This window comes from Pseudomonas sp. NPDC099000, from assembly GCF_044759925.1.
Taxonomy (GTDB): domain Bacteria; phylum Pseudomonadota; class Gammaproteobacteria; order Pseudomonadales; family Pseudomonadaceae; genus Aquipseudomonas.
Genome location: NZ_JBIWAF010000037.1, coordinates 1 through 42295 on the forward strand (window position 1 = coordinate 1; position 42295 = coordinate 42295).

33 protein-coding genes and 1 pseudogene are annotated in these 42295 nt (G+C 59.9%); 16 read left to right on the forward strand and 18 right to left on the reverse strand.

The features are described from left to right. Positions 1-737 precede the first annotated feature (737 nt). The 3 genes from ACIQV9_RS26420 to ACIQV9_RS26430 all read right to left on the reverse strand — a co-directional run bounded on the left by ACIQV9_RS26420 (position 738) and on the right by ACIQV9_RS26430 (position 3353). Complete coding sequence (locus tag ACIQV9_RS26420; RefSeq protein ID WP_403107722.1) at positions 738-1637, reverse strand: hydroxymethylglutaryl-CoA lyase; 900 nt, start codon at positions 1635-1637, stop codon at positions 738-740. Positions 1638-1827: 190 nt separating this feature from the next. Beyond that, entirely contained in the window at positions 1828-2229 is a 402-nt protein-coding gene (locus ACIQV9_RS26425) for a MerR family DNA-binding transcriptional regulator (protein ID WP_403107724.1), read from the reverse strand. A 194-nt stretch (positions 2230-2423) separates the two neighbouring features. Beyond that, positions 2424-3353, reverse strand: a complete 930-nt coding sequence (locus ACIQV9_RS26430) for a LysR family transcriptional regulator (RefSeq protein ID WP_403107726.1) — start codon at positions 3351-3353, stop codon at positions 2424-2426. 176 nt (positions 3354-3529) lie between these two features. Between ACIQV9_RS26430 and ACIQV9_RS26435 the strand changes: the two genes are divergently transcribed. Beyond that, positions 3530-4759 carry an acyl-CoA dehydrogenase gene (locus tag ACIQV9_RS26435; RefSeq protein ID WP_095053146.1) on the forward strand — a complete coding sequence of 410 codons (1230 nt, stop codon included), beginning with the start codon at positions 3530-3532 and terminating at the stop codon, positions 4757-4759. A gap of 114 nt (positions 4760-4873) precedes the next feature. On the opposite strand, the gene ACIQV9_RS26440 is transcribed toward ACIQV9_RS26435, so the two are convergent. Together ACIQV9_RS26440 and xthA are read right to left on the reverse strand one after the other, a co-directional pair. Next, positions 4874-6214, reverse strand: coding sequence for a substrate-binding domain-containing protein (locus tag ACIQV9_RS26440; protein WP_403107728.1), 1341 nt, complete (start codon positions 6212-6214; stop codon positions 4874-4876). A 112-nt stretch (positions 6215-6326) separates the two neighbouring features. Further along, the gene (gene xthA, locus ACIQV9_RS26445; RefSeq protein WP_403107730.1) at positions 6327-7139 is read right to left on the reverse strand and encodes an exodeoxyribonuclease III; all 813 of its coding nucleotides are present in this window, start codon (positions 7137-7139) and stop codon (positions 6327-6329) included. A gap of 331 nt (positions 7140-7470) precedes the next feature. Here xthA and ACIQV9_RS26450 point away from each other — a divergent pair, with 331 nt between their 5' ends. The 7 genes from ACIQV9_RS26450 (at position 7471) to ACIQV9_RS26480 (ending at position 18633) form a co-directional block, all read left to right on the forward strand. Continuing rightward, the gene (locus ACIQV9_RS26450) at positions 7471-8121 is read left to right on the forward strand and encodes a GNAT family N-acetyltransferase (protein ID WP_403107732.1); all 651 of its coding nucleotides are present in this window, start codon (positions 7471-7473) and stop codon (positions 8119-8121) included. Between the two features lie 65 nt (positions 8122-8186). Continuing rightward, entirely contained in the window at positions 8187-9914 is a 1728-nt protein-coding gene (locus ACIQV9_RS26455; RefSeq protein ID WP_403107734.1) for an autotransporter assembly complex family protein, read from the forward strand. After that, positions 9911-13579 carry a translocation/assembly module TamB domain-containing protein gene (locus ACIQV9_RS26460; protein ID WP_403107736.1) on the forward strand — a complete coding sequence of 1223 codons (3669 nt, stop codon included), beginning with the start codon at positions 9911-9913 and terminating at the stop codon, positions 13577-13579. Before ACIQV9_RS26455 ends, ACIQV9_RS26460 begins: the two co-directional genes overlap by 4 nt. Before the next feature lie 298 nt (positions 13580-13877). After that, positions 13878-14351: a MarR family winged helix-turn-helix transcriptional regulator gene (locus ACIQV9_RS26465; RefSeq protein ID WP_403107738.1), complete on the forward strand. Its 474-nt coding sequence runs from the start codon at positions 13878-13880 to the stop codon at positions 14349-14351. Then, positions 14348-15817 carry an efflux transporter outer membrane subunit gene (locus tag ACIQV9_RS26470; protein ID WP_403107740.1) on the forward strand — a complete coding sequence of 490 codons (1470 nt, stop codon included), beginning with the start codon at positions 14348-14350 and terminating at the stop codon, positions 15815-15817. Before ACIQV9_RS26465 ends, ACIQV9_RS26470 begins: the two co-directional genes overlap by 4 nt. A gap of 15 nt (positions 15818-15832) precedes the next feature. Then, on the forward strand, positions 15833-17038 hold the full coding sequence (locus ACIQV9_RS26475; RefSeq protein ID WP_403107742.1) for an efflux RND transporter periplasmic adaptor subunit: 1206 nt from the start codon (positions 15833-15835) through the stop codon (positions 17036-17038). A gap of 65 nt (positions 17039-17103) precedes the next feature. After that, positions 17104-18633 carry a DHA2 family efflux MFS transporter permease subunit gene (locus ACIQV9_RS26480; RefSeq protein ID WP_403107744.1) on the forward strand — a complete coding sequence of 510 codons (1530 nt, stop codon included), beginning with the start codon at positions 17104-17106 and terminating at the stop codon, positions 18631-18633. A gap of 124 nt (positions 18634-18757) precedes the next feature. Here the strand turns inward: ACIQV9_RS26480 and lpxH are convergent, their stop codons facing one another. Together lpxH and ACIQV9_RS26490 are read right to left on the reverse strand one after the other, a co-directional pair. Beyond that, the gene (gene lpxH, locus ACIQV9_RS26485; protein ID WP_403107746.1) at positions 18758-19510 is read right to left on the reverse strand and encodes a UDP-2,3-diacylglucosamine diphosphatase; all 753 of its coding nucleotides are present in this window, start codon (positions 19508-19510) and stop codon (positions 18758-18760) included. Then, positions 19507-20010, reverse strand: coding sequence for a peptidylprolyl isomerase (locus tag ACIQV9_RS26490; RefSeq protein WP_403107748.1), 504 nt, complete (start codon positions 20008-20010; stop codon positions 19507-19509). Before ACIQV9_RS26490 ends, lpxH begins: the two co-directional genes overlap by 4 nt. Positions 20011-20270: 260 nt before the next feature. Here ACIQV9_RS26490 and ACIQV9_RS26495 point away from each other — a divergent pair, with 260 nt between their 5' ends. Both ACIQV9_RS26495 and cysS read left to right on the forward strand, forming a co-directional pair. Next, a complete protein-coding gene (locus ACIQV9_RS26495) occupies positions 20271-21971 on the forward strand; it encodes a glutamine--tRNA ligase/YqeY domain fusion protein (protein WP_403107750.1) in 1701 nt (566 codons plus the stop codon). Positions 21972-21988: 17 nt separating this feature from the next. Next, positions 21989-23371, forward strand: coding sequence for a cysteine--tRNA ligase (cysS, locus tag ACIQV9_RS26500; RefSeq protein ID WP_403107752.1), 1383 nt, complete (start codon positions 21989-21991; stop codon positions 23369-23371). Between the two features lie 110 nt (positions 23372-23481). On the opposite strand, the gene ACIQV9_RS26505 is transcribed toward cysS, so the two are convergent. Beyond that, a complete protein-coding gene (locus ACIQV9_RS26505) occupies positions 23482-25332 on the reverse strand; it encodes a sigma-54-dependent Fis family transcriptional regulator (RefSeq protein WP_403107754.1) in 1851 nt (616 codons plus the stop codon). A 370-nt stretch (positions 25333-25702) separates the two neighbouring features. Here ACIQV9_RS26505 and ACIQV9_RS26510 point away from each other — a divergent pair, with 370 nt between their 5' ends. Genes ACIQV9_RS26510 through ACIQV9_RS26535 form a run of 6 tightly spaced genes read left to right on the forward strand, consistent with a single transcriptional unit; the run spans position 25703 to position 31658 of the window. Beyond that, complete coding sequence (locus tag ACIQV9_RS26510) at positions 25703-26797, forward strand: ABC transporter ATP-binding protein (protein ID WP_403107756.1); 1095 nt, start codon at positions 25703-25705, stop codon at positions 26795-26797. Further along, entirely contained in the window at positions 26797-27912 is a 1116-nt protein-coding gene (locus ACIQV9_RS26515; protein WP_403107758.1) for an ABC transporter ATP-binding protein, read from the forward strand. The genes ACIQV9_RS26510 and ACIQV9_RS26515 overlap by 1 nt, the downstream gene beginning before the upstream one ends. Next, entirely contained in the window at positions 27909-28775 is an 867-nt protein-coding gene (locus ACIQV9_RS26520; protein ID WP_403107760.1) for a carbohydrate ABC transporter permease, read from the forward strand. Before ACIQV9_RS26515 ends, ACIQV9_RS26520 begins: the two co-directional genes overlap by 4 nt. 8 nt (positions 28776-28783) lie before the next feature. Further along, on the forward strand, positions 28784-29584 hold the full coding sequence (locus tag ACIQV9_RS26525; RefSeq protein ID WP_131062347.1) for a carbohydrate ABC transporter permease: 801 nt from the start codon (positions 28784-28786) through the stop codon (positions 29582-29584). 10 nt (positions 29585-29594) lie between these two features. Then, positions 29595-29867 carry a DUF2160 domain-containing protein gene (locus tag ACIQV9_RS26530; RefSeq protein WP_109629387.1) on the forward strand — a complete coding sequence of 91 codons (273 nt, stop codon included), beginning with the start codon at positions 29595-29597 and terminating at the stop codon, positions 29865-29867. Positions 29868-29915: 48 nt separating this feature from the next. Further along, complete coding sequence (locus tag ACIQV9_RS26535) at positions 29916-31658, forward strand: extracellular solute-binding protein (protein ID WP_403107763.1); 1743 nt, start codon at positions 29916-29918, stop codon at positions 31656-31658. Between the two features lie 220 nt (positions 31659-31878). Here ACIQV9_RS26535 and ACIQV9_RS26540 read toward each other — a convergent pair whose 3' ends face one another. The 10 genes and pseudogenes from ACIQV9_RS26540 to ACIQV9_RS26585 form a co-directional block, all read right to left on the reverse strand. Beyond that, positions 31879-32193 carry a DNA-binding transcriptional regulator gene (locus ACIQV9_RS26540; RefSeq protein WP_094468064.1) on the reverse strand — a complete coding sequence of 105 codons (315 nt, stop codon included), beginning with the start codon at positions 32191-32193 and terminating at the stop codon, positions 31879-31881. Then, the gene (locus tag ACIQV9_RS26545) at positions 32183-32533 is read right to left on the reverse strand and encodes a toxin (RefSeq protein ID WP_403107776.1); all 351 of its coding nucleotides are present in this window, start codon (positions 32531-32533) and stop codon (positions 32183-32185) included. Before ACIQV9_RS26545 ends, ACIQV9_RS26540 begins: the two co-directional genes overlap by 11 nt. Positions 32534-32820: 287 nt before the next feature. After that, positions 32821-34284 (reverse strand): NADH-quinone oxidoreductase subunit NuoN, encoded by a 1464-nt coding sequence (nuoN, locus tag ACIQV9_RS26550; RefSeq protein WP_109629405.1) that lies wholly within the window; start codon positions 34282-34284, stop codon positions 32821-32823. A gap of 7 nt (positions 34285-34291) precedes the next feature. After that, positions 34292-35824 (reverse strand): NADH-quinone oxidoreductase subunit M, encoded by a 1533-nt coding sequence (nuoM, locus tag ACIQV9_RS26555; protein WP_403107765.1) that lies wholly within the window; start codon positions 35822-35824, stop codon positions 34292-34294. Positions 35825-35863: 39 nt separating this feature from the next. Beyond that, positions 35864-37717, reverse strand: a complete 1854-nt coding sequence (gene nuoL, locus ACIQV9_RS26560; protein ID WP_403107767.1) for an NADH-quinone oxidoreductase subunit L — start codon at positions 37715-37717, stop codon at positions 35864-35866. Continuing rightward, positions 37714-38022: an NADH-quinone oxidoreductase subunit NuoK gene (gene nuoK / locus ACIQV9_RS26565; protein WP_010458852.1), complete on the reverse strand. Its 309-nt coding sequence runs from the start codon at positions 38020-38022 to the stop codon at positions 37714-37716. Before nuoK ends, nuoL begins: the two co-directional genes overlap by 4 nt. 2 nt (positions 38023-38024) lie before the next feature. Then, positions 38025-38528, reverse strand: coding sequence for an NADH-quinone oxidoreductase subunit J (gene nuoJ / locus ACIQV9_RS26570; protein ID WP_095631557.1), 504 nt, complete (start codon positions 38526-38528; stop codon positions 38025-38027). Positions 38529-38537: 9 nt separating this feature from the next. After that, positions 38538-39083 (reverse strand): NADH-quinone oxidoreductase subunit NuoI, encoded by a 546-nt coding sequence (gene nuoI / locus ACIQV9_RS26575; protein ID WP_007905075.1) that lies wholly within the window; start codon positions 39081-39083, stop codon positions 38538-38540. A 12-nt stretch (positions 39084-39095) separates the two neighbouring features. Further along, positions 39096-40103, reverse strand: a complete 1008-nt coding sequence (gene nuoH, locus ACIQV9_RS26580) for an NADH-quinone oxidoreductase subunit NuoH (RefSeq protein ID WP_008146046.1) — start codon at positions 40101-40103, stop codon at positions 39096-39098. Continuing rightward, positions 40100-42214, reverse strand: a pseudogene (locus ACIQV9_RS26585) (molybdopterin-dependent oxidoreductase); the annotation flags it as partial. The pseudogene ACIQV9_RS26585 and the gene nuoH, both read right to left, overlap by 4 nt. Positions 42215-42295 lie beyond the last annotated feature (81 nt).

Here is a 42295-nt window from a genome sequence, read left to right on the forward strand (position 1 = left end):
ACAGTTACAACGGTTACCACTCACCTGTAGCAGCGGAAAAGCTGGCGGCGTGAGAACCGAAAAAAATGTCCAAAATTACTGGACCAGTTCAGGCTTGCCCGCGAAAGCGTCCGGTCGGTCGACATCAATGTTGAATGACAAATCGCCTTCGCGGGCAAGCCACGCTCCTACAGGTACCCGTTTCGTTAAACACCAGAAAGCACAAAGGGGAGCCGAAGCTCCCCTTTAATTTTCGTTGCGCGTGCTCTTTTTTTATTATTGAGGGGCGGTCTGTTGTTGTTTTTAGTGACCGTGACCCTTTACCGCTGTTTTTGTCGATCCCCATCCGGGATCAAGAGCAAACGTATTTTTTTGAGCGCTGATCTACTTTTTCGCTGAGCGATCCAACCAGTTCGGGAGCTACCTGAAGGTAGTTTTATTGTTCTCTGCCCGGTTGCGGGTTGCTCCGAAAAGCACCCTGAAAAGCACATCCTCTCCAAAAAAATCTGTTAGCTGCGTCTCTGCCGTGTTGTTTTTGTTATGTCAGAGTCGTTACGTCTTATTTTTATTAGGTTTGCCGCTTTTTTTATTCTTGTTATGCAGTAGAGATAGCAGAAGCCGTGCCAACTTTAAAAAACTCTTATAAATCAACAGCTTAATATTTTGTCGGATTTTTCGTTCGGACGAAACCAGACAATTTGTTTCCGTGTTACTCGCTTGCGCCCCCCATTTCAGACGCAGCGGTAACACCTCACGCCTCACTGTGCGCTACGAGCCTTGGCCACGCGCGAACCGGTCGGTCGCCCCAGTACGGAGCAAATCTGCTGACCGGCCAGAATCAAAGCGTCCAGGTCAATGCCGGTCTTGATGCCCAGGCCGTTGAGCAGGTAAACCACGTCCTCGGTGGCCACGTTGCCGCTGGCGCCCTTGGCGTATGGGCAGCCGCCGAGGCCGGCGATGGAGCTGTCGAACACCGAGATGCCTTCCAGCAGGCTGGCGTAAATGTTGGCCATGGCCTGGCCATAGGTGTCGTGGAAGTGCCCGGCGAGTTTTTCACGCGGCACATCGGCCGAGACCACCTCGAACATCTTGCGGGTCGCGCCGGCGGTGCCGGTGCCGATGGTGTCGCCCAGGGAGACTTCGTAGCAGCCCATGGCGTAGAGCTCGCGGGCGACCCGGGCGACTTGTTCCGGTGCGACGTTACCTTCATAAGGGCAGCCCAGCACACAGGACACGTAACCGCGCACGCTGACGCCGTGTTGTTTGGCCGCGTCCATGATCGGCACGAAGCGCTCCAGGCTTTCGCTGATCGAGCAATTGATGTTGCGCTGGGAAAACGCTTCGGACGCCGCCGCGAACACCGCGACTTCCTTGACCCCGGCCGCGATTGCATCCTCAAACCCACGCAGGTTCGGGGCGAGTGCGCCATAGGTCACCCCTGGTTTGCGCTGGATCTGCGCAAATACATCGGCGGAGCCAGCCATTTGCGGCACCCACTTGGGCGAAACGAAACTGCCGACTTCTATATAACCGAGGCCCGCAGCGGTCAGCGCGTCGACCAGTTGCACCTTGTCGGCAACGCTGATGGGTTGGGCTTCGTTTTGCAGACCGTCGCGGGGACCGACTTCGACCAGGCGTACGTGGGTGGGTAGGGACATGGGAATCGACCTGCTGTGATTGTCTGAATGTTCACGAACCCTGTAGGAGGGAACTGTGGCGAGGGGGCTTGCCCCCGTTGGGCTGCGAAGCAGCCCAAAACTTCCGATGTATCAAAGATCTTGTGAGTGCTGCGCACTCAAACGGGGATAAATCCCCTCGCCACAGTCGCTCCTACAGGTATCCGGGTGTTTATTGAATGGGTTGCTGGCTCTTGATCGTCTGCTCCAGCGCCTGGGTGCAGCGCTCCTGCGCCGTGTCCAGTTCCAGTTTCATCTGCTCGATGTCGAGCATCTGTTGCTCCAGCTGTTCGCGGCGCTCGGCGATCTTGTTCAACATGGTTTGCAGCTGTTTCTGATTGCCGCCGGTGGGGTCGTAGAGTTCGATCAGCTCGCGGCATTCGGCCAGGGAGAAGCCAATGCGCTTGCCCCGCAGAATCAGCTTCAGGCTGACCTTGTCACGGGGCGTATACACGCGTTCCTGACCGCGTCGCTCAGGGCTGAGCAGGCCTTGCTCTTCATAAAAGCGAATGGCCCGGGTGGTGATGTCGAGCTCGCGGGCGAGGTCGGAAATGCTATAGGTCTGGCTGCTCATGGAAGCGCTCGAAAAAGGTCATGGCGCTAAGCTAATGGCAGGTTGACGTTTACGTCAAGGGGCGCTGATCTGTGGGCCTCTTCGCGAGCAGGCTCGCTCCTACAATGGATCTATGGTGAACACTATATCTGTGTGTACAGAGATCCCTGTGGGAGCGGGCTTGCCCGCGAAGAACGATGACGCGGTCCAACGCCCTACACCTTATCGAGCTTCTTCTCATGCGCCGTCACTTGCTGGCACAACTCGATCATCTGTTCGCGCATCCAGCGGTTGGCCGGGTCCTGGTCGGTGCTTTCGTGCCAGTAGAGGTGAGTTTCCACCGGCGGCACGTCGTTGACCGGCAGGTTCACCGAATACAGGTCATGACGACGGGCAAAGCGCGCCGGCACGGTCATGACCATGTCGGTCTGCTGCAACACCTGGGACGCCATCAAATAATGCTGGGAGCGCAGGGCGATCTTGCGCTGGATGCCCATTTTCCCCAGGGCCAGGTCGACATGCCCGAGGCCGCTGCGGCGGCTGGAGATATGGATGTGGGTCAGCGACAGATAATCATCGAGGGTGAACTTCTCCTTGCCCGCCAGCGGATGGCCCTTGCGCATGGCACAGACGTAACGGTCTTCCATCAACTTGACGTGACGCACCTGCGGGTCGGTATTGAGCGGCGCATCCACGGCAAAATCGAGGCGCCCGGCCGCCAGTTCCTTGGTGGTCTCACGGCGCTTGGACAGGAAGCTTTCGATGATCACCGTCGGCGCCAGGCGGCGCAGGCGCTGGAACAGCGGCGGCAGAATCACCGCTTCGGTCAGGTCAGTCATGCTGATGCGATACGTCTTGACCGCCTGCAGCGGGTTGAAAATCCGGCTTTCCTGCACCGACACCCGCAGCAGAGAGAGGGCGTTACGCACCGGCCCGATGATGTTCTGCGCCATCGGCGTCGGCACCATGCCTTGCGCGGTGCGCACGAACAGCGGGTCGTTGAAGGTCTCGCGCAGTCGGGCCAGAGCGTTCGAGACCGCAGGCTGAGTAATGCCGACAATCTGCCCGGCACGGGTCAGGTTGGCTTCGGTGTAGATCGCGTCGAAGACGATGAAAAGGTTGAGGTCGACCTTGCTCAGATTCATTACGCGGCTCTCTTGTTGTAGGGGCGTTTTTGGCCTTGATGATCACCCGATCATATATCGGTGATGAATGTTAATACACGCCGAGAATAGGCTAGGTAAATTTTCGTAGCTGTTCTAGCATCGATTGCATGACCTGAACAACTCCTCTGAACCCAGTCAAAAAGGTAGAGCTGCCCATGGATTTCGCTTATTCGCCCAAGGTGCAAGAACTGCGTGAGCGCGTGACCGCGTTCATGGACACCTACGTTTACCCCGCCGAAGCGGTGTTCGAGCGCCAGGTTGCCGAAGGCGATCGCTGGCAGCCGACCGCAATCATGGAAGAGCTCAAACTCAAGGCCAAGGCTGAAGGGTTGTGGAATTTGTTTCTGCCTGAGTCCGAACTCGGTGCCGGCCTGACCAACCTCGAATACGCGCCATTAGCGGAAATCATGGGCCGCTCGCTGCTCGGTCCTGAGCCCTTCAACTGCTCCGCGCCGGACACCGGCAACATGGAAGTGTTGGTGCGTTACGCCAACGAAGAACAGAAGCAACGCTGGCTCGAACCGCTGCTGCGAGGCGAGATCCGCTCGGCGTTCGCCATGACCGAACCGGACGTCGCTTCGTCCGACGCCACCAACATGGCCGCCCGTGCCGTGCGCGATGGCGATGAGTGGGTGATCAACGGCAAGAAATGGTGGACCTCAGGCGCCTGCGACCCGCGCTGCAAGATTCTGATCTTCATGGGCCTGAGCAATCCGGACGCGCCGCGCCACGCCCAGCACTCGATGATTCTGGTGCCGGTGGATGCCCCGGGCGTGAAGATCGTTCGTCCGCTGCCGGTGTTCGGCTATGACGACGCGCCTCACGGCCACGCCGAAGTGCTGTTTGAAAACGTACGCGTGCCGTATGAAAACGTCCTGCTGGGCGAAGGACGCGGCTTCGAAATCGCACAGGGTCGCCTTGGCCCGGGCCGGATTCACCACTGCATGCGTTCGATCGGCATGGCCGAACGTGCGCTGGAGTTAATGTGCAAACGTGCGGTGAACCGCACCGCGTTCGGTAAACCGCTGGCACGCCTGGGCGGCAACATCGACAAGATCGCCGACTCGCGGATGGAGATCGACATGGCTCGCCTGCTGACATTGAAAGCGGCGTACATGATGGACACCGTCGGTAACAAGGTGGCGAAGAGCGAGATTGCGCAGATCAAAGTCGTCGCGCCGAACGTGGCCTTGCGGGTGATCGACCGGGCCATCCAGATCCATGGCGGGGCAGGGGTTTCCAACGATTTCCCGCTGGCCTACATGTATGCGATGCAGCGCACCCTGCGCCTGGCCGACGGCCCGGACGAAGTGCACCGCGCGGCGATCGGCAAGTTCGAGATCGGCAAGTACGTGCCGAAAGAGATGATGCGTAGCGGGCAGTAAGACTGCGTCATCGTTCTTCGCGGGCAAGCCTCGCTCCTACAGGGATCACTATTCTCTGTAGGAGCGAGGCTTGCCCGCGATGGCGTCGGCCCATTCACCACAGCAACATCTGACTCAATACACCCAAACCTCAACCCGCCGATTCTTGATCCGCCCCTCATCCGCGCTATTCGCCGCCACTGGCATCTCGGCGCCAAAGCCGCGAATCTCGCGAAACACCACGCCGCTTTTCACCAGTTCCCGCCGCACCGCCATCGCCCGCAGCTTCGATAACAGATCGGCACGTGCCGGATCGCTCTTGGCATCACCAAACCCCACCAGCGTCACCTGCCGATTGGTTTTGCCGCGCTGCTTTATATAGTCGAGCACCCGTGACAAGTCTTGTCGGGCCTTGTTGTCCAGCGTCGCGCTGCCTTCCTCGAAACGGAAATTCACCGACAACCGCTGGGCGTGGCGGCTGAGCGCCTGATAACCCTCGGGCATCAAGGCGTTCGGCGTGACGCTCATGGCCTGCACGGTCTGCGCGATAAAACCGTTGCCCGCGACAATCGCCTGGCCTTTACTGCTTTGCGCGAAGGCCACTAGCGCTTGCGCCCAAGGATTTTTCCCATTGGGCGGCAGGTAAAAGAACAGCCGCCGGGACAGCGGATAATCTTCCGTGGCAATCAGACTATTGAGCGGCAACATGGCTTGGGATTGACCATCGGCAATGGCCACGGCTTTGGCCTGGCGCACGTAAGGCAAACCGATAAAGCCGATGCCTTGCGGATCCTGGCTGACGGCGTCGGACAATTGCTCGCTGGATTCGAAGCGTTTCGCGGCGCTATTGAGTGTTTTCCCACGGCGACTGAGGACCAATTCCTTGAAGGTGTCGTAGGTGCCCGATTGATCATCTCGCGCATACAAGTGAATCGTCCCACCACTGCCGCCGAGTTCTTCCCAGGTTTTTGCCTCACCGCTGAAAATGCGCGCCAGTTGTTCGGTGTTGAGTTGGTTCAGCGGATTTTGCGGATGAAGGATGATCGCCAGTCCATCGATGGCGATGACTTGCTCGGCGCCGGGGCTTTTAAAGTCACCCAAAGTCTTGAGGTCTGCCCGTTCGCTGTCCTTGATCGGGCGCGAGGAGGCGGCGAGATCGGCAGAGGTGGTTTTCAGGGCGCTGAACCCGGTGCTGGAACCATGGGCCGCGACGTCGACCACCACCCGGTGGCCCTGAACCGTTTCGCCGACGATGCGTTGTTCGTTGGCTTTATCCGGGATTTCGCTGTGAACCTTGAGCAGGCCCTGTTCGCGCATCAGTCCTTCGACCAGTGCCGGCCCCAGAGCGGCGCCGATGGTGTTGGAACCCTGGATGCGCAGGACCGGGCCGTTTTCGGCTGCCGGCAAATCGCCCGCCGACGCCGTCAATGGCAAACAGGCGCACAGCATTAACAGAAACGATATGCGCAGCGTCATGCCGGCACCTTGTTTGGCCAAAGGAAGTGCCGGGAGAATAAGTCAGTAAGGTTTCTAAACGATGACAGTGATCGTTCCCACGCAGAGCGTGGGAACGATCAGTAGAAAATGGTCAGCTCAACTCAAGCCAGATTGGCGCATGATCCGACGGTTTTTCCATCCCGCGCAATTCGTAATCCACGCCTGCATCCTTCACCCGCGGCAACAACCCATGGGATGCCATGATCAAGTCAATCCGCAGTCCGCGCTTGGGTTCGTCTTCAAAGCCGCGGCTGCGGTAGTCGAACCAGCTGAAACGGTCGGCCACGTCCGGGTTCAAGTGACGGAAACTGTCCACCAGACCCCAGTTCTTCAAGCGGGCCATCCACTCGCGTTCTTCCGGCAGGAAGCTGCATTTGCCGGTTTTCAGCCAGCGTTTCATGTTGTCCGGGCCAATGCCGATGTCGCAGTCTTCCGGGGAAATGTTCACGTCGCCCATCACCACCACCGGCTGTTCATTGCTGAACTGGCTTTCCAGCAACTGTTGCAGGTCGCCGTAGAAACGCTCCTTGGCCGGGAACTTGGTCGGGTGGTCGCGGCTTTCGCCCTGTGGGAAATAGCCGTTCATGATGGTCACCGGCACGCCATTGGCGTCGGCGAAGGTGCCCCAGATAAAGCGGCGCTGGGCGTCTTCTTCATCGGTGGCGAAACCTTTATGCAGCGCAATCGGTTCTTTACGGGAGAGCAGGGCAACACCGTAATGGCCTTTCTGCCCGTGGAAATACACGTGATAACCCAGCGCCTGAACCTCGGCCAACGGGAACTGGTCGTCGTGGACCTTGGTTTCCTGCAGCCCGATCACGTCCGGCTGGTGCTTTTCGATCAGCGCCGCCAGCTGATGCGGGCGAGCGCGCAGCCCGTTGATGTTGAAGGAGACGATCTTCATGGTCGGCAGTCCTGGCAAAAGGGCGATGCTAGCTGACCTGTAGGAATCGGGCCAGTGTTGAGGCAGGGGAGTCACCTTGTTCTGTCAGACACGCGTTGTCTTTGCCTGCCTCATCGCGGGCAAGCCTCGCTCCCACAGGTTCTGTGGCGTTCACAAATTTTGTGTTCGCTCGAGAACCCTGTGGGAGCGTGGCTTGCCCGCGATGAGGCCAGTCCAGTCGATGAAGATCCAGCCTTGGTCTATACCTGTGGGGGAACTGTATTACCACCCAAAGGCTCGTACCAATAAGAGCGCCGCCATTTTGAGCGGTGCCCCGGGGAGATCTACCGTTATGCCCGAAACCTCGACCGCCATTGCCGATATCCACATGCTCGACAGCGGCTACGCCCACGAAGCGCGCTCCCTGCTGTACCACGCTTACCGGCACGAACCGACCTTCGGCTACCTGTTCGAGGCCGAACGTCCCGGCTATGAACATCGTGTGCGGGCGACGGTGCGCGAACTGGTCAAGCAACACTTTCTTCAGGATCTGCCGGCGATCGGCCTGCTGGTCAACGATCGCCTGATCGGCATCGCCCTGATCGCCCCGCCGCAACGTCGGCTGGGCATCACTGAAAGCTGGGCCTGGCGTTTGCGCATGGTACTCAGCACCGGTTTTCGTTGCACCCGCCGCTACCTCGATTACCACGCCGCCGTGGCGGCCTGCGTGCCGTCCGACTCGGTGCACGTCCTGCCGTTGCTGGGGATTCATCCGCAGTTCCAGGGCCAACACTTCGGCGAGCAATTGCTGCAAGCGGTGCATAACTGGTGTGCCGTGGATGAAACCTCCCAGGGCGTGATCCTTGATACCGGGAATCCACGTTATCTGGAGTTCTATAAGCGCCAGGGCTACGAGGAAATTGGCGAGGTCGCCGTAGGACCGATCCGCGAACACGTGTTTTTCCACGCCAATCCCCAGGTGTTACAAACAGCAACGGCATAACGGTAGAACTTTCACGCCACGCCAGGCTCTATCACGCTCCTACGCTCGTGATAGCATCCGCGCCTATGAAGTTTCCAGGAAGATTTACCAGTGGCGTGCTGATGCTGTTCACCAGCTGCGCGGCACTGGCGCAAAGTGAATTGGATGTGCGGATCAAACCGTCCAACGATGAACTGAAAGCCAATATAGAGGGCTATATCGGCAGCCTCGGCGACCGTGACGAAGAAGCTTTGCTGCGCTTCAGTCGTGGCGCCGAGGAACAGGCGCGCAAGGCCGCCCAGGCCTTGGGCTATTACCAGCCGCAGATCGACAGCGACGTGAAGGGCGGCAAAACGCCGCGCCTGATACTCAACATCGACCCCGGCGAGCCGGTGCATTTGCGCAACGTCACGATTCGCGTCGACGGCCCGGCGGCCTCCCTCAAAGCCTTTCGTGTCCCCAAAAGTGCTGCGCTGACAACCGGCGCGGTGCTTAACCATGGCCGTTATGAAGACGCCAAGAAACTGATCCAGAATCAGGCCTCGCGCTATGGCTTCTTCAGCGGCCACTTCACTCATCAGACGTTGTCGGTGGACCCGCGCGCCGGCGTCGCCGACATCGACCTCGTCTATAACAGTGGCCCGCGTTATGCCCTGGGCAAGGTCAGTTTCGAGGGCGACACGCCATTCGATGAAGACCTGCTGCGGCGCATGGTGCCGTTCAAGGAAGGCGCACCTTATGACTCCGAACTGATTGCCGAGCTCAATCAGGCGATGCAATCGAGCGGCTATTTCGAAAGCGTGCGGGTGGATGCGGCGCCGACGGCGTCGAAGAACGATGTGATCCCGGTCGACGTCAAACTGGAAACCCGCAAGCCGCGGACCATGGGACTGGGGTTGGGCTATTCCACTGACGTTGGCCCCCGGGTCAAGGCCAACTGGACCCGGCACTGGGTCAACCCGCAGGGGCACAGCTATGGCTGGGAGACCGAAATCTCGGCGCCACGACAGAACGTCGGGGTGTTCTACGACATCCCCCTGGACCCGCCGCTGACCGACAAATTGCGCTTCGCCGGCGGTTATCAAAACGAAGAAATCGCCGACAAGGACTCTCTCAGCAAACTCCTGACCGTCGGTCCCGAATGGCACAGCAAGTTGCCCAGCGGTTGGCAGCGGGTGGTGTCGCTCAAGTGGCAACGCGAGGAATACCGGCTCGGCGATGACTCGGGGCTCAGCACATTGCTGATGCCCGGCGTCAGTTATTCCTACCTGAAAAGCGACAACCGCATCGACCCGCACAACGGTTATCGCCTGGAGTTCGAAACCAAAGTGGCCAAGGAAGGCTTGGGTTCGGACAACAACCTGGTGTACGGCACCGCGCTGGTCAAAGGCTTGACCACGGTGTTCGATAAGCACCGTTTCCTCGGTCGGGTGCAGGTCGGCGGTAGCGCCACCAACGGCTACAAGTCGATACCGCCGTCGTTGCGCTTTTTCGCCGGTGGCGATCAGAGCGTGCGCGGCTACGACTATCAGAGCCTGTCCCCGGAGAACTCCGAGGGCGACCGTATCGGTGGCCGCTACATGATCGCCGGCAGCGTCGAATATCAGTACTCCGTCGCCGAAAAATGGCGGGTCGCAACCTTCGTTGACCAGGGCAACTCCTTTAATACACTCGAACTGCCGAACCTCAAGACCGGCGTGGGTATCGGCGTGCGCTGGGTTTCTCCGGTGGGGCCGATTCGTCTCGACCTGGCCCACGCGATGGACGACGACGGCGGCATTCGACTGCACTTTTCCATGGGGCCTGAGCTGTGAAGCGTGGTTTGAAAATAACGCTGCTGGCGATTCCGGCGCTGCTGATGCTGGTCGTCCTGGCCGTGACCACGGTGCTCGGCACCGCGACGGGCAGCCGTTGGGCGCTCGGCTGGGTGCCGGGCCTGACCATGGAGAATTTCCAGGGCCGATTGGGCGGGCAGTGGAGTGCCGATCATCTGTTGTGGCAGCAAGACACCAGCCGGGTTGAACTGAGCAAAGCGATATTCGCCTGGTCGCCGTTGTGCCTGACGCGCATGACCTTGTGCATCGAGCAATTGAAGGCCGATCAGGTCAGCCTGCAATTTCCACCGGGTAGCGATGAAGACAGCAGCGGCGATATCAAGCTTCCAGATCTGAAGTTACCGTTGGCGATCGAACTGGGCGATGTGCAGGTCGGCAGTCTGTTGTTCAACGGCAGCGAAGAACTCAAAGGCTTGCAACTGGCCGCGCACTGGACGGCGCAAGGGTTGCAGATCGACTCGGTGAAATTGCAGCGTGACGAGCTCAGCCTGAACCTGTCCGGCCTGCTGCAACCCAGCGGCAACTGGCCGCTCAAGGCCCAAGGCACGTTAACCCTGCCGGCCCCCGAGCCTTGGCGCCTGGCGTTGCAGGTGGACGGCGACCTGCTGAAAACCCTGAACCTGAAAGCCGACAGCAGCGGTTACTTGAACGGGCAACTGACTGGCGAGCTGCAACCGCTGGTGGACAACCTCCCGGCGAAAGTACGGATCACCGCCGACGGCTTCAAGCCCAGCGCCGATCTGCCGGACACCTTGCAACTCAACCAGCTGGAACTCACCGGTGACGGCGACCTGAAGAACGGTTACCAATTGCTCGGCAAAGCCACGCTGCCTGCTGAAAAAGGCCCGGTCGCGTTGCTGCTGCAAGGCAAGGTCGACGCCAACGGCGCGCAGATTGCTGCTCTCGACCTGAGCGCCAACGACAAGCAAACCCTCAAGCTCACCGGCAACCTCGACTGGAGCAAAGGCCTGAGCGCCGACGCGAAGATCGATTGGCTGGATTTCCCCTGGCACCGTCTCTATCCGCTGATCGACGAGCCAGACGTGGCATTGCGCAGCTTCAACGGTGAAGTCTCCTACACCGACGGCCAATACATCGGTCACTTCAAATCGGCACTCGATGGCCCGGCCGGTGCATTCAGCCTCGAGAGCCCGTTCAGCGGCGACCTGACGAAAATCTATCTGCAACAAATTCAACTCGAAGCCGGGCAAGGCAAGGCCGAAGGGCATCTGAACCTGCAATTTGCCGATGGCATCGCCTGGGACACCGCGCTCGATCTTTCGGCGATCAACCCTGCGTATTGGGTCGCGGAGTTGCCGGGCACGCTGGCCGGACCGTTGCGCAGCAAAGGCGAGATGAAGAATGAAAAGCTCAGCCTGAATGCCGACCTCGATCTCAAAGGCAAACTGCGCGGGCAACCGGCGGTGCTTCAGGCCAAGGCCGATGGCGGCGGTGAACAATGGAACCTCAACGCGCTGCAAATCCGCCTCGGTGACAACAGCATCACCGGCAAGGGCAGCCTGCAACAGAAGCTCGCCGGCCAGATCGACATCAAGCTGCCGCGCCTGGCCCAACTCTGGCCGCAACTGCGTGGTCAGCTCAACGGCCGCGTCGATGTCGCCGGCACGCTCAAGGCGCCCCAAGGCAAGCTCGGTCTGCAAGGCACGCAACTGGCTTTCGAAGACAATCGCCTGCAAAGCCTGAACCTCGATGCGACCCTCGACGGCGCGCAACGGGCGAAAATCGACCTCAAGGGCAGCGGCATTCAGGCCGGTGACACCTCGCTGGGCACGCTGACGGCCAGCGGCCAGGGCGATATCAAGCACCAGAAACTCACCCTTGATCTGCAAGGGCCGAAGCTGAAACTGGCGCTCGGTCTGGACGGAAATCTGGACCAGGGCAACTGGCGCGGGCGTCTGGCCAGCGGCGATATCCAGGCCGGCGGCCAGGACTGGAAGCTGCAAGGGCCGGCGAAACTTGAACGGCTGGCGGACGGCAAGATCAATTTCGGCGCCCATTGCTGGATGTCCGGCGCGGCCAGTCTGTGTGGCGAAGACCAGCGTCTGATGCCCGAGCCGAAGCTGCGTTATCACCTCAAGCAATTCCCGATTGAAAGCCTCGCGCAATGGTTGCCGAAGGAGTTCGCCTGGAAGGGCAAGCTCAACGCCGACCTGCAACTGGACCTGCCCGCCAGTGGCCCGAACGGCCAGATCAGCGTCGATGCCAGCGGCGGCACGTTGCGCATGAAGGAAAAGGATCAGTGGCTGGATTTTCCGTACCAGACCCTGAAGCTCACCAGCAAACTCACGCCTAAACGCATCGACACCGACCTCAACTTCGTCGGCGGCAAGCTCGGCGAACTGATGGTGCAGGCGCAGATCAATCCACTGCCAAAAAACAAACCGCTCACCGGTTCGTTCCGTCTCAGTGGCCTGGACCTGTCAGTGGCGCGACCGTTTGTGCCGATGGTCGAGAAATTCACCGGCCGCTTGAATGGCAGTGGCACGCTCTCCGGCGATCTGCTGGCGCCGCTGGTGAACGGCAATCTGCTGCTCAGCGACGGCGAGGTGTCCGGGCCTGAATTGCCGATGGAATTGCAGGCCTTGCAGCTTCAAGCGCAGATCGCCGGTGAAACGGTGCAGTTGAACGGCGGCTGGAAAAGCGGCAAGAGCGGGCAGGGCAGTCTCAACGGCCACATCGCCTGGGGTCAGGCACTGGTGGTGGACCTGACGCTCAAGGGCTCACAGTTGCCCGTCACCGTCGAACCCTACGCCAAGCTGGAAGTGGCGCCGGACCTGAAGATTTCGATGAAGGACGACGAACTGGCGATCGCCGGCAAAGTGCGGGTGCCTAAGGGTGAAATCACCGTGCGCGAGTTGCCGCCGTCGACGGTCAAGGTCTCCGATGACACGGTGATCGTCGGCCAGCAGACCGAGGAGGGCAAGCCGCCGCTGGCCATGAAGATGGACATCGACGTGGTGGTGGGTGAGGACAAACTCAGCTTTGCCGGGTTTGGCCTGACTGCCAACCTGCAAGGGCATGTGCACATCGGCGACAACATGGACACCCGTGGCGAGCTCTGGCTGAACGATGGACGATATCGAGCCTATGGTCAGCGGCTGACGGTGCGTCGCGCACGGCTGTTGTTCGCCGGTCCGATTGACCAGCCGTATCTGGACATCGAGGCCATTCGCCAGACCGACGACGTGATCGCCGGCATTCGCCTCAGCGGCAGCGCCGAGCAGCCGACCACGCAGATTTTCTCCGAACCGGCGATGAGCCAGGAACAGGCCTTGTCCTATCTGGTGCTGGGGCGTCCGCTGAGCACTAGCGGTGAAGACAACAACATGCTGGCCCAGGCGGCGCTCGGGTTGGGACTGATGGGCAGTTCGGGGGTGACTGGCAAACTGGCCACTGACCTGGGGATTCAGGACTTCCAGCTCGACACCCAGGGCAGCGGTAATACCACCAGCGTCGTCGCCAGCGGCAACCTCTCGGAAAAACTCAGCCTGCGCTATGGCGTTGGCGTGTTCGAACCGGCCAACACCATTGCCTTGCGCTACAAGCTGAGCAAGAAGGTTTACCTCGAAGCCGCCGGCGGCGTGGCCAGTTCGCTGGACATCTTCTATAAGCGGGATTTCTGAGTCCCTGCGCGATCCCTGTGGCGAGGGGGTTTACCCCCGTTGGGCCGCGTAGCGGCCCCAAAACCTGCAACTTCATTCCTCCTGAAACCCTGCAAATCGAAAAGCGACGACTGCTTCGCAGCCGAACGGGGCGGTGCGGCGTTCCGACAAGCCCCCTCGCCACAGGGATTTTCGGTGTCCGCTCGTGAGCCATTTATCAGTCAAATACAAAGCTTCCTAACTATTGCGTTGACATTCGCTGCCTAGGCAGTAACATCTCGTCATGCATTCTCTGCCTAGGCAGCTAATTGGTGGTCAGATGAAACATTTCACCCCAGACGCATTCCACACTTGCCATCTCGGTCTCCTGCTCGGGCGCGCTGCGCTGCTCAAGGACCGGATCATCGACACGCACATGGAACCCCACGGCATCACCGCCGCGCAGTTCAAAGTGCTGATCATCATGGCCCAGTTCGGCGTCGATACACCGGCCGAGCTGTGCCGTCACCTGTCGCTGGACAGCGGTTCGATGACCCGCATGCTCGATCGTCTGGAACAGAAAGGTTTCCTCGCCCGCCGACGTTCCGAGGCGGATCGCCGTCAGGTGCAACTGGTGCTGACCGAGCAAGGCCAGCAATTGACTGACCGCCTGCCGGAAATCGGCGCCGACGCCATGAATGAATTGGCTGGCGCGATCACCCCGGAGGAGCTGAAAACCCTGGAACAGATCCTCAAGAAAATCCTTGTGGCAGCCGGTGACTCGATCACCTTGCTGCGGGTAGGTGACCAATGAGCAGTAAAACCCTGCGTGCCGGCCTTAGCCTGGTGCTGGCGACCATGACCCTGGCCGGTTGCGCCAGCTACAGCGGCCTGACCACCGAAGGCAAAAGCCTCGATGCGAAAACCCTCAAGGCCGGGCAATCCCTGAGCGGCGTTACCTTGTCGCCTGCGGCCTGGCCGAAAAGCGACTGGTGGAAAAGCCTCGGCGACCCACAGCTCGACGGCTTGATCCGCGAAGCCCTGCACGACAGCCCCGACATGCAAATCGCCGACGCCCGTGCCCACCAAGCCAGCGCCGCCGCTTATGCAGCGGATGCCGCACGCATGCCGACCCTCGATGCCAGTGCCGGCGTCAGCCGTTCGCGTCTGGCCCGGGATCAGGACCCGAGCGGGCAGGGTGGCACGTACTCCACCGTGCGCAACATCGGTGCCAGTTTCAATTACAACTTTGACCTGTGGGGCGGTCAGCGGGATGCCTGGGAAGCTGCGTTGGGCGAAGCCCGTGCGGCCGAAGTCGATCAGCAGGCCGCGCAACTGACCTTGTCCGCCGACGTGGCTCGCGCCTACAGCGATCTGGGTCAGGCGCACATCGTCTATGACCTGGCCAATGAAGACCTCAAGCGCACCAAGCAAATGCTCGACCTGAGCCAGCGCCGCCTGAGCTCGGGGATCGACAGCCAATACCAGTTCCAGCAAACCGAAAGCCTGGAGGCCAGCTCCGAAGCGAGCCTGATCGACGCTGAAAAACGCCTGCAAAGCGCGAAAATCGCCTTGGCTGTGTTGCTCGGCAAAGGCCCGGATCGTGGCAATGAAATCGCCCGGCCGAAGATTCTGCAAGCCAGCGCCGTGGCGTTGCCATCGGTGTTGCCGGCCGAGTTGCTCGGTCGTCGTCCAGACCTGGTGGCCGCACGCTGGCGGGTCGAGGCCGCGAGCAAGAACATCGCCGCCGGCAAGACCCAGTTCTACCCCAACCTCAACCTGAGCGCCGCGGCCGGTGCCGAATCGTTGCTGGGTGATGCGATGTTTGGTTCGGCAAGCCGTTTCTTCAACGTTGCGCCAACCATCTCCGTGCCGATTTTCGATGGCGGCCGCTTGCGTGCCGACCTCGATTCCCGCGACGCCGATTACGACCTCGCAGTGGCGCAGTACAACAAAAGCCTGGTGAAAGCCCTGGGGGATGTCAGCGACACCATCAACCAGTTGCGCGATATCGGTCGGCAGATCGGGGCTCAGCAGCACGCCACCGACATTGCCCAGGATTCTTACAACACCGTGGTCCAGCGTTACGGTTCCGGCATCGGGAATTACCTGGACGTGCTCAGCATCGAGCAGCAATTGCTCCAGGCCCAGCGTCAGCTGGCCAACCTGAATGCCGAGCAGATCGACCTGTCGATCCAACTGATGCAGGCGCTGGGCGGCGGCTTCCAGGGCGAAACCCTGACCGCAGCCAACGCACTCCCAGCCACGCAGCACAACTAATTCAAGGTATTTGTCATGGCCACTGCCGAAACGACAACACAAACCCCTGACAACGCTCAAGACACCAGCAACCCGCGCAAACGCAAAATCATGCTGGTCGTGCTCGCGATCGTGGTGATCCTCGCCGGTCTCGGTGTCTGGGGCTATCACGAATTCTTCGGACGCTGGAATGAAAGCACCGACGACGCCTATGTGAACGGCAACGTGGTGGAAATCACGCCGCTGGTCACCGGCACGGTGGTCAGTATTGGCGCCGACGATGGCGACCTGGTCCATGAGGGCCAGGTGCTGGTCAACTTCGACCCGAATGACGCCCAAGTCGGTCTGCAAAGTGCCCAGGCCAACCTGGCCCGCACCGTGCGCCAGGTGCGCGGCTTGTACAGCAACGTCGACGGCATGAAAGCCCAGGTCAACGCCCAGCAGGCTGAAGTGCAAAAGACCCAGGACAACTTCAATCGCCGGAAAAACCTCGCCGCTGGCGGAGCGATTTCCCAGGAAGAACTGTCCCACGCCCGCGACGACCTGACCTCGGCGCAAAACGCCCTGGCCAATGCCAGACAGCAACTGAAAACCACCAGTGCGCTGGTGGACGACACCGTGGTCTCGTCGCACCCGGACGTGATGGCGGCGGCCGCGCAGTTGCGTCAGGCCTACTTGAACAATTCCCGCAGCACCTTGATCGCACCAGTTACCGGTTACGTGGCTAAACGTTCTGTGCAACTGGGCCAGCGCGTCCAGCCGGGCACTGCTTTGATGGCGGTCATTCCGCTGGATCAGCTGTGGATCGACGCCAATTTCAAGGAAACCCAGCTGCGTGACATGCGCATCGGGCAGCCGGTGGACATCGAGGCCGACCTGTACGGCAGCGACGTGAAGTTCAGCGGCACCATCGACAGCCTCGGCGCCGGTACCGGCAGCGCGTTTGCCCTGCTGCCGGCGCAGAACGCCACCGGTAACTGGATCAAGATCGTGCAGCGCGTGCCGGTGCGGATTCACATCAACGCCGAAGAGCTTGCGAAACATCCATTGCGGGTCGGCCTGTCGACGCAGGTCGATGTGAACCTGCACGACCAGAGCGGCCCGGTGCTGGCGCAACAGCCGCCGCAAAAGGCTTCGTTCCGCACCAACGTCTACGACCGTCAGTTGGCCGAGGCCGACGCGATGATCACTCAGTTGATCCACGACAACAGCGCGGCGGTCAGCAAAACCGTGCAGCGCTGATTCGCCAATCCCTAAGCGGCGCCCATTGAAAGGCGCCGCGCCAGTCACGTTTCAAAGGATTCGCGATGAGCAATAACGCCTCTTTCACGCCGCCCAGCCTGCTGCTCAGCACCATCGGCCTGTCGCTGGCGACCTTCATGCAAGTGCTCGACACCACCATCGCCAACGTGGCGCTGCCGACGATTTCCGGCAACCTGGGCGTGAGTTCGGAGCAGGGCACCTGGGTGATCACCTCGTTTGCGGTGAGCAATGCGATTGCGCTGCCGCTGACCGGCTGGCTCAGTCGGCGTTTCGGTGAGGTGAAGCTGTTTCTCTGGGCGACCATTCTGTTTGTGCTGGCCTCGTTTCTCTGTGGTATCTCGACCTCGATGCCCGAGCTGATTGGCTTCCGGGTGTTGCAAGGCCTGGTGGCGGGGCCGTTGTACCCGATGACCCAGACGTTGCTCATCGCAGTCTATCCGCCCGCCAGGCGCGGCATGGCCCTGGCATTGCTGGCGATGGTCACGGTGGTGGCGCCGATTGCCGGGCCGATTCTGGGCGGCTGGATCACCGACAGTTACAGCTGGCCGTGGATCTTCTTCATCAACGTGCCGATCGGGTTTTTTGCGGTGATGGTAGTGCGCCAGCAACTCAAGGCGCGGCCGGTGGAAACCAGCTACCAGCCGATGGATTACGTCGGTTTGATCACCCTGATCATTGGCGTCGGCGCCTTGCAGGTGATCCTCGACAAGGGCAACGACCTTGATTGGTTCGAGTCGAACTTCATCCTTATTGGCGCGGCGATTTCAGTGATTGCGCTGGCGGTGTTCGTGATCTGGGAAATGACCGACAAGCATCCGGTGGTCAACCTGCGGCTGTTCGCTTACCGCAACTTCCGCATCGGCACCATCGTGCTGGTGTTGGGTTACGCCGGGTTCTTCGGCATCAACCTGATCCTGCCGCAATGGCTGCAAACCCAGATGGGTTATACGGCGACGTGGGCGGGGCTGGCAGTGGCGCCAATCGGGATTCTGCCGGTGCTGATGTCGCCGTTTGTCGGCAAGTATGCGCACAAGTTTGACCTGCGGTTGCTGGCCGGCCTGGCGTTTCTGGCGATTGGCCTGAGCTGCTTCATGCGCGCCGGGTTCACCAACGAAGTGGACTTCCAGCACATCGCCCTGGTGCAGCTGTTCATGGGCATTGGCGTGGCGCTGTTCTTCATGCCGACCTTGAGCATCCTGATGTCGGACCTGCCGCCGAACCAGATCGCCGACGGCGCGGGCCTGGCGACGTTCCTGCGGACCTTGGGCGGCAGTTTTGCTGCGTCGTTGACCACGTGGATCTGGATTCGCCGGGCGGATCAGCATCACGCCTATATGAGCGAAAGCATCAGTACTTATGAACCCGCCACCCGCGAGGCACTGAATGCGCTGGGCGGGCCGAGCAACCCGGCGTATGCGCAGCTGGATCATGTGTTGACCAGCCAGGCGTACATGCTCTCCACCGTGGATTACTTCACGTTGCTGGGGTGGGCATTCATGGGCTTGATCGTGATTGTGTGGCTGGCGAAACCGCCGTTTGCGGCGAAGGCCGGGCCTGCCGCCTCGGGTCACTGAGGCTGGAAGATCGTTCCCGCGCTCCGCGTGGGAATGCAGCCCGGGACGCTCCGCGTCCCTTCCAAAGCCGAACGCAAAGCGTCCGTTGAGGCATTCCCACGCAGAGCGTGGGAACGATCAAGTATCAAGTAGCGGGGGCTGCCAGTTGTGGCGGCGGGGCGAAGTCGAAGGGGGCCAGTGCAAACCCTTGCTCATCCACCTGCAACGCCCAGCCCTGACGATCCCAATCCCCCAACACAATCCGCTTGGCCGCCTGCTCGCCAATCTGCAATTTGTGAATGGCCGGTCGATGGGTATGCCCATGGATCAAGGTTTTCACGCCAAAGGCCTGCATGATCCGCGGCACTTCTTCCGGCGTGACATCCACAATGTCATTGGCCTTCATCCGCGTCTGCGCACGGCTTTCGCTGCGCAGTTTGCGCGCCAGTTTATGCCGCGTGCGCAGCGGCAAGTGCCGCAGGATGAACAGGGTGATCGGATTACGCAGATAGCGACGCAGCTTCATATAAGCCTCGTCGCGGGTGCAGAGGCTGTCGCCGTGCATCAATAGCACCGGCTCGCCGTATAACTGCACGACACTCGGGTCTTTCAACAACGTACAGCCGGCCTGTTTACAGAAGGCCTGGCCGAGCATGAAGTCGCGATTGCCGTGCATCAGAAAAATGGCCGTGCCGCTGTCGCTGAGTTCGCGCAGGGCCTGGCAGATGGAACGCTGGAACGGCGTCATGGCATCGTCGCCAATCCACGCCTCGAAAAAGTCGCCCAGGATGTACAACGCACTCGCCGAGCGGGCGCGTCCGGCGAGCAAATCCAGAAACGCCCGGGTTATGTCCGGGCGCTCCTCTTCCAGATGCAAGTCTGAAATCAGCAGTATCACTCAATGATCTCGGCTTTCTCGATGATCACGTCTTCTGCTGGCACGTCCTGGTGGCCGGACTTCATGGTGGTGGAAACACCTTTGATCTTGTCGACAACGTCGGTGCCTTCAACGACTTTGGCGAACACGGCGTAGCCCCAGCCCTGAGTGGTCTTGGCGCTGTGGTTCAGGAAGCTGTTGTCAGCCACGTTGATGAAGAACTGCGCGGAAGCCGAATGCGGCTCCATGGTGCGAGCCATGGCGACGGTGTACTTGTCGTTCGGCAGGCCGTTGTCGGCTTCGTTCTGGATGCTTGGGCGCTTGTCTTTCTTTTCTTTCATGCCTGGCTCGAAACCGCCGCCCTGGATCATGAAGTTACCGATGACGCGGTGGAATACGGTGTTTTCGTAGTGACCGGCTTTGACGTATTCGATGAAATTGGCAACGGTCAGCGGTGCCTTTTCAGCGTTCAGTTCCAGGACGATGTCGCCATGGTTGGTGGTCAGTTTGACTTGGGTCATGATCGGTACTCTTTTAATGAATTCGTGGGTTTCTGGGCGTTAAAGCCCTAAACCGGTCCGGCCAACAGCAGCCAAGGTGCGCAGTTTAGCGTGCCGGGCGCGAATTTCGAGGCTGTTTTTCATTTGCATCCGATTAAATGCAGCCGTTTTTTGCCCTGCGCTGTCAGCGACTTGACGGCATCGGCTATGATAAGCCCCTTTGTTTTAACCGCCGCTTTGATTTGGCCAACTGGCCGCGCACTTGTACGTTCAAGGATCCTATGAGCAAGCCCACTGTCGACCCTACCTCGAATTCCAAGACCGGCCCTGCCGTGCCGGTCAATTTCCTGCGCCCGATCATCCAGGCGGACCTGGACTCGGGTAAGCACACGCAGATCGTCACCCGTTTCCCGCCTGAGCCCAATGGCTACCTGCACATCGGTCACGCCAAGTCGATTTGTGTGAACTTTGGCCTGGCCCAGGAGTTTGGCGGCGTCACGCACCTGCGTTTCGACGACACCAACCCGGCCAAGGAAGACCAGGAATACATCGACGCGATCGAAAGCGACGTCAAATGGCTGGGCTTCGAATGGTCCGGTGAAGTGCGCTACGCCTCGCAGTATTTCGACCAGTTGCATGACTGGGCCGTTGAACTGATCAAGGCCGGCAAGGCCTATGTCGACGACCTGACTCCGGAGCAAGCCAAGGAATACCGTGGCAGCCTGACCGAGCCGGGCAAGAACAGCCCATTCCGCGATCGCTCCGTGGAAGAAAACCTCGATTGGTTCGCCCGTATGAAGGCCGGCGAGTTCAAGGACGGCGCACGCGTGCTGCGGGCCAAGATCGACATGGCCTCGCCGAACATGAACCTGCGCGACCCGATCATGTACCGCATCCGTCATGCGCATCACCACCAGACCGGTGACAAGTGGTGCATCTACCCGAACTACGACTTCACCCACGGTCAGTCGGACGCCATCGAAGGCATCACCCACTCGATCTGCACCCTGGAGTTCGAAAGCCATCGGCCGCTGTACGAGTGGTTCCTGGAAAACCTGCCGGTCCCGGCGAACCCGCGTCAGTACGAGTTCAGCCGCCTGAACCTGAACTACACCATCACCAGCAAGCGCAAGCTCAAGCAACTGGTCGATGAAAAGCACGTTCACGGCTGGGACGATCCGCGCATGTCCACGCTGTCCGGCTTCCGCCGCCGTGGCTACACGCCTGCGTCGATCCGCAATTTCTGCGACATGGTCGGCACCAACCGTTCTGACGGCGTCGTCGATTTCGGCATGCTCGAGTTCAGCATCCGTCAGGATCTGGATCAGAACGCTCCGCGCGCCATGTGCGTGCTGCGTCCGTTGAAGGTGGTGATCACCAACTACCCGGAAGACCAGGTCGAGAACCTCGAACTGCCGCGTCATCCGCAGAAAGAAGAACTGGGCGTGCGCAAGCTGCCGTTCGCCCGTGAAATTTACATCGACCACGATGACTTCATGGAAGAGCCGCCAAAAGGCTACAAACGCCTGGAGCCAAACGGCGAAGTGCGTCTGCGCGGCAGCTACGTGATCCGCGCCGACGAAGCGATCAAGGACGCCGATGGCAACATCGTCGAACTGCGTTGCTCGTATGACCCGGAAACCCTGGGCAAGAACCCTGAAGGCCGCAAGGTCAAAGGCGTGGTTCACTGGGTGCCGGCGGCGGCCAGCGTCGAGTGTGAAGTGCGTCTGTACGACCGCCTGTTCCGTTCGGCCAACCCTGAGAAGGCCGAAGACAGCGCCAGTTTCCTGGACAACATCAACCCTGACTCGCTGCAAGTGCTCACCGGTTGTCGTGCTGAACCCTCGCTGGGCAATGCACAGCCGGAAGACCGTTTCCAGTTCGAGCGCGAAGGTTACTTCTGCGCGGATATCAAGGACTCGAAACCAGGTCATCCGGTATTCAACCGTACCGTGACCTTGCGTGATTCGTGGGGCCAGTGATTCAAGGAACCTCTAACGTGCTTTCGATCTACAACACGCTCACCAAGAGCAAAGAAGTCTTCAAGCCTCTGGATGGCAACAAGGTGCGCATGTACGTCTGCGGGATGACCGTGTACGACTACTGCCACCTGGGCCATGGCCGCAGCATGGTCGCCTTCGACCTGGTGACCCGCTGGTTGCGGTTCAGCGGTTACGACCTGACGTATGTGCGCAACATCACCGACATTGACGACAAGATCATCAATCGGGCCAAGGAGAACGGCGAGTCGTTCGAAGCCTTGACCGAGCGCATGATCGCGGCGATGCACGAAGACGAAGCGCGCCTGAACATCCAGAAGCCGGACATGGAACCGCGCGCCACCGGGCATATCCCCGGCATGCACGCGATGATCCAGACCCTGATCGACAAGGGTTACGCCTACGCCCCGGGCAATGGCGACGTGTACTACCGCGTCGCCAAGTTCATGGGCTACGGCAAGCTGTCGCGCAAGAAAATCGAAGACCTGCGCATCGGCGCACGAATCGAAGTCGACGAGTCCAAGCAGGACCCGCTGGACTTCGTGCTGTGGAAAGGCGCCAAGCCGGGCGAACCGAGCTGGCCATCACCGTGGGGCGACGGTCGTCCGGGCTGGCACATCGAGTGCTCGGTGATGTCGACCTGCTGCCTCGGCGAGACCTTCGACATTCATGGCGGCGGCAGCGACCTCGAGTTCCCGCACCACGAAAACGAAATCGCCCAGAGCGAAGCAGCCACCGGCAAGACCTACGCCAACGCGTGGATGCATTGCGGCATGATTCGCATCAATGGCGAGAAGATGTCCAAGTCCTTGAACAACTTCTTCACCATCCGCGACGTGCTGGAAAAGTACCACCCGGAAGTCGTGCGTTACCTGCTGGTGTCGAGCCACTACCGCAGCGCGATCAACTACTCGGAAGACAACCTCAAGGACGCCAAAGGCGCACTCGAGCGTTTCTACCACGCGTTGAAAGGCCTGCCAAACGTGGCGCCGGCTGGCGGCGAAGCCTTTGTCGAGCGCTTCACTCAGGTGATGAACGACGACTTCGGCACGCCGGAAGCCTGCGCGGTGCTGTTCGAGATGGTGCGCGAGATCAACCGTTTGCGTGAGAGCGATCTTGATGCGGCGGCGGGTCTGGCGGCGCGCTTGAAGGAACTGGCCAGCGTGTTGGGTGTGTTGCAGCTTGAGGCGGATGACTTCCTGCAGGCCGGTGCTGAAGGGCGGGTTGATGCGGCTGAGGTTGATGCGCTGATTGCCGCGCGTCTGGCGGCTCGTGCGGGTAAAGACTGGGCTGAGTCTGACCGTATCCGCGACCAGTTGACCGCGATGGGCGTGGTGCTGGAAGACGGGAAGGGTGGTACGACGTGGCGGTTGGCTGACTGATGATCGTTCCCACGCTCTGCGTGGGAATGCCTCAACGGACGCTCTGCGTTCGGCTTTGGAAGGGACGCGGAGCGTCCCGTGCTGCATTCCCACGCGGAGCGTGGGAACGATCAGTCGCCTGACTGGCGCAACCGCTTGTAAAGAGTATTGCGGCTCACCCCGAGTCTGCGGGCGAGGTGCGAAATATTCCCCCCTGCCGCCTGCAACTGCCGATTCAAATCCTCGGCATCATTCATATCCACCGCCAGCGGTTCCGGCGAGTCCACCGGCTCCAGCTCCAGATCGACAAAAAAATCATCCGGCAAATGCTCCGGCCGCACCGGTTGTTCCTCGGCCATGGCCAGCGCCACCTGCATCACGCTGCTGACCTGGCGCAGATTCCCCGGCCACGGGTGACGGCCGAACAACTCCATCACCTCACGGCTCAACCCAGCCCACTGCGACGGCTCGCGATGCTGTTCCCACAAGCGCTTGAACAGCGCCTGTTTATCACTGCGTTCCCTGAGCGGCGGCAACTCCAGAGTCAAACCGCCGATCCGGTAGTAAAGATCCTCGCGAAACCGGCCGAGCTGCACCTGCTCACGCAACGAGCGATTGGTCGCCGAGATGATGCGGATATCCACCGGAAACAACTCGCTGCTGCCCACCGGTTGCACGCAACGTTCCTGCAAAACCCTTAACAGTCGAGCTTGAGTCGGCAATGGCATGTCACCGATTTCATCAAGGAACAGCGTGCCTTTGTCCGCCTTGCGGATCAGCCCGATGCTGCCTTTCTGATTGGCGCCGGTGAATGCGCCTTTCTCGTAGCCAAACAGCTCGGACTCCACCAGTTCGGCGGGGATGGCTGCACAGTTGACGGCAATGAACGGTTGTTTGCTTCGCGAACTGGCCTGATGCAGGGCTTTGACGAAGACTTCCTTGCCGACCCCGGTTTCACCGTGGATCAACAGCGGAATGTCTTTCTCCAGCAAACGCTCTGCCTGGCGCACGGCTTTTTCCACGCGACTGTCGCCGAAATGCAGGGTATTGAGGCTGATCGCAGCGGGCGCGGCAACAGCAGGTTCTACGCTCTTGGTTTCAGAAAACAGGCGAGCCTGAATCGGCATCTGTTTCGGCCGTTTCAACAGGCATTGAAAACGGTTGCGTCCGGAGGCTTGCAGCGCAAAAGGCAGGCCTTCCGGCTGGTTCAGCAATTCCAGCAACGACACCTTGAACAAACTCTCGACACTGACCCGCGACAAGCTGATGCCCAGCAGATTGTCGGCCCGGCGGTTAGCCGACAGGACCTGCCCGGTTTCATCGAAAATCAGTAAACCGGCCCATTGGCTGTCGAGGTTGTTCAGGCCGGTGTTGAAGGTCAGTTGAAAATGCTGGCCGTGAAAGAGGTTGAGGATCAGCCGGTTTTCCACGGTCTGGCTCATCATCTTGACCATGCCGAGGGTGTGAGACGGCGGCAGGTAGCTGTCGCTGGACACGTCCAGCACCGCAATCACCTTGCGCTCGGCATCGAAAATCGGCGCGGCGGAACCGGTCATGAAACGGTTGGCCTTGAGGAAATGTTCATCGTGCTCGATGTGCACCGCCTGCTCGCAGGCCAGCGCAGTGCCGATCGCATTGGTGCCGCTGCAACGTTCCATCCAGCTGGCGCCGGCGCTGAATCCGCGGGTCAGGCTCGGCTCGATAAAGCGCTGGGTGCCCCAGGACGTCAGCACCTGGCCCTGATTGTCCGCGAGCATGATCAGGCAGTTGGAATTGCTCAGGATGTTTTCGTAATACGGCAGGACTTCCTGATGCGTGGTCTGCACCAGGGAATGCTGGCTCTCCAGCAATTGGGCGATGCCTTCGGCCGGCAATTGGTCGAACGCCGGGGCGCTTTGATGATTGAGGCCGAACGCGCGGCATCGGGACCAGGAGTCCTGGATGATGGTGTCGTGGGAGAGCGGCGAGGCGGGTACGGCCATGGCAGTCGATCTCTGAGCAAGCTTTTATTGTTTTTATGGGTTTTTGCATCACGTTCAAACGCCAGATAACTGTAGGAGCCAGGCTTGCCGGCGAAGGCGTCATTGAAATTGCCTTCGCCGGCAAGCCTGGCTCCTACAGGGGCAATGTGCGGCTGAAAAGTGTTTATAGAGTGTTGTTCACTATTGTTCATTGTCAACGGTTGGATTGTTCAATTGTTCAGTCGTCGTTGTTCATTTCTGTTCAGCAACGAAAGTGGTTTTGCCGCTCTCTCGAAGATTTTCGTGGCGGTTCAATCACTTACATTTTCTGGCATGAAACTCGCTCTACAGCCTGGGTCGCTTGACTCCAAATAATAAAAAAGGCCGAGCCATGTCATTAACCCTGGAGCACGTCAGCCGCACCGTCGAGGGCCAGACCTGGATCGACGATGCGTGCCTTAGTTTTGAACCCGGATCCTTCAACGTTTTGCTTGGGCGCACGCTGTCCGGCAAAACCAGTCTCATGCGCCTGATGGCCGGCCTGGACAAGCCCGACAGCGGCCGCATTCTGATGAACGGTGTCGACGTCACGCAGCGCCCGGTGCGTTTGCGCAACGTGTCGATGGTCTATCAGCAGTTCATCAACTACCCGACCATGACCGTGTTCGAGAACATCGCCTCGCCTCTGCGTCAGGGCGGTGTTTCCAATGAGCTGATCCAGAGCAAGGTGCTGGAAACCGCGAAGATGCTGCGCATCGAGAAATTCCTCAAGCGCTATCCGCTGGAACTCTCCGGCGGCCAGCAACAACGTACTGCGATGGCCCGGGCGTTGGTCAAGGATGCCGAACTGATCCTGTTCGACGAGCCGCTGGTCAACCTCGACTACAAGTTGCGCGAAGAACTGCGTCAGGAGATGCGCGAGCTGTTCAAGGCCCGGCACACCATCGCCATCTACGCCACCACCGAACCCAACGAAGCGCTGGCGCTGGGCGGCACCACCACCATTCTTCACGAAGGCCGGGTGATCCAGAGCGGCAAATCCTCCGAGGTCTATCACCAGCCACAAACCGTACTGGCGGCAGAGCTGTTCTCCGAGCCGCCGATCAACTTGATGCCGGGTAGGATTGCCGGCAACGAAGTGAGCTTCGCCAATTTCGTGCACTTTCCGTTGAACGTCGATTTGCGCCCGGTCGGCGAGGGTGAATTCCGCTTCGGCGTGCGCCCCAGCCATATCTCGCTGGTGCCGAGCAATGACGATGACCTCGAACTCGCGGTGACCGTCGAGGTGGCCGAGATCAGCGGTTCGGAAACCTTCCTGCACGTGCGCAACGAGCATTTCCTGCTGGTGCTGCACTTGCCTGGCGTACACGAATACGACGTCGACGCGCCGATCCGCATCTATATCCCGACCCATAAACTGTTTGTGTTCGATGCGCAGGGGCGGCTGGTCCAGGCGCCCGGTCGCCGTATCGCGAGGGTTGCCTGATGGCCGAAATCCGTTTGCAGAACCTCGCCCACAGCTACACCAGCACGCCGACCGGCCCCGAGGATTACGCGATCCGCGAGATGGACCACGTCTGGGAACAGGGCGGTGCTTATGCCTTGCTCGGGCCTTCGGGCTGCGGCAAGTCGACGCTGCTCAACATTATTTCCGGCTTGCTCAGCCCGTCTCAAGGCCAGGTGCTGTTCGACAGCAAAGTGGTCAACGACTTGACCCCCGAGAAGCGCAATATCGCCCAGGTTTTCCAGTTTCCGGTGGTCTACGACACTATGACGGTGTTCGACAACCTGGCCTTCCCGCTGCGCAATCAGGGCATGGCCGAGGCGAAAATTCACAGCAAGGTGCAGGAAATTGCCGAGGTCCTTGACCTCCAGGCGCTGCTGAGCAAAAAGGCGCGCAACCTCACCGCCGACGAAAAACAGAAAGTCTCCATGGGCCGGGGGCTGGTGCGCGACGACGTCTCGGCGATCCTGTTTGATGAGCCGCTGACCGTGATCGACCCGCACTTGAAGTGGAAACTGCGGCGCAAGCTCAAGCAGATCCACGAGCAATTCAACATCACCATGGTCTACGTCACCCACGATCAGCTGGAGGCTTCGACCTTCGCTGACAAAATTGCGGTGATGTACGGCGGCCAGATCGTGCAATTCGGCACCCCGCGCGAATTGTTCGAGCGGCCGACCCACACCTTTGTCGGTTATTTCATCGGCAGTCCGGGAATGAACCTGATCGAGGTGCAGCCACAACCGGGCGGCGTCGGGTTTGCGTCGACGCATCTGCCTTTGTCCGACGCGCAACAGAAACGCATCGCCGAGTCCGAGTGGAAAACCCTGAAGGTCGGCATCCGTCCCGAGTTCGTGCATGTGTGGGACGAGCCGTTCGATGACGCGATGCAGGCACAAGTCGTACACGTCGAAGACCTCGGCACCTACAAGATCATGACCCTGAACCTCGACGGCGCCCCGTTGAAAGTGCGCCTGGCCGAAGACAAACCGGTGCCCGAGGGTACCGCTTGGATCAGCTTTCCGGCGCAGTGGTTGATGGTTTATGCGGATGATTACTTGCTGCCAGCGCAAGCCAATAATGAGGTGCAGCCATGAACAAGGTGCAGAACAACAAGGCCTGGTGGCTGGTCCTGCCGGTGTTTCTGCTGGTGGCGTTCAGTGCGGTGATCCCGATGATGACCGTGGTCAATTATTCGGTGCAGGACATCTTCGACCAGTCCAGCCGCTATTTCGTCGGTGCCGACTGGTACAAGCAGGTGCTGCTTGATCCACGCCTGCACGACTCGCTGCTGCGGCAATTCATCTATTCCGCCTGCGTGCTGCTGATCGAAATCCCGCTGGGCATCGCCATCGCCCTGACCATGCCGACCAAGGGCCGCTGGTCATCGCTGGTGCTGATCATTCTGGCGATTCCGCTGCTGATCCCGTGGAACGTGGTCGGCACCATCTGGCAGATTTTCGGACGTGCGGACATCGGTCTGCTCGGTGCCAGCCTCAAGGCCATGGGCATCAACTACAACTACGCGGCCAATACCATGGACGCCTGGGTCACGGTGCTGGTGATGGACGTCTGGCACTGGACTTCGCTGGTGGCGCTGTTGTGTTTCTCCGGGTTGCGAGCGATTCCGGACGTGTACTACCAGGCGGCGCGGATTGATCGGGCGTCGGCCTGGGCGGTTTTCCGGCATATCCAGTTGCCCAAGCTCAAGAGCGTGCTGTTGATCGCAGTGATGCTGCGGTTCATGGACAGTTTCATGATTTACACCGAGCCGTTCGTACTCACGGGCGGCGGACCGGGGAATGCCACGACCTTCTTGAGTCAGACCCTGACGCAAATGGCCATCGGGCAGTTCGACCTCGGCCCCGCGGCGGCTTTCTCGCTGGTGTACTTCCTGATCATCCTGTTGGTGTCCTGGCTGTTCTACACGGCCATGACTCACTCTGACGCCAACCGCTGAGGCCCATCATGAGCAAGAGAAAGCTGATTCCGCTGCTGATCTACATCCTGTTCCTGCTGGTGCCGATCTACTGGCTGCTGAACATGTCCTTCAAAAGCAACACCGAAATCCTCAGCGGCCTGACGTTGTTTCCGCAGGATTTCACCTTCGCCAACTACAAAGTGATCTTCACCGATCCGGCCTGGTACACCGGTTACCTCAACTCCCTGTACTACGTGAGCCTGAACACGATCATTTCCCTGAGCGTGGCGTTGCCGGCTGCTTACGCGTTCTCGCGCTACCGCTTTCTCGGTGACAAGCACCTGTTTTTCTGGCTGCTCACCAACCGCATGGCGCCGCCAGCGGTGTTCCTGTTGCCGTTCTTCCAGCTGTATTCCTCGATTGGTCTGTTCGACACCCACATCGCGGTGGCGCTGGCTCATTGCCTGTTCAACGTGCCGTTGGCGGTGTGGATTCTGGAGGGCTTCATGTCCGGCGTTCCGAAAGAAATCGACGAGACCGCCTACATTGACGGCTACAGTTTCCCCAAGTTCTTCGTGAAGATTTTTGTCCCGCTGATCGGGTCCGGGATCGGCGTCACGGCGTTCTTCTGTTTCATGTTTTCCTGGGTCGAACTGCTGCTGGCGCGGACGCTGACATCGGTGAACGCCAAACCGATTGCGGCAGTAATGACCCGCACGGTCTCGGCGTCGGGTATCGACTGGGGTGTGCTGGCGGCGGCGGGGGTGTTGACCATTCTGCCGGGCATGCTGGTGATCTGGTTTGTTCGCAACCACGTGGCCAAGGGCTTTGCCCTGGGCCGAGTCTGAGGAGCTGATGATGGAATGGATGAGCTGGACTGTCCCCACGGCGGCGTTCTTCATCGCCATTGGCCTGATTCTGGCGGGCATGACGACCTGGGAATTACGTTCGCCGAGTGTCCCTCGGCGTGGTTTCTTGCCTATTGCCACCACCCGTGGCGATCGGCTGTTTATCGGTCTTCTCGGCAGCGCCTACCTGCATTTGCTGGTAATCGGCGTCACCGACTGGAGCATCTGGGTTGCGTTCGCGTTGTCCCTGGTGTGGCTGTTGGCTGTGATGCGTTGGGGCTAGTCGAAATCGATCGGCAATGTTGCTCCAAAAACCAAACAGGAGGTCTCTATGTTCGACAAAAACAATAAGCTGCGACATAGCATTTCATTGGCAGCCATGCTGGCATTCAGCGGTCTGAGCGCTTCGGCCTGGGCCGATGCCTACGAAGACGCCGCGAAGAAATGGATCGGCAGCGAATTCAAACCTTCCACCCTCACGCCAGAGCAGCAGCTCGAAGAGCTGAAGTGGTTCATCAAGGCCGCCGAGCCGTTTCGCGGGATGAGCATCAAGGTGGTCTCGGAAACCATCGCGACCCACGAATATGAATCCAAAACGCTGGCCAAGGCCTTCACCGAAATCACCGGGATCAAGCTGACCCACGACCTGCTGCAAGAAGGCGACGTGGTGGAAAAGCTGCAAACCCAGATGCAATCGGACAAGAACATCTATGACGGCTGGGTCAATGACTCGGACCTGATCGGCACGCACTTTCGCTACGGCAAGACCGAATCGATCACCGACCTGATGGCCAACGAAGGCAAGAACTTCACCTCGCCGACCCTGGACATCAAGGACTTCATCGGCATCTCGTTCACCACCGCGCCGGACGGCAAGATCTATCAACTGCCTGACCAGCAGTTCGCCAACCTGTACTGGTTCCGCGCCGACTGGTTCGAACGGCCTGAGCTCAAAGCCAAGTTCAAGGAAAAGTACGGCTACGAATTGGGCGTGCCGGTGAACTGGTCGGCCTATGAAGACATCGCCAAGTTCTTCAGCGAAGACGTCAAGGAGATCGACGGCAAGCGTGTCTACGGGCACATGGACTACGGCAAGAAAGACCCTTCTCTAGGCTGGCGCTTCACCGATGCCTGGTTCTCCATGGCCGGTGCCGGCGACAAAGGCATCCCCAACGGTTTGCCGGTGGACGAGTGGGGCATCCGTGTCGAGGACTGCCACCCGGTCGGTTCCAGCGTGACCCGTGGCGGCGACACCAACGGCCCGGCGGCGGTTTATGCAACCACCAAATATGTCGACTGGCTGAAGAAATATGCGCCACCGGAAGCGGCGGGCATGACCTTCTCCGAGTCCGGCCCGGTGCCGTCCCAAGGCAACATCGCCCAGCAGATCTTCTGGTATACCGCCTTCACCGCCGACATGACCAAGCCGGGCCTGCCGGTGATGAACGCCGATGGCACGCCGAAATGGCGCATGGCGCCATCACCACGCGGACCGTACTGGGAGGAGGGAATGAAGCTGGGGTATCAGGACGTGGGTTCCTGGACGTTCATGAAGTCCACGCCTGAGAAGCAGAAACTGGCGGCCTGGCTCTATGCGCAATTCGTGACCTCGAAAACCGTATCGCTGAAAAAAACCATCATCGGCCTGACGCCGATTCGTGAGTCGGACATCAACTCGCAAGCAATGACTGACCTGGCACCGAAACTCGGTGGTCTGGTCGAGTTCTATCGCAGCCCGGCCCGCGTGCAATGGACCCCGACCGGGACCAACGTGCCGGACTATCCACGCTTGGCACAACTGTGGTGGAGCCACATTGCGGAAGCGGCCAGCGGCGAGAAGACTCCGCAACAGGCGCTGGATGGCCTGGCGAAGGATCAGGACGCGATCATGACGCGTCTGGAGCGCTCGAAGGCGCAAGCCACCTGCGCACCGAAAATGAACCCGGAGCGGGATGCTCAGTACTGGTTCGATCAGCCGGGTGCTCCGAAGCCGAAACTGGCGAACGAGAAGCCCAAGGGTGAAACCGTGAATTACAACGAGCTGTTGAAGTCGTGGGCGGAAGCACGCAAGTAAGCCTTTGTACTCTGTACTGAGAAAAGCGAACGGCACCGAAAGGTGCCGTTTTTATTTGTGCTTGATCTACCGTCTTCGTCGGAACGCCGCCCGGAGCCGGCTCGCTCCCACAGTTAATCTGCGCTGAACGCAAAATGTGTGTCCGATGCCGAACCAATGTAGGAGCGAGCCGGCTCCGGGCGGCGTTCCGACGAAGGCGTCATCAGCCATCGCGCTGGAATCAGGTCAAGGCTGCGAGTTGTTCGATCGTCTGCGGAAAACGCTCAACCAGACGGATCAGTGTCGTGGCTTGGGCATTGGGTATTGCCCGTCCCTGTTCCCAGTTCTCGAGGGTTCGGGTGTTGGTGCGCAGATACATGGCGAACACAGACCGGGAGAGGTTGAGTTGTTGGCGGATGGCTACCACTTCCTCGGCAGTGATGGGCACCAGTTTTGGCAACTGAACCTTGTGGGTTCGCAAAGTGATTTTGCCTTGGCGCTCATCCGCCAGGGCTTCGAGGCCATCCATCAGTTCGGAAAAAATGTCACGTTTCATAGTGGGATCTCGTGTTGATTTCTCTTTCCAGCGCTTGTCTGAAAATTTTTTTCTGAGAGGGCGACAGATCGTCTTGCTCGTTTTTGTTGTACACGGTGAACAGCCAGAATTGATCGAAGCCTGACCACCAGTAATAAATCACTCGTAATCCGCTGCGCTTACCCTTGCCTCGTCGTTGATCGCAGAAGCGGATTTTGCGCAGCCCACCGGTGTCCTCAATGAGATCGCCCGCTTCCGGATTCCTCAGCAACTCCAGTTGAAAGCTGCGAAACAGATCGTCATCCAGGTAATCGTCTCGATGTTTCTGAAACATACGTAATTCGATAAAAAGAGCATCCATGGTCTGTACGCTACCTACGTATAGTGTTGTCTTGATAATCGAATCGGTCAAGGCATCGAAGCCATCCTTTTCGTTCCCGTTTTCAACGGTAGACCTCGGTTGTCAAAACACCTGTAGGACAAGTCGACCCGTGCGGTGAGAGCATTCGATAAAAGAGAGGGGACACTTGGCACCGGGACTGACCTGGGAGGCGGTGCATAAATCGATACTTGAAAATCACGATCCCACAAACGCAAAAACGGCACCCGAAGGTGCCGTTCTTGTTTGTAGCAGATATCGCCGAGCGATCAGCCCGCCAGACCTGACTGCTGAACCAGAGTCAGCAGCGGTTGTGGGTAGACGCCGAGGAAGAATGCCACCAGCGCGATAGCCAGCAGCATTACGCCGCCTGCACGTTGTTCCCAGTGCAGTTGCGCATCGTGGCGACGCAGGTTCGGTTCGATCAGGTACAGGGTGACCATGACGCGCAGGTAGTAGAAGACGCCGATGGCGCTGCCCAGTACCAGGGAACCGACCAGCCACCATTGGTGCGACTCGACACCGGTGGCGATGATGTAGAACTTGCCGATGAAGCCCGCGGTCAGCGGGATACCGGCCAGGGACAGCATCATCACGGTCAGTACGGCGGTCAGGTACGGACGGCGCCAGAACAGGCCGCGGTATTCGTACAGGGCATCCGCGTCACGGCCGTTGTACGGCGAGGACATCAGCGTGATGACGCCGAACGCGCCGAGACTGGTAATCACGTAGGTGACCAGGTACACGCCAATGGCTTCCACAGCCAGGCCTTTGCTCGCCACCAGGGCGATCAGCAGGTAGCCGAAGTGAGCGATGGACGAGTAACCCAGCAGACGCTTGAGGTTGCTCTGGGTCAGTGCCAGCAGGTTACCGAACAGGATCGAGGCGATGGCGATGATGGTCAGCACGTCGCTCAGCACACCGCTGCTTGCCGCAGGCGAGATCTGGAACAGACGCACCATCACCGCGAACACTGCGACTTTCGAAGCGGTGGCCAGGAACGCTGCCACCGGTGCCGGAGCACCTTCGTAAACGTCCGGGGTCCAGAGGTGGAACGGAACCAGCGACAGCTTGAACGCCAGACCGATCAGCATCATGCCCAGGCCCAGTTGCGCCAGCGAGCTTGGCAGGCCGGTGGCCGCGAGGGCCTGGCCTATACCGACGAAGCTCAGGCTGCCCGAATCGGCGTACAGCAGGGCCATACCGAACAACAGGAACGCCGAACCGGCGGCCGACAGCACCATGTACTTGATACCGGCTTCCAGCGAACGCTTGTTGAAGAAGGCGTAAGCCACCAGACCGTAGACCGGTACCGAGAGCAGTTCCAGACCGATGAACAACCCGGCCAGGTGCTGCGCGCTGACCAGCACCAGGCCACCGGCGGCGGCCATCAGGATCAGCAGGTAAAGTTCTTCACGGTTGCCCGGGTAACCCGAGCCGCCATCGCCGAGGTAGGCGTGGGCGAGGGTCACACAGGCGAGGGTGGCGACCAGGATCAGCGCCATGTACAGGCAGGCGAAGGTGTCGATCTGCAGCAATGGAGTCACGGCCAGAGGCGCGACTTTCAGGGCTGGCAGGATCGACAGCAACGCCAGGTTCAGACCCGCCACGGAAATCAGGAAGGTCTGCGAGTGGTTGCGGCGCCAGGCGATCGCCAGCATCACCACGATGATCGTGGCGCTGGTGATCAACAACGGCGCAAGCGCGATAAAGTGTTGAGTCGTGAATTCCATAGCGCTCTTACCGGGCCGAAGCGAGTTGAGTGAAGGCGGTGCCGAGCCACTGCTGCACGCCATGCATCGTCGCGGCAGAGGTGTCGAGGAACGGTTGCGGGTACACGCCGATGTAAATCAGCAGTGCCGCCAGACCGACCACCATGATCAGTTCGCGACCATCCATGCCATGCAGCACCGCGTCCGATTTGGACGGGCCGAAGTAGGCACGGTGGATCATGATCAGCGAGTAGACCGAACCGAACACCAGACCGGACGTCGCGATGATAGTGATCCATGGGGCGCTCGGGAACGTGCCGATCAGGATCAGGAACTCACCCACAAAGTTACCGGTACCCGGCAAGCCCAGCGAAGCGGCTGCAAAGAACAGGCTGATAGCCGGCAGGTAAGCGATCTTCGACCACAGGCCACCCATTTCACGCATGTCGCGGGTGTGGGTGCGCTCGTACAGCTGACCGCTGAGGATAAAGAGTGCTGCCGCCGACAGACCGTGCGCCAGCATCTGCATCACCGCGCCCTGCAGCGCCAGTTGGCTGCCGGAGTAGATGCCGATCAACACGAAACCCATGTGGGAAACGGAGGAGTAGGCGATCAGACGCTTGATGTCGGTTTGGGCGAAGGCCAGGAACGCACCGTAGAAGATCCCGATCAGACCGAGGGTCATGGCGAACGGCGCAAACTCGGCCGACGCATTCGGGAACAGCGGCAGGGCGAAACGCAGCAGACCGTAAGCCGCCGTCTTCAACAAGATACCGGCCAGGTCGACCGAACCCGCTGTTGGCGCCTGGGCGTGAGCGTCAGGCAACCAGGAGTGGAACGGCACCACGGGCAGCTTCACCGCGAAGGCGATGAAGAAGCCGAGCATCAGGATGTACTCGGTGGTGAGCGACATCTTGGTTTTCAACAGGTCGGCGTAGTTGAAGGTAATCACGCCGGTGTCGTTGAAGTTGACCAGGACCAGACCCAGGATCGCCACCAACATGATCAGGCCGGACGCCTGAGTGAAGATGAAGAACTTGGTCGCCGCGTAGATCCGGGTTTTCTTGCCGTCCGAAGAACTGTGACCCCAGAGCGCGATGAGGAAGTACATCGGCACCAGCATCATTTCCCAGAAGAAGAAGAACATGAACAGGTCGAGGGCGAGGAACACGCCGACGACACCGCCCAGGATCCACATCAGGTTCAAGTGGAAGAAGCCAACGTGACGCTGAATCTCTTTCCACGAGCACAGTACCGAGAGGATACCCAGCAGACCGGTCAGCAGGATCATCAACAGCGACAGGCCGTCGAGGGCCAGGTGCACGCTGATGCCGAAGCGCTCGATCCAGATGTGCTTGAACTCAAGCACCCAGGTCGGATCGGCGCCAGGTGCCGGAGCAAATGAATAATCACCGTGGGCCCACAGCCAGAGGCCGAGCGCGAGTTCCAGGGTCATGGTCAACAGCGCAATCCAGCGGGGGAGGGTAGCGCCGAAGCGCTCACCCATCCAGCACAGCAGGCCGCCGATGAAGGGGATCAGGATTAGCCAAGGCAGAATCATGACGGGCTCAATTCCTTTCGCAAGTTCGCAAGGTTCATATCAGACCGCTACCAGCACGATGGCGCCGATGACCAGCACGGAGCCGGCTGCCATCGATGCCGCGTACCAACGCAGTTGACCGGTTTCGGTACGGCTCAGGGCGGTGTGACCACCTTTGGCCATACGCGGGATCAGACCGATGGTCTGGTCGAGCGGGTCTCTGCGCAGTGCGTGGCAGATCGCAAGGTATGGCTTGACGAACAGTTTGTCGTAGATCCAGTCGAAGCCCCAGGCAGCGAACCACCAGGCCGAAAGGAAGCGGCCGATGCCGCTGTTGGCGATTGCAGTGACGAAACGACGCTTGCCGAGGAACAGCATCGCGGCCAGCAGGATACCGGCCAGGGCGATGGCGCCCGAAGCGATTTCCAGACTGTGCTTGGCTTCGCCGCCGGCATGACCAACGCTTTCTGGCAGCACGCCGTGCAGCGGTGGAACGATCATTGCGCCGACGAAGGTCGACAGGACAATCAGCACCGACAGTGGCAGCCAGTGAGCGATGCCGTGACCGGCGTGTGCTTCAGTCTTCGCTTCACCGTGGAACGCGATGAAGATCAGGCGGAAGGTGTACAGCGAAGTCATGAACGCACCGACCAGACCTGCGTAGAGCAGACCGTGGTTGCCGCTGGCAAACGCTTCCCAGAGGATTTCGTCCTTGGAGTAGAAGCCTGCGGTCACCAGTGGCAGGGCCGAAAGGGCCGCGCCGCCGACGATGAAGCTGGCGTAGGCCAGTGGCAGTTTCTTCCACAGACCGCCCATCTTGAAGATGTTCTGCTCGTGGTGGCAGGCAACGATCACCGCACCGGAGGCAAGGAACAGCAGCGCCTTGAAGAAGGCGTGGGTCATCAGGTGGAAGATCGCGCCATCCCATGCGCCAACACCCAGCGCCAGGAACATATAGCCGATCTGGCTCATGGTCGAGTAGGCGAGGATACGTTTGATGTCGGTCTGAACCAGTGCGGCAAAACCGGCGAGTACCAGGGTCACACCGCCGACAACGCCGACCAGGTGCAGGATATCCGGCGCCAGGGTAAACAGGCCGTGGGTACGGGCGATCAGGTAGACACCGGCGGTTACCATGGTTGCGGCGTGGATCAGTGCCGAAACCGGAGTAGGACCGGCCATCGCGTCCGCCAGCCAGGTTTGCAGCGGCAGTTGCGCGGATTTACCGACAGCGCCGCCCAGCAGCATCAGGGTCGCCATGACCATCCAGAAGTCGCCGGCCTGGAATTTCTGTGGCGCCAGCACCAGCAGTTCCTGGATGTTCAGCGTACCCAGTTGCGCGAACAGGATGAACAGGCCGATAGCCATGAACACGTCGCCGATACGGGTGACGATGAAGGCTTTGAGTGCCGCGTTGCCGTTGTTGCGGTTGCTGTAGTAGAAACCGATCAACAGGTACGAGCACAGGCCCACGCCTTCCCAACCGAAGTACAGGAACAACAGGTTATCGCCCAGGACCAGGAACAGCATGCTGGCGATAAACAGGTTGGTGTAGGCGAAGAAGCGCGAGTAACCGGCTTCACCGCGCATGTACCAGGACGCGAACAGGTGGATCAGGAAGCCGACGCCGACCACTACACCGAGCATGGTCAGGGACAGACCATCCAGGTACAGCGCGAAGTTAGGCGTAAAGCCTTCCACCGCCATCCACTGCCACAACACCTGGGTGTAGTGGCCGCCTTCAGGCGGGGCGACGTTGAATTGCCAGATCACGTAAGCCGTGACGATGGCAGACAAGCCGATGGACCCGACGCCAATCAGCGCCGACAGGTTTTCCGAAAAGCGGCCGCGTGAAAACGACAGCAGCAGGAAACCTATGAGAGGGAATACGAAAGTCAGATAGAGAAGATTCATCCGCGCATCTCGCTGGCAGCGTCGATATCGAGAGTGTGGAAGCGGCGATACAGCTGCAACAGAATCGCCAGGCCAATACTGGCCTCGGCAGCTGCCAGGCTGATCACCAGGATGAACATGATCTGTCCATCCGGCTGACCCCAGCGGCTACCGGCAACGATGAAGGCCAGTGCGGAGGCATTCATCATGATCTCCAGGCTCATCAGCACGAAGAGAATGTTGCGGCGGACCATCAGGCCGACCAGACCGAGGCAGAACAAGATGCCGGCGACCGCCAGACCATGCTCCAAAGGGATAGCAGGCATCGTCATTGCTCCTTGGCTTCGTTGCGGCCCAAGTGGAACGCCGTGACGGCTGCGGCAAGCAGCAGCATCGAGGCGAGTTCGACCACCAGCAGATAAGGACCGAACAGGCTGATGCCCACGGCCTTGGCATCTACGGTGGTGTGGCCGATGGCCTGACCGCTGGCGTCGCTGAACAGCACGTACAGCAATTCAACCAGCAACAGGGCGCCAAGGGCGACCGGGCCGAGCCAGATGCCGGGCTTGAGCCAGACGCGCTCTTGCTGAACCGAGGCGGGACCGAGGTTCAGCATCATCACCACGAACACGAACAGCACCATGATGGCGCCAGCGTAGGCGATCACTTCCAGAACACCGGCAAACGGTGCGCCGAGGGCGAAGAACGTCATGGCCACGGCGATCAGCGAAATGATCAGGTAGAGCAGGGCGTGCACAGGGTTGGTGTTGGTGATCACGCGAAGCGTGGACACCACAGCGATACCCGATGCGAAATAGAAAGCGAATTCCATCTTTCTTCCTTAAGGCAGCAAGCTCTTCACGTTGATCGGCTGGGCTTCATTCTGCGCGGAGCCTTTGGGCTTCCCGGCAATCGCCATACCTGCAACACGATAGAAGTTGTAATCAGGGTTTTTGCCGGGGCCGGAGATCAACAGATCTTCTTTCTCGTACACCAGGTCCTGACGTTTGAACTCGGCCATCTCGAAATCCGGTGTCAGCTGGATCGCGGTGGTCGGGCAGGCTTCCTCGCAGAGGCCGCAGAAAATGCAGCGCGAGAAGTTGATGCGGAAGAAGTCCGGGTACCAGCGACCGTCTTCGGTTTCAGCTTTCTGCAGCGAGATGCAACCAACCGGGCACGCCACGGCGCACAGGTTGCAGGCTACACAACGCTCTTCGCCATCAGGGTCGCGGGTCAGCACGATACGGCCACGAAAGCGCGGCGGCAGGTACACGGCTTCTTCCGGGTACTGCAGCGTGTCGCGCTTGCGGAAGGCATGGCCGAAGATCATCACCAGGCTGCGAAGCTGGGTGAAGAAGCCATGCACGATGTCAAATATGTACTTCATGATTCTCTATCCTCACTGAGCCGCGACGGCGGGCGTGTTGAGCAACACGATCGCAGCGGTCACCAGCATGTTGACGAGGGTCAGCGGCAGGCAGAACTTCCAGCTGAAATCCATCACTTGGTCATACCGTGGGCGCGGAATCGAGGCGCGCAGCAGGATGAAGAACATGATGAAGAACGCGGTTTTGAGCGCGAACCAGATGAACGGGATCTGCGGCAGAATGCCGAACGGACCGTGCCAGCCACCGAAGAACAAGGTCACCAGCAGCGCCGAAATCAACACGATGCCGATGTACTCGCCGACGAAGAACATGCCCCATTTCATGCCGGCGTATTCAATGTGGTAACCGTCGGCCAGTTCCTGCTCCGCTTCCGGCTGGTCGAACGGGTGACGGTGAGTCACGGCGACGCCAGCGATGAAGAAGGTCAGGAAACCAAAGATCTGCGGAATCACGAACCACAGGTTCTGCGCTTGGTATTCAACGATGTCGCGCATGTTGAAGGAGCCGACCTGGATCACGATGCCCATCAGCGACAGGCCCATGAACACTTCGTACGACACGGTTTGTGCCGAGGCTCGCAAGCTGCCCAACAGGGCGAACTTGTTGTTACTCGACCAGCCGGCGAACAGCACCGCGTAGACCGACAGACCGGCCATGGCGAAGAAGAACAGGATGCCGATGTTGATGTCCGCCACACCCCAGGTCGGGGTGATCGGGATGATCGCGAAGGCAATCAGCAAGGCGCTCATGGCCACGACCGGTGCCAGGGTGAAGATCACCTTGTCGGCGAACGGCGGGGTCCAGTCTTCCTTGAAGAACATCTTGATCATGTCGGCCGCGATCTGGAACGCGCCGAACGGGCCGACGCGGTTCGGACCGTAACGGTCCTGCCAGAGGGCGAGCAGACGACGCTCGACCCAGCTCAGCAGCGCGCCGCACACCACCACGGCGAGCAGAATCACGATGGCCTTGAGGACCGCGATGATCACGTCAATCACTTCAGGCGTGAACCAGGTCATTGAGCTGCCTCCTGCAGACCGTCAACGGATTTGCCAAAGATCGCTGGCGGAATGCCGGCGATACCGGCCGGCAATGCGACCAGGCCGGCACCCAGCTCTTCGTTGATGCGCAGCGGCAGACGCAGGGTCTGGCCAGCAACGCTCAAGCTGAGCAGGGCACCGTCATTGACACCCAAACGGTCGGCTTCGGATTTGGCCAGCGACACGTAAGCGGCCGGGATGCGTTCCTGAACCGGCGCGGCTTTGGAAGAGTTCTCTTCGCTGCCGAACAGGTGGAAGAACGGCACGACTTGCCAGGTGCCTGGAGCCGGGTTGAACGCACGCGGAACAGCGGCGAACCAGTTCAGCGAGTCACCGGTGCTTTCGATCAGGCGAGTGCCCGGGTCGCCAGCGCGGATGTGACCACCGACTTCGTCCTGGAACTTGTTCCAGGCTTGCGGCGAGTTCCAGCCCGGAGACCAGGCGAATGGCACTTGCTGACGCGGTTCGACCGAGCCCGAGTAACCTTCCATGGAGAACGAGAACGCGGTGTCGTTATCCTGGGAAGTACGCGGTTCGTGCACGCTGATGTCGGCGCGCATGGCGGTACGACCGGAGTAACGCAGCGGTTCGCGAGCCAGTTTCAGGCCCTTGATGCGGAACGCGGCGGACGGAGCGGCGCTAACAATGCCGGCCAGTTGCGGAGTGCTTGCGGCACAGGCAGCGGTGACGTGGTCCAGTTGGGTCCAGTCGATCGGCTGGTTCAACAGGGTGGCGCGCAGGGCATGCAGCCAGCGCCAGCCTTCGTGAACCAGGATGCTCGCGTCGAGGTAAGTCGGGTCGAAGACCTGGAAGAAACGCTGGGCGCGGCCTTCCTGGCTGACCAGCGTGCCGTCGCCTTCAGCGAAGCTGGCGGCTGGCAGAACCAGGTGCGCGCGATCGCTGGTGGCGGTCTTCTGATGGTCCGCCACGATCACCACTTTCGCGGCGTTCAGGGCGGCATCGACCTTGGCTTTGTCGGTACGGGTGTACAGATCGTTTTCCAGCACGACGATAGCGTCGGCTTTACCGTCAATCACGGCTTGCAGTGCTTCGTCGACCGAGTCGCCACCGAGCATGGCCAGGCCGAGGCTGTTGGCCTCTGGCACGATCAGGCTGATGGAACCGTTCTTCTCGCGCAGCTTCAGGGCTTTGGCGATGTTTGCCGCGGCTTCGATCAGCGCCTTGGAACCCAGCGAGGTGCCTGCAATGATCAGCGGACGCTTGGCGGCGAGCAGGGCGTCGGCAATGCGCTTGGCCAGTTCAACGGCTTCAGCATCCAGGCCTTCAACCGCTGGGGCGCTGGCGTCGAGGGCGTGAGCCACGGCGAAACCGATGCGCGCCAGATCGTCTGGAGCCGCGTGAACGCATTCTTCAGCAATGTCGTCGAGCTTGGTTTCAGCCAGGCTGGCGATGAACAGCGGGTTCAGCGCGTGCTGGCCAATGTTCTTCACTGCGGCGTCGAGCCAAGGCTGAACGCGCATGGCATCGGCCATGTCTTCAGCCTTGCCTTTGACCGATTGACGCAGGGACAGCGCCATACGGGCAGCGGTCTGGGTCAGGTCTTCACCAAGAACGAAGATCGCATCGTGGTCTTCGATGTCGCGCATGTTCGGGATCGGCAGCGGGCTGTCTTTGAGCACCTGCATGACCAGACGAATGCGTTCCAGCTCGGCGGCTTCGATACCAGAGTAGAAGTGCTCGGCGCCGACCAGTTCGCGCAGCGCGTAGTTGCTTTCGAGGCTGGCACGGGGCGAACCGATACCGACGATGTTGCGACCGCGCAGCAGGTCAGCGGCTTTATCCAGTGCTTCGTCGAGCGTCAGTTTGGCACCGTTGGCCAGCAATGGCTGACGCGGGCGATCCTTGCGGTTGACGTAGCCATAGCCGAAACGGCCACGGTCGCACAGGAAGTACTGGTTGACCGAACCGTTGAAACGGTTTTCGATACGACGCAGTTCACCGTAGCGCTCGCCCGGGGAGATGTTGCAACCGCTGGAGCATCCATGGCAGATGCTCGGCGAGAACTGCATGTCCCACTTGCGGTTGTAGCGCTCGTAGTGTGTCTTGTCGGTGTACACACCAGTCGGGCAGACCTAGGTTTTGTTGGGTTTTTAGTCGTTTTGGTTTTTTGTGTCTTTAATTGTTTAGATGTAGTTGTTGTCGTTTTCTTT

What these genes read in the sequence shown, in the direction of transcription:
- ACIQV9_RS26530 (WP_109629387.1), top strand. Translation starts at nt 29,595, where the DNA reads ATGGAATGGATGAGCTGGACTGTCCCCACGGCGGCGTTCTTCATCGCC.
- ACIQV9_RS26510 (WP_403107756.1), top strand. Translation starts at nt 25,703, where the DNA reads ATGTCATTAACCCTGGAGCACGTCAGCCGCACCGTCGAGGGCCAGACC.
- ACIQV9_RS26535 (WP_403107763.1), top strand. Translation starts at nt 29,916, where the DNA reads ATGTTCGACAAAAACAATAAGCTGCGACATAGCATTTCATTGGCAGCC.
- ACIQV9_RS26515 (WP_403107758.1), top strand. Translation starts at nt 26,797, where the DNA reads ATGGCCGAAATCCGTTTGCAGAACCTCGCCCACAGCTACACCAGCACG.
- ACIQV9_RS26490 (WP_403107748.1), bottom strand. Translation starts at nt 20,010, where the DNA reads ATGACCCAAGTCAAACTGACCACCAACCATGGCGACATCGTCCTGGAA.
- ACIQV9_RS26475 (WP_403107742.1), top strand. Translation starts at nt 15,833, where the DNA reads ATGGCCACTGCCGAAACGACAACACAAACCCCTGACAACGCTCAAGAC.
- ACIQV9_RS26440 (WP_403107728.1), bottom strand. Translation starts at nt 6,214, where the DNA reads ATGACGCTGCGCATATCGTTTCTGTTAATGCTGTGCGCCTGTTTGCCA.
- ACIQV9_RS26450 (WP_403107732.1), top strand. Translation starts at nt 7,471, where the DNA reads ATGCCCGAAACCTCGACCGCCATTGCCGATATCCACATGCTCGACAGC.
- ACIQV9_RS26425 (WP_403107724.1), bottom strand. Translation starts at nt 2,229, where the DNA reads ATGAGCAGCCAGACCTATAGCATTTCCGACCTCGCCCGCGAGCTCGAC.
- ACIQV9_RS26545 (WP_403107776.1), bottom strand. Translation starts at nt 32,533, where the DNA reads ATGGATGCTCTTTTTATCGAATTACGTATGTTTCAGAAACATCGAGAC.
- nuoH (WP_008146046.1), bottom strand. Translation starts at nt 40,103, where the DNA reads ATGACCTGGTTCACGCCTGAAGTGATTGACGTGATCATCGCGGTCCTC.
- xthA (WP_403107730.1), bottom strand. Translation starts at nt 7,139, where the DNA reads ATGAAGATCGTCTCCTTCAACATCAACGGGCTGCGCGCTCGCCCGCAT.
- nuoL (WP_403107767.1), bottom strand. Translation starts at nt 37,717, where the DNA reads ATGAATCTTCTCTATCTGACTTTCGTATTCCCTCTCATAGGTTTCCTG.
- nuoJ (WP_095631557.1), bottom strand. Translation starts at nt 38,528, where the DNA reads ATGGAATTCGCTTTCTATTTCGCATCGGGTATCGCTGTGGTGTCCACG.
- ACIQV9_RS26480 (WP_403107744.1), top strand. Translation starts at nt 17,104, where the DNA reads ATGAGCAATAACGCCTCTTTCACGCCGCCCAGCCTGCTGCTCAGCACC.
- ACIQV9_RS26420 (WP_403107722.1), bottom strand. Translation starts at nt 1,637, where the DNA reads ATGTCCCTACCCACCCACGTACGCCTGGTCGAAGTCGGTCCCCGCGAC.
- nuoN (WP_109629405.1), bottom strand. Translation starts at nt 34,284, where the DNA reads ATGGAATTCACGACTCAACACTTTATCGCGCTTGCGCCGTTGTTGATC.
- ACIQV9_RS26520 (WP_403107760.1), top strand. Translation starts at nt 27,909, where the DNA reads ATGAACAAGGTGCAGAACAACAAGGCCTGGTGGCTGGTCCTGCCGGTG.
- ACIQV9_RS26435 (WP_095053146.1), top strand. Translation starts at nt 3,530, where the DNA reads ATGGATTTCGCTTATTCGCCCAAGGTGCAAGAACTGCGTGAGCGCGTG.
- ACIQV9_RS26505 (WP_403107754.1), bottom strand. Translation starts at nt 25,332, where the DNA reads ATGGCCGTACCCGCCTCGCCGCTCTCCCACGACACCATCATCCAGGAC.
- ACIQV9_RS26470 (WP_403107740.1), top strand. Translation starts at nt 14,348, where the DNA reads ATGAGCAGTAAAACCCTGCGTGCCGGCCTTAGCCTGGTGCTGGCGACC.
- ACIQV9_RS26465 (WP_403107738.1), top strand. Translation starts at nt 13,878, where the DNA reads ATGAAACATTTCACCCCAGACGCATTCCACACTTGCCATCTCGGTCTC.
- ACIQV9_RS26540 (WP_094468064.1), bottom strand. Translation starts at nt 32,193, where the DNA reads ATGAAACGTGACATTTTTTCCGAACTGATGGATGGCCTCGAAGCCCTG.
- ACIQV9_RS26525 (WP_131062347.1), top strand. Translation starts at nt 28,784, where the DNA reads ATGAGCAAGAGAAAGCTGATTCCGCTGCTGATCTACATCCTGTTCCTG.
- ACIQV9_RS26455 (WP_403107734.1), top strand. Translation starts at nt 8,187, where the DNA reads ATGAAGTTTCCAGGAAGATTTACCAGTGGCGTGCTGATGCTGTTCACC.
- nuoI (WP_007905075.1), bottom strand. Translation starts at nt 39,083, where the DNA reads ATGAAGTACATATTTGACATCGTGCATGGCTTCTTCACCCAGCTTCGC.
- nuoM (WP_403107765.1), bottom strand. Translation starts at nt 35,824, where the DNA reads ATGATTCTGCCTTGGCTAATCCTGATCCCCTTCATCGGCGGCCTGCTG.
- ACIQV9_RS26495 (WP_403107750.1), top strand. Translation starts at nt 20,271, where the DNA reads ATGAGCAAGCCCACTGTCGACCCTACCTCGAATTCCAAGACCGGCCCT.
- nuoK (WP_010458852.1), bottom strand. Translation starts at nt 38,022, where the DNA reads ATGCCTGCTATCCCTTTGGAGCATGGTCTGGCGGTCGCCGGCATCTTG.
- ACIQV9_RS26430 (WP_403107726.1), bottom strand. Translation starts at nt 3,353, where the DNA reads ATGAATCTGAGCAAGGTCGACCTCAACCTTTTCATCGTCTTCGACGCG.